This is a genomic window from Acinetobacter sp. YH12068_T, from assembly GCF_024606005.1.
Classification (GTDB): domain Bacteria; phylum Pseudomonadota; class Gammaproteobacteria; order Pseudomonadales; family Moraxellaceae; genus Acinetobacter; species Acinetobacter amyesii.
Window position 1 is genome coordinate 1,150,480 of record NZ_CP094555.1, and the last position, 57,671, is coordinate 1,208,150.

Genomic DNA, 57,671 nt, shown 5'->3' on the forward strand with positions numbered 1-57,671 from the left:
TCACATGTCGATCTCTAAAGATGGCAAGAACTTGTTTGCTGGTGATGAATACGCTGGTCTTTCAGAAATGGCGTTGTACTTCATTGGCGGTGTGATCAAACACGCTCGTTCATTGAACGCAATCACAAACCCATCAACTAACTCGTACAAACGTTTAGTACCACATTTCGAAGCACCGATTATGCTTGCTTACTCAGCACGTAACCGTTCAGCTTCTATCCGTATTCCTTACGTTTCTAGCCCTAAAGGCAAACGTATCGAAGCACGTTTCCCAGATCCAATGATGAACCCGTACTTAGGTTTCGCTGCACTTCTTATGGCTGGTCTTGACGGTATCCAAAACAAGATCCACCCAGGTGAAGCTGCTGACAAGAACTTGTATGACCTTCCTCCTGAAGAAGAAGCTAAAATCCCTACAGTGGCTCATAGCTTAGATATGGCGCTTGAAGCTCTTGCAGCTGACCATGATTACCTTCTTAAAGGTGGCGTGTTCACTAAAGAAATGCTTGATGCTTACATCGAACTTAAAACTGAAGAAGTTCGTCGTCTTAACACGACAACTCACCCAGTTGAATTCGACATGTACTACAGCTTGTAATTCTGTACAGAATTTCACTGTAAAAAGACCCGCCTTGTGCGGGTTTTTTTATGAGATGGGTTAAGATAATGCAAAGATTTGAATGAATATCTAAACATGGCAAAACCACGTAAAAAACATACCGGTTTTTTTCCTTGGATTGATCCAGCGGATCAAGCAAAGGGATTTAAACTCAACTTCTCAGAAGTGACTTATTTGGAAGTGGGGCGGACCGTTGAAGGTTATAAGCAGGCTGAATTTGTCGAACTGAAAAACCCAGAGCTAGCATTGGAATTTGATTACCCAGAAAGTTTTTATATTACGACCGAAGGGCTGGTTCTGATTAAAACGCCGCAAGGCAAGTTTGAAGCCATTGCCAAGACAAATAACTTTTAATTCCACACTAAAAAAATTGAACTGAAAAAATGACCTGCAACACAACAGGTCATTTTTATTGAATATCCAATAATTCACCAACCGTCATTGCAAACCATGCTGTTTTAGATTATCGATTTCATAAGGCGCATCTTCGGCGGGGTAGCGTAAGTTTTCGAATCCTTTTGTTTTGGCAATCGACCAAATCACACTTTCACCCGCAGGGATGTTTTGACTGCGCTGCGCATATAAGGGGTCATGCAGGGCGTCCGCTGCTGAAATAAAAGTCCAGCCATGTTGCTGAAATGCAGTAATGACATCCTTCAAAAACGCAGCATTAATAGCATTCACATGTAAAAGTAAAACATGCTGTGGCGAACGATTTATGGTGAGCTGGGCAAGTTGGTCATAATAATCTGCTCGGTGAAGCAGGTGAGCAATATATGCTTGTTTTAGTCGGTCTAATTTGTCCTGATCTTGCAGTTTGGCATAGTCGAGATATTTTCGGTTATAAAACCAGTCACTGGCATCGATACTCACACCGCCAATGCGGTATTGATGCTGCTCTAACCATTGATAGACAGCATCACGTTTTTCAGCGCTATTACCTTCTTTTAAAAATGGATAACGATAGATACGTGTGTAATTCGGCAGCGTTTTTAACACTGTATCCGCATGTTCAATACTGTGCAGATAATCTTTTAATGTGACATTTTCTTTATTCAGATTTTGGTGCAGTGCACTATGATTGCCAATCAGGTGGCCAGATTGTCCCCACGCTTGAATCAGTTGCTTACCTTGATAATCACCAATTTTAATCAGGCTAGGGAAGACAATAGTTTTGATTTGTTGATCATGCAGATGTTTTAAAATTTGGGCATTGATTTGTTCCGCTTGTGCGTTAAACGCTGGATTTAATCCATCATCAAAACTGAGCGCAATAGATTTTGCTTGAGCCGTGATATTGGCACAAAGTAAAACGAAAAAAATAAAAACATATAGCGGCTTATATGGAAACATTATGCTTTGTAATTTAGTGGTTATCAACGACATCATACTGTGTATGTGAGGTTTGTGTTGATTACATATGTAATGAAGTGCTTAAGCTGTTTTGGTTTTGCTCATTTTACTGAAAACAAGCTATGGGTCATGAAAAACGATGTTGAGTTGGTTACACTAATGATTCGCTATACTCAGCAAATGGTTATAAGGGAAATGAAATATGCAGCGTCAAGCATGCGAAATGCGGGATAAAAGAATGTCTCCTGAATTAAGAACATGGTTGTATGCTTCGGGTTCATTAACCCAACAATTAACAGATTTTGCCCAAGGTGTATTTAAAGTTGAGCCGAGTATTGAGCAATTTCAACGTATGACGCTTCAAGATGCACGGTGGCTACAAATGCCAATACAGCACACAGCTTGGGTACGTGAAAGTTATTTATATGGCTGTGAAGCTGAGCCGTGGGTCAAGGCAAAAAGTATATTTCCAATCCTTAGCATACAAGGACGTGCGCGGATTTTTCAGCATATTGGTAAAAAACCGATCGGACATTTTTTATTTCAGCGTACCAATCCGAAGTGTGAGCGGCGTGTACTGTGGCTAGACGATGGTTGGACACGTCAGAGCTGTTATACTTGGCATGGTTGTAAATTTATTGTTCAGGAAACTTTTTTAGCGAGTTTTGAACAATATTTGCAGAAATAACATTACCAGATGAAGGACAGTCATGGCCGTGGTGCAACAAATTACTTGGCAGCAGCGTTTAGAAGCTTATTACTATTTATGTCGCTTCGATAAGCCAATTGGCACGGAACTGGTTTTTTGGCCAACCATGTGGGCACTGTGGATTGCCAATCAAGGAACACCGCAATTCAGTATTTTGATTCCCATGATTTTAGGCACGATATTTATGCGTGCAGCAGGTTGTGCGATTAATGACTTTGCTGACCGTAAAGTCGATGGTGCTGTGGAAAGAACCAAACATCGTCCTTTAGCCACTGGAGTGATTAGTGCTAAAGAAGCCATATATGTGTTCTTGATTTTGGTGCTTGCTAGCGCATGTATGTTGTTCTTTTTACCGATAGAAACTTTTTATTGGTCCTTTGGTGCATTGTTTTTAGCGTTCATTTATCCCTTTATGAAACGCTACACGCATCTGCCACAAGTATTTTTAGGCGCGGCATTTTCATGGTCGATTCCTATGGCTTATACCGCTGTGGGGCAAACACCTGATTTAACTTGTTGGTTATTGTATTTGGGTAATTTGGCGTGGACCGTTGCATATGACACACAATATGCCATTACTGACCGTGAATATGACTTGAAAATTGGCGTGAAATCAACTGCGATTTTATTTGGTAAATATGATATTGAAATCATTTCTTTATTACAGGCGCTAAGCATTGTACTGATTGGTTCTGCGTTGTATTCAGAAGATCTCTTGATGCCATTCGGTTTGCTCGCGTTATTGGCTGTGGCTGCCGATTTTATTTACCAGTGGACTAAAACCAAAGGCCGTGATCCGCAGTTATGTTTTTGGGCGTTTCGCCATAACCGTTGGGTAGGGTTTATGATTTTTATTGGAATTTTTATGGCATTGGCTCTTTAATGTCATTGATCTGAAACTTTTTAAAATGAACTAAAGCATCCTATTCGGGTGCTTTTTTTTATGCATTAATAAAAAGGCATGTAGTTTCATGTTTAAAGAATAATGATTAAAAAGGATATTTTATGAAACGTTCAAAAATAGCATTAGCTCTGACAGTTGCAGTTTCTATGCTGTCTTTAACCGCGTGTAATGACGATGATAATGACTCATCATCTTCGAATCAAAAATCAACATTTGTGTCTGAAGCAAATTATGCTTTCAATACAGTAGACAATACATCGTCCATTAAAGTCATGACCTATAACATGACAAATGTACAGGGGAAAGCAGCGACTGCAACAGCCTTGGTGTTATTTCCAAAAGCTACACAACCTAAAGATGGGTATCGCGTTGTGGTGTGGGAGCATGGGACAGTCGGAGCAGGAGATGAGTGTGCGCCAAGTAAAAATCTAATTCATCCACGTTTTAAAATTCTAGCTAACACGCTTATGGCGGCAGGTTATGTAATTGTGGCGCCAGACTATGAAGGCTTAGGAACCAAAGGAGTTCATCCATACCTTAATTTATCAAGTGCGGCAAATTCGGCGCTTACTGCAGTTAAAGCGGCAAAAGAACATTATGGTAAGCAACTCAATGGTCAGTGGATGTCGATTGGTCAATCGCAAGGTGGTCATGCATCCTTAGGCACGGCGGAATTTGCGAATACCGATACTAACTATAAAGGTGCAGTAGCAGCCGCACCTGCGTCGAGTTTAGGCACGATTATTAAGATTTATTTAGATCCAAAACTAAATGTTGATGCAAACGGTCAACCTAAACCCCATGGATTGAATAGATTGGATGAACAGTTGGCTCAAGTGCGTTATGCACTTAGTATGGGGCAGCTTTCTGAGGTTCAAGCACAAGCGTTAATTGATCAAATTGCAGATGGCTATGCTGAGCTTTTGGCATATGCTGCATTGACCAGTTCGGGTATTAAAGCCTATGAGCCAAATTATGATTTAAAAAATATCTTTACTGCTGATGCCGGTGTTATTGCAGAAAAAGCCTATGGACGTACAGGGGATGACGGTGCATGTTTAAGTTATGCCGATCCAAATGGCGCAAATGGTTTGCAAGAACAGTTTAAAGCAGCTGTGATTGAATTCTTAAAGGATCCAACGCATACGGTTTCACAGTATGGAATTGATTTGAATAAAATCGATACCGATCCTGTTGTTCAGAAATTTTTAAATGATAATCAACCAGCGACAAATGCAAGCGCTGATAAAGTGATTAAAGCGCCTGTGTATATTATTCAAGGTGCAAATGATCAGGCAGTTATTCCTGTGGTTACGCAAGCGCTATTTGCAAATATGAAAACACAAGCGAAGAAGTATTTCCCAGATGCAAATTATGCTGAAGGTTATCAATTAGACGTTGTGCCAAATGCAAGTCATACACAGGCAATTATCTGTAGAAATGCGCAAGCGGTCGAATTTATTCAAGCTAAAATGTCTGCAGGTACAGGTATTGTCTTAACCAATGAGCAAAAAGATGCAAGCCAAAGTCCACATTGTAAGGGGGTAGCTGCTTCAAGCTAAGTTTTTTCAATAATAAAAAAAAGGAGCATGTCTCCTTTTTTTGCATATTGGATTATTAATCATTCAATCCGTGAAAATGAGGGGGTACAGTTAGTTCGAGCAAAGAATGTTATGAAGACTTGAGCGAATTTTGTTTTTTGCTATATTGGGCGTCGAATTATTTATGTAAATGAAAGAATCGTTATGTCTGAAGTAAAGCCAAAACCCAATACCAAAAAGATGATCATTTTGATGGCACTTGGGCTATTGATTCCTATATTTTTGGTCAGTATGGCTTTTCTTGCAGTCAATAGTGATGCCAAAAACCAAGAAAAATATAAGCAACAACAAGCTGAAATGATTGAGCGTATTAAAGCAAAAGAAGCACAAGATGAGGCTTTGGCTGCTGAGGCTGACCAAGCAGTATCAGAAGTGCTGGCAGCTCAAGAGTCAAATGCTCAATAAAATTCTGCTTACGTTATGGATGTGAATGCAATGCGCATTCACCCAATGTTTGATTGTACTTTAGGTATTTAACAACTATTTATTTACATCATGCCTGAGCGTGTGAACTGTTGGAATACTGGTGTAGCGGATTACACGGTAGCCAGCTTCTTCAAGCATTGCATCACGTTCAGCATCTTCTTGCTCTTTGCCTATATGACTGGGGTCATCCAGTTCGATAATCACAAGCACATTATAAGTTTGGTCAAGTATGACAAAATCAGTGACTTTTCGATTAAATCTATTTCTGATTTTGTAATTTTGAGTGGTGATCAGTGCGCTAAACGCCACTTGGGCTAAAATGTGGTAGTCCGGAAATGCTTCATTTAATCGATGAAACATCTTACTTTCAAAGGCAGTGATTACACGACGTGGGAAAAACTTTTGTTTGCTTCTAAACAGTCTGGGAAAGACTAAGCAGACAAGGGCAAAAGTTGCCAAGCAACCAATAATAAAAAATATGAACTGACTTAGATCTGGCACGGAATAAACTACATATATGAAAAAAGCCCACGTCATGATGCGTGGGCTTTTTAGAATTTGGCTCTCCAACCTGGGCTCGAACCAGGGACCTGCGGATTAACAGTCCGTCGCTCTACCGACTGAGCTATTGGAGAATCTGCACGCATTCTATGGGGCAAATGCAGTGAGGTCAAGTCAGAATTGCAAAAAATAAGGAAATTTAGGCTGAATGTATTAAATATAAACACCTTTAATATAAAGCGTTTTTAAAACTTAAGCTCTGACTATTCTTTCTAATGTGGTCGGAGAGCTAAGTGAATAGCTTAGGTCATAGAGCAAGTTATACTTATCTTAAAACAAAAGTCAGAGCATAAAAAAAGCCCACGACATAATGCGTGGGCTTTTAGAATTTGGCTCTCCAACCTGGGCTCGAACCAGGGACCTGCGGATTAACAGTCCGTCGCTCTACCGACTGAGCTATTGGAGAATCTGAAGTGGATTCTAAAGATGTATGGGAGGGTGGTCAAGCCTGATTTAAATAAAATACAGAAAAATCAAATTAAGTGTTTTAAAAATAGCCGAATCAGACAGGTTAGTACTTATACGGATACTTTTAGGAAAGCATAAACAAAAAAGTAGGTATGCTTTGTTAAATAGTTGGCGATAAAAAACCCACTTCGCAATGAGTGGGCTTTTTAGAATCTGGCTCTTCCACCTGGGCTCGAACCAGGGACCTGCGGATTAACAGTCCGTCGCTCTACCGACTGAGCTATGGAAGAATAGATGGCTCTCCAACCTGGGCTCGAACCAGGGACCTGCGGATTAACAGTCCGTCGCTCTACCGACTGAGCTATTGGAGAATCTGATGCGCATTTTAGGGATGAATTTTAAAGTGGTCAAGCAGATTTGATGAAATGACTATTTGAATGTTTTTTTATTGTTCAAGTCTAGAAATTTTTTCTTAAATAGCGGTTATTTTTGAATTTTTTTATATCATCTAGGTTGCTGATTTGCTTTATCGTCAAATTTTGTAGATTTAAATTTTTAAGCGTAGTTATACGTTTCTCTTGATCTAAAGGAATTATAATTTGGAATAATAAATATATTTCTAAAATTTGATGGTTTGCGAAGGTATCTAAATGAAATTTAGAAAAAGACATAACAGGTTTAATGGTGTTTTGGAGTAGATTAAAAAGATTTTGATTGTGTTTGAATACAATAGACTTCTTTCATAATTCATTTTTTGCTCAGCTCTAAATTATAGATTCCCGCAATTAAATTGAATCTTAAGCCCAGTCTTTTTCCTCGATTACGATATCGCTCGGCAAGGATTTTGAAAGTTTTTAAACTACCAAATACATGCTCAACCCCAATTCTTCTTTTGTTGATTTCTTGATTATAGATTTTTAGTTCAGGATCCAATTTACAGCGCTTTTTTGCTTTTAATGGCAACAAGCTATTTGGATACACTGCGTAAATCCCTTGATAGCCTTTATCTGCAAGGATAAAGGCACCTGCCGGAATCTGATGTAAGTTTCGTTTGAAGAGTTCGAAATCATGTACAGCACCACGATCAGTGCATAAACTCATAATTTGCTGAGTTCTATAATGAATGATGGCCTGAACTTTGAAAGTATGTGCCTTCTTTTTGCCACTATAGCTTTTCTTCTGTTTTTTTAGGTCTTTGTATTGGAATTTCTGTGGCATCAACAATCACCACGTTCCAGTCGATGCCTTCGCCCTCAGGCAAATGCTTCGGTAAATTAAATAAATTGGACTTGATCAGGCAGTCCTCTACATGACGGACAATTCTTGAAGCAGTCGGCTCTGACACACCATAACTTGTTGCAACATGGAACAAGGTTCGGTATTCACGCCAATAACTTAAGCACAGAAGGATTTGATCTTCTATGCTCAATTTAGTTGGTCTACCTTTAGCAGGAACATGCATTTTCAGTTGTTCAACCATTAAATCAAAGGTTGACCATGATATGCCGGTGTATCGCTTAAATTGTGTTTCAGAAAGCTTCTTTGAATCGATATATTTCATCCGCAGATTATGCATGAATATTTAAAATTCTTCGGTACAAATAATCAGCAAGAGACTGTTCGTTTTTTGATTTATGAAAGAGGCTTAATCCTTAATAAATATTCATTACCGACAGGTAATAGTTTGTAGTGACTTTTTGTGTTGTTAATGGATATGCTTTCTATTTGATCATAGTTAAACTGAATTTTCATTATATAAAGTTGAATTATACAATGACTTTCGAAAAATCTAATTTGTGGCAGTCCATTTTTGATGATAAGTAAAATTAAGACGAATTCCATAATTGATAATCCAGTCAGTATTAGTGCTGAATTAAAGCTATATTTAATAGATTCTTGAACATAAGAGTAACTCACATACAGGATTATAGTGATAAAGATAAACATCACTAATATTTTGGTATATTTTGCTTTTATGATTAGTAATGGCTCTTGATTCATTCTTTTGTGTAATATTGTTTGTTATGGCAGTATGATATTTAAAGCATAAAAAATCACCCTAAAAGGGTGATTTTTTTGACTTTTGAATAAGTTTTAAAACTTATTTTTCAACGCCAGCAGCTTGACCTGCATATTTAGCGTTTGCATAGTCCCAGTTCACTAGGCTTTCTAAGAAAGTAGAGATGTATTTAGGACGAGCGTTACGGAAATCGATGTAGTAAGCGTGTTCCCAAACGTCGATAGTCAACACAGCAACTTTACCGTGAGCAAGTGGAGTGTCAGCATTTGAAGTTTTAAGGATAGAAAGGTTGCCGTTTACTTCGTCAGCAACTAACCAAGCCCAACCTGAACCGAACTGAGTTGCAGCAGCATTTGCAAATTCTTCAGCGAATTTTTCGTAAGAACCAAAAGCTTCGTCGATTTTAGCTGCTAAAGCGCCAGTAGCTTTACCGCCACCGTTTTTAGCCATACAGTTCCAGTAGAATGTGTGGTTCCATACTTGAGCTGCATTGTTGAAGATACCAGCTTTAGAAGCATCGCCTTTAACAGCAGTGATGATTTCTTCTAAAGTTTTGCCAGCAAGGTCAGTACCTTCAATTGCTTTGTTTAGGTTAACCACATAAGTATTGTGGTGTTTGTCGTGATGGTATTCTAAAGTTTCTTTGCTGATATGAGGAGCAAGATCTTCGTAACCGTAAGGTAACGCTGGTAAAGTAATCGTTGTCATGTTTTCAATTCCTTGCATTTTGCTGGGTTTTGACATTAAGTGCCGTTATTGTAATAGATTCTTGCAGTAAAATGCGCATTGCTTATAAATAACAATACAGAATAAAGCCTGAAAATATACGTATAAGGGCTGAGTCAAAGACCAAGACGATTTAAATTAAATCGGGTTGTTTAATTCGAAATAACTATACTCAATATTGAACTGTTCTGAAATAGCTTTTGCGAGTCGTTGTACACCATATCTTTCAGTTGCATGATGTCCACATGCATAATAATGCACATTTAATTCTTCAGCTTCGTAAAAAGTACGTTCACTCACTTCACCTGAAATGTACGCATCACAATCTAATGCAGCGGCTTTGCCAATAAAGTCCTGTGCGCCGCCCGTACAAAAACCAATTTTTTGAATAGATGGTTTATCTGCTGGTAGGTGAATGACATTAAATCCTAATTTTTCAGAAACAAAGTCTTTAAACGCCGCTGGAGTCATTGCTTGTTTTAAATAACCAACATTGCCAATAGGATTGCGCTCAGTAGGATCTAAGGCTTCAATATTCTCTAATTCGAGCAAATCTGCTATCGCTGCATTATTACCTAAAATAGGGTGACTATCTAAAGGTAAGTGATAGCCAACTAATGAAATATCTTTTTTGATCAGGGTTTTGATGCGTTTGCCACGCATACCTGTGATTGGGTAAGCTTCACCTTTCCAAAAATAACCATGGTGTACCAATAGCAAATCAGCTTTTGCTGCTATCGCGGCTTCAATCGCTGTTTGTGATGCGGTAACTGCACATAGAATTTTATGCACTTCTGCTGAGCCTTCAATTTGCAAGCCGTTGGGAGCATAGTCCTTAAATTCATGTGCTTTGAGTGTGCTGTCACACCACTGAATAATTTCACTTAACTGAGCCATATACTGTCCAAAATCTCAAAGAGATGCATCAAAATTTACGATTGTTTAAATTGTAACTAAAGAATCACAAATCTCTGTGTTTATTTTTAAGTTTGTTGAAAATATTACATTACAATACGATATAAATTATTTAGCCATCAATGAATTATAAAATTTAGAGGATATAGACGTGCGTCGGACCTTTACATGGTTACCTTGGGTATTATTAATACTTGTGATCATCGGTTTCTTTACATGGCAACAGGTTCAAAAACCTAAAGCACCCATTGCCCCAGATGGGGTTAAAATGCCTGCAGAAAAGGTTGAGCCCCTCATTGATACATCGCGTACAGGCGGTGTAGTTTCGTATAGTGCTGCGGTAAAAGTTGCTGCTCCAGCGGTTGTCAATATTTTCACTACGCAAAAAGTGAAACAATTGGATCATCCTTTATTAAATGATCCGGTTTACCGTGAGTTTTTTGGTAATCAACTTCCAGATCAAACTAATCAAAACGAAAATAGTTTAGGTTCAGGTGTGATTGTTCGTCCAGATGGCTATATTTTGACGAATAACCACGTGATCGCACAGGCCGATCAGATCGTTGTGGCTTTACATGATGGTCGTCGTGCTGAAGCGAAAGTTGTGGGTACAGACCCAGATACAGACCTAGCTGTGATTAAGATTGAAATGAGTCAATTACCGGTTTTGCCATTTAAGCTAAGTGGCAATGAAGTCGGTGATGTCGTCCTAGCGATTGGTAACCCTTTTGGCGTAGGTCAGACGGTTACACAAGGGATTATCTCAGCTACAGGTCGTTCAGATTTGGGAATCAACACTTACGAAGACTTTATTCAAACAGATGCGGCGATCAACCCCGGTAACTCTGGTGGTGCTTTAATTGATGTTGCAGGGAACTTAATTGGTGTAAATACCGCGATCTTCTCGCAGTCAGGTGGCTCTTTGGGGATTGGTTTTGCCATTCCTGCAAAAGTGTGCCAACAAGTGCTGAACGCTATTTTAAAAGATGGGCGAGTGGTACGTGGTTGGTTAGGTATTAGTTTACTTCCAATTAAACAAGAAAATATTTTAGATCCACGGGTGAATGGCGTGATTGTGGCAGATGTCATTCGCAATGGACCTGCAGCACAAGCAGGTTTAAAACGTGGTGATAAAATCATGAAAGTGAATAATGAGCTAATTACCTCGACTTCGCATTTAATCAACTACGTTGCACAACAAGCGCCATTGAGCACTATGCAAATTGACATTGAGCGAGACGGAAAGGTGATGACATTACCTGTACAAGTGGGAGAGCGTAAACCGCAAACTCAAAACAGTGACTCGCAATATATTCCATTACCCCGCTAGCATAGAAAATCCCTCGTCATGAGGGATTTCTTTTGAGTACCTTTTTTTGTATATCGCTTTGAAGAGCATCGTTTGCGCCAAACAATGCGCTTTGTAATTGAAATATCAATTACAAAAATGCATTGCACACTTTGCTGAATTTGGCTTAATTTATAAGCAATAATAATCAGATAAGCGTATAAGAATATGAGCTTTTTACCCGCTGAACATGCCAAAGTTTTATCCAGTCAAGCCAATTTAGATATCGCCTTATATAAGACACGTTTGGCTTTGCTGATTGAGGAAAATGCCAAACAGGGGAATACCGCCGTATTTACGGTTTTACCCAAGCATTTAGCTTTAGAAGAGATTCGAAGTTTATCTGCTGAGCTTACAGAATTGGGATATCAAGTTCGATTTGAAGTGAATGAATTCTTCTATAATTTTAATGTGTATTGGATTTGATTCGGGATTCACTGCATTTAAGGTCCTAAGTTAAAAACAAGATGAAACCCTTTAGAAAACCACGATAATCGTAGTTTTCTAAAGCCGTTTTATAACGCAGTAACTTATTCAGATTTTTGATAGTCATTAATGACTTCAAGTGCCGCACGAAAGGCTTCTTGAGTCGCCGGTGCGCCACAATATGGCAAACTATGAAGTAACACTTCCTGAATTTCTTCTACAGTCGCCCCATTATTTAAAGCACCTCGGACATGACCCTTGAGTTCTGTTGGACTTTTTTGTGCAGTTAAAAATGCAATGGTAATCAGTGAGCGATATTTACGGGGTAAAACGCCTTCACGTTGCCAAGTTGAACCCCATGCATGCTCATTAATCCAATCTTGCAAAGGTTGAGTAAATGGCACGGTATTATCTTGCGCACGTTTGACGAAACTTTCACCCATAACTTCAGTACGAACTTTTAAGCCATTTTCATAATCTTGTTGTGACATGTAGCAAACCCTCTGTGATGTAATTTTGCAGTACAGCCTATACCTTTGACTCTGCGATACCATTGGCTGATGGTCGTATAAAAAAGCCATCCCATTGTTTAACAGTGGAATGGCTTTTATTTTGAGAAAAATTAAGCTCAAAAGCGATGCAGAAACTGATTAATAACGCAGAAATGCTTCTGGTTCATCATCGGTGTGTTGTTGCTTTTTCACTTCTGGTGAAACGGTTAAATGTGGATTTGATAGCTCAAGTTCGTGGATGAGTTGCATATCGAAAACATCTGTGAGCATACTGTCATAGCGTTGAATGTTGTACGTGCTGAGCTGTTCAGCTTCAGAGACTGTAATGACTTTTTGTGCAATTGCATCGGCTATATGTGCTTCAAAAGTTAAACCTTTGAATTGACCTTTAGATTCAGCTTTTTTAAATTGGTTCCACAGCGGTTCAATTTTTAACAGTTGTAAAAAGGCATTTTCCATACGACCAGAAACTTCATCTGCTGCGGTGCTGTAATACACGTGCTTTTTCAGTTCTTGGCGGAAAGTGTTGTCTAGCATCATTTGAGTGGCAACTTCACGTTTTAAACGGTCTGTCGGTTTAGCAACAACTCGTCCAAACGGAAAGCAAATGATTTTTACTACGCTTGCTGCCAGCCGCATTGGGAAGTTGTCAAATAAGCCCTGGAAAGCTTCTTCAACATTGTACAAAGCTTTATCTAATGCAAGTTGCGCATGTAATTGTTCAGCTTCACTTTTTTGACCTTGTTCATAATATTTAAGAATAGCCGTTGCTATAAATAAATAAGAGTGAATGTCTGCAAGTCGGCCCGAAAGCATTTCTTTACGTTTAATATCACCGGCTAATAGGCCAAGACACATATCTGCAGTCAGCGCGAAATCGGCACTGAATCGATTAATTTTTTTATAGTAGGGGCGGCTAAATTCATCTGCTGAAGCAGGTGAATCTGATGGGCCACCAGTGAACGCATAAGCAAAGGCACTTGCAGTTCGGTTAAAAGTATAGCCCAAGTGCTTAAAGAGCATTTCGTTGAATGTATTGAGTGCAGCGTTTTTATCTTCGGCTTGAAGTAATTGTAGCTCTTCAAATAAATATGGATGACAACGCATTGAGCCTTGTCCAAAAATCATTAGAGAGCGACTTAGAATATTGGCGCCTTCGACGGTAATTGACACAGGAATGGCTTGATAATTCAAAGCTAAAAAATTACGAGGTCCCATTTGCACGGCACGTCCACCGACGATGTCCATGCCATGATTCACCACTTTCCGCATGGTTTCAGTGGCATAGTATTTGGCCATTGCAGTCATTACAGCAGGTTTGCCGCCTTGGTTTAAACCACAAGTCACCAAATAGCGGAATGCTTCAAGCATATAAGCATCTGATGCGATATCACTCGAAGCTTCTTGTACACCTTCAAAATTACCTACAGAAATTTTAAATTGCTGACGAACTTTGGCAAATGCACCGACATTTAAATATGCCATTTCTCCGGCTGCCGTTGACAAAGCTGGGAGTGAAATGCCACGACCAACCGCTAAACATTCCATCAGCATACGCCAGCCTTTGCCTGCATTTTCAATCCCTCCAATGATCCAGTCTAAGGGAATAAAGACATCTTTGCCTTCAACTGTACCATTCATAAACGGAGAGCCTGGATTATGACGAGGGCCTGTAATGACACCCTCATGACTCGCCGGTAGCAGTGCACAAGTGATGCCATATTCAGTTTTATTTCTATCTCCCAATAATCCATCTGGATCGTATAGTTTAAATGCTAGACCAATGACGGTGGCAATCGGTGCAAGGGTAATCCAGCGTTTGGAGAAGTTCATGTTTAAGCCGAGCACTTGTTGTCCCTCAAAAGTGCCATAACAGACGACACCTGTATCTGGAATAGCGCCTGCATCTGAGCCTGCTTCAGGGCTGGTGAGTCCAAAACATGGAATTTCTTCACCTTTTGCAAGGCCAGGGAGGTATCGGTCTTTTTGTGCTTCGGTACCATAGTGTAGAAGTAATTCCCCCGGTCCAAGAGAGTTGGGCACCATACAACTGACTGCGGCAGTGAGTGAGCGAGATGCAATCTTGCTCATGACACGGCTTTGTGCAAATGAACTAAATTCACGTCCTCCATACGATTTTGGAATCACCAGTCCTAAGAAGCCATTATCTTTAATGAATTGCCAAGCTTCTGGTGGGAGGTCTTTATGTTTATGGTGAATATCCCACTCGTTGAGCATGGCACAAAGTTGCTCGACTTCATTATCAATGAAGGATTGTTCTTCAGCGCTGAACTGAGGGTAGGGATAAGCCTCAAATTTTTTCCAATCAGGCGCGCCCATAAATAGCTCTTTTTCCCACCAACTTGTTCCTGCATCTAATGCTTCACGTTCCGTAATACTCATACTCGGCATTGCATTTGCTAAGGTTTTATAGGCAGGTTTGGTGAGCAGATTGAGCCGCAGTGGGTCAATCAACATAACTAAACTTAAAGCAATAAGCGGGATGCCAAGTATTAATGACCATGGGGTTAAAAAGGCGAGTGCAATTGAAACAAATATCAGTGTTATTGCACCTACAGCTCGTGAAAGTTCAAAGAAAAAAACGGCCCAAAGAGCAAAAATAAAGAGTACTGCACTGAGTATAAATAGCATTTGTTATGGCTCCAGTGACAAGGGCCAGAGCGTTATGCGTTTAAAACAGCCTACATGCGTTTAAAAATGATCTCATCTTTTGTCTTTCTGATTTTAAAGTGCATGAGACTGTCAAAATGGCATCACTCGGCTGGTGAGTATGATTGGACAATTGCGCGAATATATTGAAAGCGCAAATAAAGTGTTATCAATAGATTGATTAATAAATAATCACAACACAATCCCTATCGGGCAAAGAAATGTCACATTACGTAAACTTGGATGATTCGATATATTGGATAACGTTTAAGGAACGGACAATTTTCGAAAGATCTTATATTGGGAAACGAATTAGGCTGAGTGTGTGAAAGCCACAAAAAAAGCCCTCAATTAATGAGGGCTTTAATTTGCGATGTTTTAAATCTTTGCGTGATTAAGCTTCAATCGTTTGAACTGCAATTTTCTTTGCAGGATCAGTTTTACGACGTACCGCAGGTACTGGCTCACCATAGTATTGACGGTCAGCAAAGTAGCTTGAACGGACCATTGGTGCAGCCCAAATGTTTTTGAAACCAAGCTTTTGACCATGTGCTGTGTAACGATCAAACTCTTCAGGTGTAACGAAACGATCGATCGGTGCATGTTCTTTAGAGGGCTGTAAGTACTGACCAATGGTGACATAGTCAACATCGTGTGCTTTTAAGTCGTCTAATAACGCGATCACTTCTTCTTCAGTTTCACCAATACCGACCATCAAACCACATTTGGTTGGAACATCTGGGCAGTATTCTTTAAACATTTTTAATAAGTTTAGAGAGTGTTGGTAGTCAGAACCCGGACGCATTGCTTTATACAAACGTGGCACGGTTTCAATGTTGTGGTTAAACACATCAGGTGGACACTCCGTCATAATACGAAGGGCAACATCCATACGACCACGGAAGTCAGGAACTAGAATTTCCAAAAGTGTTTTTGGACTCAAGTCACGAGCTTCTTTAATACAGTCAACAAAGTGCTGTGCGCCGCCATCAACTAGGTCATCACGGTCGACCGACGTAATTACGGCATATTTCAAACCAAGATTGGCAATGGTTTCTGCCATGTGACGTGGTTCATCTGGGTCAAGAGCATTAGGACGACCATGCGCAACGTCGCAGAATGGGCAACGACGAGTACAGATATCGCCCATAATCATAAAGGTTGCAGTACCGCCACCGAAACATTCAGGTAAGTTCGGGCAAGCCGCTTCTTCACACACGGTATGTAATTTTTGTGCGCGCAAAGTTGTTTTAATACGTTGAACTTCATCAGGGGCAGCCATTTTGACCCGAATCCAGTCAGGCTTACGAGGCGTTTCAACCGTTGGCACAACCTTCACAGGTATGCGAGCGACTTTTTCTGCGCCACGAAGTTTTACACCCTGTACAGGTTTACGGTTCTCAGACATATTCAACTTTTCCACTGTTTTTGACGAGGAGATATTCAAAAAATTAGCTCGATCATTATAGCGGACTTGAGCTTAAATAGGGGGAAAACGATATTCATATAATAAATGTGGTTATCACATAATATATGTGAGCTAAATATCCAAAAAAGTTAGGATATACGTCATAATACAGCCTAGATTAAAGAATATTTGTAAAGGAGCGTTGAATGCCACGTAAGAAAGAGGTCGTTAGTGGAACTTTCGTGAAATACGATGCGGTAGTTCTGGGTTCTGGCCCTGCGGGTGAAGGCGCTGCAATGAAACTTGCTAAATCAGGTAAGCGAGTTGCAATTGTAGATATGCGTGAACAGCTTGGTGGTAACTGTACCCATGTAGGAACAATTCCAAGTAAAGCATTGCGTCAGACCGTTTCAAGCATTTTACGTTACCAACGTGACCCTATGTTCCAAAAAGTCGGTGAATGGAAACAGTTCACGATGAAACAGGTGTTACGTAATGCGCATAAAGTGATTCAACAACAAGTTGAAACTCATTCACGTTTTTATGACCGTAATAAAATTGATATTTTCCACGGCCGTGCGTATATCCAAGATCAAAACACTGTTTTGATTTTTAGCAATGAAGGTATGACGGAAACTTTAGTATTCCAGCAATTAGTGATTGCAACAGGTTCACGTCCTTACCGTCCAGCTGCTTTAGACTTTAATCATCCTCGCGTATTTGATTCAGATAAAATTTTGGATCTGGATTATTCAATCCAAAAAATCATCATTTATGGTGCAGGTGTGATTGGTTGTGAATACGCGTCTATCTTTATTGGTTTAGACCATAAAGTAGACTTGATCAATACACAGCACAAATTACTCAGCTATTTAGACGATGAAATCTCAGATGCATTGTCATATCGTTTACGTGAGCAGGGTGTACTGATTCGCCACAACGAGCAGATTGATCATCTTGAAACACATGACGATCATGTAGTTCTGCACTTGCAAAGTGGTAAGAAAATTAAAGCAGATGCGATTTTGTGGTGTAACGGTCGTTCTGGTAATACCGATGGTTTAGGCCTAGAAAATGTAGGCATCAAACCAAACAGCCGTGGTCAATTAACCGTGAATGATCAATATCAAACTGAAGTAGAGAATATCTTTGCTGCGGGTGATGTAATCGGTTGGCCTTCACTTGCATCTGCTGCATATGACCAAGGTCGCTGTGCCGGTTCTAACATGAGCGGTGAAGAAGGAATTGCACCTGTAACGGATATTCCTACAGGTATTTATACAATTCCTGAAATTTCTTCGATTGGTAAAACTGAACAACAGTTAACTGAAGAAAAAATTCCGTATGAAGTGGGTCAGGCATCTTTCCGTCATTTGGCACGTGCGCAAATTACGGGCGATACCGTGGGCGAGCTTAAAATCTTGTTCCATCGTGATACTTTAGAAATTTTAGGTGTTCATTGCTTCGGTAATAATGCTGCGGAAATTATTCACATTGGTCAGGCTGTGATGAACAGCCCGAACAATACGATTAAATATTTCGTAGAAACCACATTTAACTATCCGACTATGGCGGAAGCGTACCGTGTTGCAACATTGAATGGTATGAACCGTTTATTCTAAAGTTAAATTGAACTTAGAATGTACAATGAAAGACCCGTAAGTTTCGGCTTGCGGGTCTTTTATTGTTAGAATAAAGTGCATGAAAAATATACAAGCAATAAACTTATAATCATCAACATTTCCAACTCATTTTAGGTAACTCATGACGATCCGTTCAGTGACTATTCAAGGTTTTCGATCTATTCATCATATGAATTTGACCTTGTCGCGTCTGAATATTGTCAGTGGTCCGAATGGTTGTGGTAAATCCAATCTATATAAAGCTGTACGTCTCCTACATGAAGCTGCAAATGGCCAATTATCCCAAGCTATTGCAAATGAGGGCGGGATTCAAAAAATCATGTGGGCAGGTGGTCACCGTGCGGGTGATCGATCGAAAGACCCTAAGCGCATGAAGCTTGCAGTGGAGATGGAGCATTATGAATATCAACTTGAAATAGGTTTTCCCGAACCGCTTATTACGATGTTTGCACTCGATCCTTTGGTCAAACTAGAAGGAATTTGGTTAAGCGGCTATCAACGTCGAAAAATGAGCGAGTTGTTAGAGAGAACCAACCAAGCGGCATTTCTTAAAAATGTTGATGAAGAACGGATTGCTTATCCGATGGCATTAACACCAGAAGAGTCGGTGTTTGGACAATTGTCCGATCCACATTTATACCCCGAAGTTTCACAAGTGCGTGAGACCATGAAAAACTGGCGCTTTTATCATGAGTTTTCAGTCAGTGGAAATTCACCGATCCGTGTCCCACAGGTGGGCATTCGTTCGCCAGTTTTAGCGCATGATGGTACAAATTTAGCCGCAGCTTTTGAAACCTTGCGTGAGCGGGGCAACAGTGAAACCTTGTTTGAAGTACTAGAAAAAGCCTTTCCGCAGACCCAATTTTATGTGCAGGAAATGGGAGGGCGCTTTCAAATGATGATGCAAAAGCAAGGGATTTTAAGACCTTTAGAAAGTGCAGAATTTTCAGATGGGACGTTACGATTTTTGTGTTTAGCTGTGGCTTTATTGAGTCCTAGACCCCCAAATTTCATGGCACTGAATGAGCCAGAAAATAGCTTACATCCCGATTTATTACCTGCCTTGGCGATGCTGATTGCCGAAGCAAGCCGCTATACGCAGCTTTGGTTGACCACACATTCCAATGAACTGGTTGAAATGATCAAACAGTATAGTGATGTGCAGCATTATCAACTAGATCAAGTCGAGGGGAAGACCGTGGTCAAGGGCGCAAGCTTAATCGATGAGGATTAGATTATTCCTTTAGCTATAGTTTTTTTGCTTAAGTTTAAAAAGGTAGAAAAGTTAAAAAAGCATAATAGCCGATAAAACTGCTTATTAAGCTAAACCAGACTGGTAGCTTGTTGCGAAGTAAAGCAATAACGACGGCAACAAATATAAAGTCCGTCCATTGAATGATGTATTTCTGGCTCATTTGAAATAGTAGACACAGTAATAGACCGACGACAGCTGCATTGATTATTTTTAAGGTGCCAAAAAGCATCGGGTATTTCATCAACTTATTCCAAAACGGTAATAAGCCAAACAATAATAAAAATGATGGTAAAAATATCGCCACAGTCGCGAGTACAGCATTTAAGAGTAGCACATCAGTCATGGGTAAAAGTGTGCCGAGATAGGCGGCGAAACTAAACAAAGGTCCCGGCATGAGTTGCGCAAGGGCATAGCCTAAGTCAAAATTTTCATTACTGATCAGTCCTGTAGAGACAAAGTCCTGATGTAAAAATGGCAAAATAATATGTCCACCACCAAAGACGAGGGATGCTGTGCGGTAGAAGCTTTCTAAGCTGAAAGCCAATATATTGCTATGTTGTATATCGAAGAATGGCAGAACGAAAAAAGGGCTGATAAAGGCGAGAAGCCATAGCCAAGAGGTGCGAGTATTTTCATGTGCATTCTGGCTAAAATTGTCATGTTTGGGTGGAACTGTTTCGGCGATATTTGGCTTTTGGCTGTGTAATTGATTTGACGATAAAACTAAACCGATAATTGCAGCGCATAAAATCACCAAAACTTGATTTAGAGAAAATTGAAAGAAATAAATAAAAAATGCAGCTAAAAGCATGACTAGATACTGAAATTTTGTTTTACAGAAGCTTCGCATCATTTGCCAAAATGCCCATGCAACAACGGCTAGTACAATTAACTGAATAACATGAAAGAATAAAGTTGAGAGTTGATTACTGAGTTTTATACTTAAAGTGGCCGCGGCACACATCAGCAGGGCTGAAGGTAAAGTAAATCCTAACCATGCAAAACAAGCACCTTGATAGCGGTTGAGTTGAAATCCAATCGCCATGCCGAGCTGGCTACTTGTTGGGCCTGGAAGGACTTGAGCCAAGGCAAGCAAATGCGCATATTCATGCTCCGTTATCCATTTTTCTTGTTTCACAAAATATTGAAAAAACAACACCAAATGTGCCGCAGGTCCACCAAATGCAATACACCCTAATCTTAAAAAGGTGAGAAAGATGACGAGGTTTTGTTGTGGTGTGGACTGGCTCATGCGTTACCAATATTTAAAATCAAAAGTAAGGTTATGAATTTCTAAAGGATAAAAGTATGAAAGTTAAAAGATCTTAAAGGCTGATTATTGCAGGAGTATGTAAATCCTGCTTCAAAATTATTCTGAAGCGCTTAGCAGGGAAAAAGATAATTGGACGAAGTGACATAGTGCTGTCCCACATGCACATGGCATCGGTTTCCGCCGCTGATTAGCATCAGCACATACACATAAAAAATTGTCTAAAAATGACTTCTCCAAAATCAGACACCTTATCAAAAATTTTGAGCGCTTTATTGAAGTGGTTAATGAGTAGCATTGCATCGTTACTTTCAATCATGGCATTTTCAGATGATCAGCTACCTGCTACACAACCATTAGCAAGTTATGCAGATCAAAACAGTTGGCAGGACATTCAGCACTATCTCCCAAAAGAATACTATTTAACCGAAACGCAGCGACCCAAAGAAGAGTGGTGGAATTGGCAGGGGCATACTGTTCACTTAGACACCTATCGTAATCCACAGGCAAAAGTGAAGGTCATTTTGTTTCATGGTGTGGGAACAAATGGGCGACAAATGTCGATGATTTTGGGGCATCCTTTGGCACAGCGTGGCTATGAAACTATCGCTATTGATATGCCCGGTTATGGCCTCACCCAAGTCAAAAAGGGCTCAAAAATTCGTTATGATGATTGGGTTCAAGCAGGTAATGACCTCATTGAAGCCGAGCTACAAAAAGATCATCGTCCTATCGTTTTGTATGGGCTTAGTGCAGGTGGTATGTTGACCTATCACGTGGCGGCAAAAAATAAAAAGGTGAAAGGTATCGTCGGTATGACCTTTCTAGACACTTCAAATAAAACTGTGCGTGATCAAGTCTCTTTGAATAAATTTATGAGCCGCGTGGGCAGCCCACTGGCTCATGTGACAGCACATACACCATTTTCAGCATTGCCAATGCCGATGCGGTGGGTAAGTAAAATGCATCGCTTGGTGAATAATGACGCAGCATTGCAGGTCTTTTTAAAAGATAAAACGTCAGCTGGGAATAGTGTATCGGTTAAATTTCTAGATTCGTATTTATATTATAAAAATGACACGCCACCGGAGCAGTTTAATGTCTGCCCAATTCTACTGACGCAGCCTGAACAAGACCGCTGGACACCTTTGGCTTTAAGCCAGCCATTTTTAGCACGGATTCATCAAGTTCCAGTCGATGTCGTCATGTTAAAAAACGCAGGACATTATCCTTTGGAACAACCGGGACTTGAGCAAATGGTCAATGCAATTGATGCGTTTTATCAAAAAGTCACGCAATAATCTGTTGAAAGTGTGATGTGTAATTCATACAAAAATAGATATAAAAAAACCGCCAGAAGGCGGTTTTTTTATTGGGACTTTATCGTGGAAATATTTAAGCAAAATGACCATGTTGAAAATCATAAAATGCCTGACGTATTTCATCTTCAGTATTCATGACGAATGGTCCATGTGCCGCAATAGGTTCATTTAAAGCTTCGCCACTTAAAATAAGCAGTTTGGTTGCTTCAAAAGATTTAAGTTTCAAGGACGATACTTGGTCACTCACATATAAAGTCTGTTTCGCATCAAAGCGTTGACCTTCAATTTCGATCGCCCCACTTAATACAAAAATCATGTTATTCCACTGTGGGTTGAATGAAAATTCCTGTTCAGCATTTGCATTCAAGCGCACATCCAATACATTCATCGGGCTAAAGGTTTCAGCTGCGCCCAATGTATCTTCAAATTGGCCAGCAATGACGCGTACCACGCCTGCATTTTGTGCAAGCTTTACTTCAGCAATATTGGCTGTTGTCAGTTCTTGATAGCGAGGTTCAGTCATTTTCGCATGACGAGGTAAATTGACCCAAAGTTGTACCATGTCTAAATTTCCGCCAGTTTTGGCAAAATCTTTAGAATGGTGTTCTTCATGCATAATGCCTCGACCCGCAGTCATCCATTGCACTTCGTCTTTGGCAATGCTGCCGTGATTTCCTTTAGAATCAAAATGCTCCAATTCTCCTTCATAAACAATGGTTACAGTTTCAAAGCCACGATGTGGATGTGACCCAACACCACGTTGATGATGACTTGGAGAGAAATGATATTTGCCGGTATAGCCCATAACGAGAAATGGACTGGTTTGATTGCCCATTTCTTGCATAGGGAACATAGAGTTTGTTGGGAAGCCATCGCCCACCCAAGTACTACGATCACTATGATAAACACGTTTGATTGAATTCATAATTCAGCCCTCAATATATTGCTTCTGAGATCTATTATTGAGGTATAGTGAGGGAATGACAGGGCGAAAAACTCAATAGATTATTCTAAAAATGAAACAATCATGCAAAATTTAAATGACTATTACTACTTCGTGCAAGTGGTGAAATACCAAGGTTATACCAAAGCCAGTGAAGCATTGGGTATTACAAAATCTAAGCTATCACGCCGTATCACAGAATTAGAGACCCGTTTGGGGGTGCGTTTGATTCAGCGTAATACGCGTAAATTTACAGTAACTGAAATAGGACAACAGTTCTATTTGCATTGCTTAAAAATTTTAGAGGAAGTCAGCGAAACGGAAAACTTTGTGCTTAGTACGTTGAATGACCAACTCTGTGGCCAAATTAAAATCTCTTGTCCTGTGGCTTTGGTGGAAATGCCTGTTGCAAAAATGGTCACCGATTTTATGCAGCAATATCCAGACATCAGTGTGCATCTGATGGCGACCAATCATCGGGTTGATGTCATTGAGGAAGGCGTAGATTTAGCCATTCGTGTGCGTAACATGCCTTTAATGGATAGTGATTTGATCGTTCGAGATTTAGATGCTTGGGATCATGTTTTGGTGGCATCGCCACAACTTTTCTTCGAGCGTGAAATACCACAGCAATTGGCTGAGATTCAAAATTTTCCGTGTATTGGTTTTGATCGGCCTAAACATTTTTGGGATTTCCGACATCGTGAAAAAAGTGAAACTCAACAAATTGAATTTCATCCACGCTTAAGAACTGACAGTTTTAGTGCGATGATTTCTGCTGCTCTTTCTGGCGTAGGAATCGCATCTTTGCCCAAAGTGTTTGTACGTGATGCTTTAAAAAGTGGTGAGTTAATAGAGCTATTTCCTGAATGGCAATTGCCGCAAGGGGTCATCCATGTTGCCTACGCGACACGACAAGGCATGCTGCCGGGTGTGCGTGCGATGTTAGATCATTTAATTTCAGGTTTTAAGGCATTAGATATAGATCATCCGTAATTTGAGCAGTGTTCTTATTGTTTTAAAATTTTAATTATTTGGAGTTATTGCTCAAACACGGATTTTACAGGGTTATTTATTTTTTATTGTTGGCATGAAGTTCAACATTAGTATGGTCGTCCTCCTGCTAAGCTAATTCGCTTTAATAAGCGGCGTTGGTCTGAAGGGAAAGGGCGGCGTGAGTGTAAAGTGGCTTGGTTATCCCAAAACACGATGTCACCTTCTTCCCATTGATGTTCATATCGAAACTCAGGTTTCAATAAATGTTCACGTAAAGATGCAATCAATTCACTGCCTGACTGATCATCGTAGTGAACCAATTCCACTTCAGATCGTTCATTTAACCACAGACCTTTACGGCCACTTTCTGGATGGGTACGTACAAGCGGATGTGGATAGGCATGTCCAACAATCGGTTGGTCTTTGAAACGATATAGCGGTATAGCGCCATATCCCGTTGTGCCTTTATTATTTTTGGCACGGACAAATGGGTTGTAGGTAATGAGTTGAAGTTGGTCTAAATGTTTTTGTGTCGCTTCATCTAAAGCTTCATAGGCTTTAATGGTGTTATACCATGAGGTTTGTCCACCGTCTTGTGGTAGTTCAATGGCATAGAGTAATGAACCAAAAGATGGCAGCGGAGTCCACTGATGGTCTGCATGCGCAGCCAATTCACCATGTCCAGTATAGTCTCCTTTACCGACTGCATTGGAAACGGGTACGACGTCTGGTGGTGTACCGGTATCATCTTGTGACGCCAGCACAGGAATATCTGCACCGGGACGGAAGATTGAACCGAAGTAACTTGCAAATGCGAGATACTGTAAATCATCTAGACTTTGATGTTTGAAAATTAAAATTAGGTGTTCTGCCAGCGCTTGTTTTAAACGGTAGATGGTTTCACCAGACTGGGCTTTACGCGCATCTAAACCATAAACCACAGCCCCTAAAGCTTGGTCATGTTGCGCTTCAATACGAATTTCATTGCCATCTTGAAATAGTTCTGCTTGATGCCAACGTGGAGCATCATGGATGGCTTGCGAAAGTTGAGTTAATGCGGTCATTTCATAAGTTCTCAAATTGTTCTTTATTGAGACTTAATCTATGGAAGAAAGTGCAGGATGGAAAATTAAAAAATAAGCTAAGTTTATGAAAAAACGTATTATTAATACTAATATGCTGAAAATGCAGCTTTTATTGAATCGTGTAGAAAATAGCTAAAAAACTGCTGTTGTAGTGTTGATAAAACAGCAGTTTGGGGCGGAATTAAGATCTCAATACGTCTTTAATGCGCACAAAACGCTTGGTTAAAGTATTCAAATAATTCAGGTGTTTGGCTCCATAAGCCGATGGATAAGGCCAACAAGGCCAGAATACTGATGGCAATACTGAGTCGAAACCATAATGTTGAATTAGTCATGAATGACACTTTCCTCATTAACCATGAAATGTACCAATACCCCAAAAATACTCAGGACAATCGAAAAAATCCAAATGGCATTATAGTTACCGGTCATATCGTGGTTCACACCACCCAACCAACCACCAAAAAATGAACCGACTTGGTGAGTAAAGAACACGATACCACTCAGCATACTGAGATATTTAACGCCAAACATATTGGCCACTATACCGTTGGTGAGCGGTACGGTAGAAAGCCATAGTAGACCCATAATGACGCCAAAAGCATAGATTGTCCATGTGCTTAAAGGCAGCAAAAGAAAGGCAATAATGGCAATGCCACGTAAACCATACAGTCCCATTAACAGCTTTGGTTTGGAATATTTGCCGCCAAGCCAACCTGCTGTGTAAGTGCCGACAATATTAAACAGTCCAACGAGCGCTAGGAAAATAGTGCCCGTAGTGGCATTAAAGCCATGATCAATTAAATAACCCGGCAGATGGATACCAATAAACACCACTTGGAAGCCACAGACAAAGAAACCAAGTGCTAGAAACCAAAAGGGTTTATGCTCCCAAGCCAATTGCAAAATTTGTTTAAATGTCAGAGAGGCTTCATGCGTATTGGTTGCATTTGGTGCAACATACATTGGTGCTTTTAACATCCAAGCTAAAGGAATAATAAGCGCAATTAAAATGGCGCTGACAATCAAAGCCGAAGACCAACCAAATTTTTGCAGTAGCAGTAATGTAGAGGGCAGCATAATGAACTGACCAAAAGAACCTGCCGCACTGGCAATACCCATGGCTAAACTACGTTTGTCCGGATGCGCTGCACGTCCTACTGCCGAGAGTAATACTGGAAATGAAGTGGCCGAGAGAGCCAAACCTAGGATTAAACCTGCGCTTAAATTAAGAAGTAAACCGGTGGAGCTGACGGCCATGAGTAATAGTCCGAGGGCATATAATGCACCACCGACGGCGACCACGATCTTACTGCCATATTTATCTGCAAAAGCCCCAGTAATTGGCTGCACAGCACCCCAAATTAAGTTTTGCATGGCAATGGCAAGGCTAAATACGTTATGTCCCCAACTGAATTCATCACTCATCGGCACGAGATAGAGGCCAAATGCATGACGCACCCCTAAAGACAATGCCAAAATAATAGCACTGCCAATGAGCATGTAAATCAGGGGCTTTGAGAAACGAGTATCAGACATACAGCAGTCTACATTTTTTAAATTTAACCCAATGGTATTCGAATAAACGCAGAGTTGCGATTAAATTTAATTCACCAAACAATAAATTTTTTTTATAGGTAACTATGGATGAATAAAGGAAATTGCCTCAGCATAAATTCAAAAGTGTTTAAAAGAGATTGAAAAGATATCTCAGAATATAAGACCATATATAGCCTAATAAAAAAGACGGCTGTAGCCGTCTTTTTTATATTCAGGTTATTAATTAGAAACGCATACCGATACCTGCATATGCAAGGATCGGGTTTACTTCAATATCCGCTTTAGATTTGATCAGTTCGCCGTGTGTCGCATCTGTAACGGTAATGGTTGTTTCATTTTGAAGGTGTGCATAGCTAACAGAACCAACAGCAAACCATTTATCATTGAAATCATAGGTGAAGCCCACCGTTGCAACCGGAGCAAATACATCAGTTGCCTCTAAATCAACTTCTGGATTTGCCTTACTTGGTTTTCCTTCCAAAGAGGCGCCTGCATTACCTTCTTTAATGTTGGCAATCATGTGACCTGCGGCAATTAAATCTTTCTCAATTTGTGGATTCATTTCCAATTCATTGAAGTAGGCATACATCACGCCTAGACCCACATAGGGACGGAATTTATTGACGCCAGTTTTACCAAAGTGATATTGGATTTCAGCAGCCGGAGTCCATGCACGTGCAGAAGCTGCTGCACCATGTGCGCCTAAGTCGGTAATGAAAATATCATTTTCAAGTTCAAGATTTCCCAGTGCACCGCCTAGTGGTTTCGCAATGGCTGAAAATGGTGCGTAAATTTTTCCTGAGCCTTGTAAATCAACTTTTGGCGGAATACCCGCTTTCATTTCTAGTGATACATTGTCAGTGAAGAAATAGTTGGTCATGATCCCAAGCGTGGTGACGTCGTCTGCTTCAAGACCTGTCCCTGGATTGTCCCATTGTTCAAGTCCTGAAATCGTGGCTTTACCACTCATTGAAGCAGGAACTGTGTCCAAAGTATTTAGCGCAACTTCTAGTAGGGGCGGAACTTTGTACCCTTCTCGAATATTGTCTTTTACTGTTTGTGATTTAACTTCACCAACTTCTGCCTCATAGCCTTCATTGATGGCAGTATTTACACGAAATGGCTGCGCTTTACCTTGTGGCATAACATGTAAAGCACCAACAGAGACAGAAAAACGTTTGAAGCCATCGCCATCTTTTAAACTAAAATATGGTGAGTCTGCATGACTGAGCATAGGTAGGGCAGCCATTGAAGCAGCAATGCACAATACACTTTTTTTCATTTGAAAGGACTCCATGTCCGTAAATTGATAATAATTTTTCTAAGTGCCCATTATTCAAAATTAGTGCGTAAAAAATGTTATAGAAAACAAGAGTAAAGGTAATAGTCCTGTAACATTCTTGTTGATTTGTATTGTTTGAAGGTTTTATTGAGGTATTTGTGTAAAAAAAACGAACATTTTTGAAATTTAGAAATGCTTCTATCTATTTGTAAATATTCAATATTTATTGACATAAATGACAGTGAATTTATTTGTTTAGGTCAATAAAATAGTTTAAAACGACCATATTCAAAGCAGTTTTTTGCTTTGTTTTCCTCTACAGATATAAGTCATAGCTCATTGTTGAGTCGTTATATGTTAATCGTGGTTAATCTCTTAAAGCCTTTTACACCAAAACCATTTTTTTTGTACAATAGCACCAGATTCAATTGAGTTATTCGTATGAGTACGCAAAACCCTCCCAAGAAAAAGGCTTTAGTTAATTTGCCTTTTCCGATTAAAAAAGCTGAAGATAATGCTTCGGATGAAATCTTTGAAGATATGCGTCCAAAACCTCAGCGTTATGCTGACCGTACTTGGATGCCACCACGCGGTACACGTCGTTCGATGGGTAAGCGTTAAAAGATTTAAATAAAAAAGCCATGATTAAAACCATGGCTTTTTTATTGCAAATTATTGTTTTTAATTGCGTATTTCAGACTGAATTCTACGGTCTTTATTGAGATAATACTTTTTCTTCTGACGATACATGTCAAGATCAGCACGTTTAAGCATATCTTCCATTCGCTCATTCAAAGTATTGGTGGCAGAACCAATTGATATACTCATCGGTTGATTAGAATAAAATTGGTTATCGACCAATAACAACTCATTCAAACTTTGTAAGCAGTTTTGCAATGCTGCATCATCAGCACCCGGTAAAAGTATGACAAATTCATCACCGCCAATGCGCGAAGCAGAATAGGGCGTATGCTGAATAAGTTGGTTTAAAATGTTGCCCAGACGTCTGAGGATACTGTCACCAGCATCGTGCCCAATACTGTCATTGAGTTCTTTTAGTCCATTTAAATCAATAAAAATACAAGAAACAGGACGTAATTGATTGCGTTCGAGACGCTTGAGTTCTGCTATATAAAATGAACGATTATAGAGTCTGGTCAGTACGTCGTGCTTACCTAAATACTCAAGATAATTTTCAGCCTTTTTACGTGCGGTAATATCGGTTAAAGCAACCTGCACGGTGCTCCAATCATCAAGATAATCGGGAAATACGGTAAATTGCAGCAAGACGTGGCGAATACTGCCATCAAGTGCATAATTTATAGCTTCACGTTGATGATGTAAATTACCATTCCAAAGTTCAATCAACTGTTCTTTAAAGGTTTGCAGCATCTCTTTGGCAAACACTTTATGTACATTTTTGAGCAATATTTCTTTGTCCGAAGCGCCAAACAAATCAAGGGTGGCCTGATTAACGTCAACGATCAATATTTCCTTAATACACTCTTGTACAAAATCGGGGTGAACATCCAAAAATGTCACAAAATCTTCTATACCTAAAGCGCGAAGCTGATCTAATTTTATTTTAATCCGGCTGAAATCTTCTACCCAAAGAGAGGTTGGCGAATAATGGAAACGCGCTTCTGCCAAATGACGACTTTGTTCTTGTAAACGGCAAGCTTCGGTATAAGACGTGATATCTTCAGTTATAATTAAGACTGCTGATAAATCCTGCTCATGATTTGGTAGGACGATGCCTTTGAGTTGAATGTCTAAACGTTGCCCACTGAGTGTATAGTTTACGGCAGAATGGGAAAAATGTGTTTCCCCATTCCATAATGCAACCAATTCTCTAATATGTGTTTGACACATCTCCGCCTGAAAAACGAGATCAAGGTTTTGACATAAATGTTCAAAGTCACGTGCTTGATACAGTTCTAACGTTTTTGTATTGACCTGTAAGATTTTTATTTTTCTTGCACATTGCAGAATTCGTGATTCATCTTGTTGAAGAAAAGTGGCGAGATCCTGCACACCTTGCTGACGCCAGAGATCAAATTGTTTTTTGACTTCACTGTAATCTTCAAGCCACATGGCAATGGGGGATAGCTCAAAAAAAGGAGAATCTAGCATGTCTATTTTATGTGCTCGTCATTCTTTATGATAATGTCAGCAAGTAGTATAAGACGAAAAAAATGATATTAAAATAATGTGATATGTGAAATAAAATTTATTTTTAATGTGACCAATGTCGCTAAAAGTTGTTAATCCACCTTAGATAAAAAGCCAATGTAGACTTTGGCTTTTTTAGGGGGGAGATATGGTGAAAAAAGTCTTTAGCGGCTGGCTTTACGAGCTTTATTTTCAGGTCTTGGTGCAGCGATTTCACGTTCAGCTTTCCAAACATCAATGAAATCTTTTTCATTGATGTTATACAGTTCAAGTAGGGCTAAAATGACGCCGCCAAACATCATTGGGCCTTCTGAGTTGCTTTGAAACTCAAATATTTTCCCATTCAGGGCATGCAAAATATCTTCAATTTCAAAAATACGGTCACGACCATTGCTATCTGTCGGGTACATTTGGGTATTCAGCACAATTTTCGCAAGACTTTTTTCATTATCTGTTAAGGCCAGAACATCAACCAATTCATCTGCCGAAGGTGCAAAAATTACCGAGTCTTGAAAAATTGTATGTAGAAGTTTCGAAGTAAGTTTAGGTAAAGCTTTTTCAACGAAAGGACGGAATGAAATTGGAAAAATAACATTTCTGGAAATCCCCTTAAACATGGGAGCAATTTCTTCAACTTTATAGCCAGCGACACCACAGCCAATCGAAGTAATGAAATATTTGGTCTTCGGATGATTCTTGGTATAGATTTTAAAATCATCAACATAATGTTGAATCTGAGACAATGGCATTTGTTGTAAATGCTCATTCATCGTTGGAATAGCAAAACTTTGACCAGCCCATCCACGACCAATACCATTCATTGCACCAAAATGCTCTAGGGCAGTACGCGCTGCACCGCCAGTATGTTGACCTGCCATATTGCTGCCAAAAACAAAAATAGTATCTTCGGGTAGGTTTTTAACAATACTTTCGTCATGATATTGGTAAGTCATAAGTTTGATCTGTGGCGTCCTTTTGTTCATGTTGCAGGTGAAATTTACATAGGTCAAGTATCAATAAGGGATAAATGAACGCTTTATTCCTGAGTTTTTTTAGAGCCAAGAGTTTCCTCAAGAAAAACATGCGAAATCAGGCGAATTATTTTTCAAACATGAGAAAAATCTATGGGGTTATGTTGAATTATAATTTTATAGTCTGTACACGCCTCTGGTATTTACATAAATTTAGCGTTGTTTTGTGCAACTTTGCCCTCATAATAAAGCCATATAAAACTGTTGAAGAAGAGTGTGATGCAGGAACAGCCTTTTGAACTGGTAACACAATATCAGCCGGCAGGTGATCAGCCTCAAGCGATTGAGAAATTGGTGAAGGGGATTGAAAAAGGAATGCATGATCAGTTGCTCTTAGGGGTAACAGGTTCAGGTAAAACCTATACCATGGCAAATGTGATAGCACGCACGCAACGTCCAACGATTATTATGGCGCATAATAAAACTTTGGCTGCGCAGCTTTATGGCGAGTTTAAAGCCTTCTTTCCGCATAATGCTGTGGAATACTTCGTCAGTTATTATGACTATTATCAACCCGAAGCCTATGTTCCATCTTCAGATACTTTTATTGAAAAAGATTCATCGATTAATGATCATATCGACCAAATGCGTCTTTCGGCAACACGGGCATTATTAGAGCGACGTGATGCAATTATCGTAGCGTCAGTTTCAGCTATTTATGGTCTGGGTGATCCCAATGCTTATATGAGTATGCTTCTGCATATCGTGGAAGGAGACCGTATTAGCCGTGATGATATCATCCGTCGTTTGGTGGAAATGCAATACACTCGAAATGAACTCGAATTTTTACGGGGCACATACCGTATTCGTGGTGAAATTATTGATATTTTTCCTGCTGAATCTGATCAAAATGCCATTCGAATAGAGTTATTTGATGATGAAGTTGATTCAGTTCGATGGTTTGATCCATTGACGGGCAGAATGGTCCGTAAAGTGCCACGTATTACGATTTACCCAAAAAGCCATTATGTAACACCTAAAGATAATTTACAGCGTGCAATTGGAACGATTCGTGAAGAACTCGCAGAACGACTAGGATTCTTTCGTGCAAATGATAAATTACTCGAAGCACAACGTATCGAACAACGTACACGTTATGATTTAGAGATGATGCAGCAGCTTGGCTATACCAACGGTATTGAAAACTATTCACGCCACTTGTCTGGCCGTCCTTCTGGTGAAGCACCTCCGACTTTGTTTGATTATGTACCTGATGATGCTTTATTAATCATTGATGAATCGCACGTTACCGTTCCGCAAATTGGGGCTATGTATAAAGGTGACCGTTCACGTAAAGAAAATTTGGTCAATTACGGTTTTCGTTTACCAAGTGCGCTTGATAACCGGCCAATGAAATTTGAAGAATGGGAGCGGATTATTCCTTCGACGATTTATGTCAGTGCAACGCCTGCACATTATGAAATGGAAAAGTCTGAACAAGTCGTTGAGCAAGTGGTTCGACCCACAGGTTTGGTCGACCCTGAAATTGAAATTCGTCCAGTGTTAACGCAAGTGGATGATGTATTGTCAGAAATTAATAATCGTAAAAACTTAAATGAGCGTGTATTGGTTACGACATTAACCAAACGTATGGCAGAAGATTTAACTTCATATTTGAAAGAATATGGTATTAAGGTCGCTTATTTACATTCTGATATTGACACTGTTGAACGAACTAAAATTATTCATGAATTGCGTTCAGGTGTATACGATGCAATTGTTGGGATTAACTTGCTGCGTGAAGGCTTAGATATGCCAGAGGTGTCTTTAGTCGCCATCTTAGATGCTGACAAAGAGGGGTTCTTACGTTCTGAGCGTTCTTTGATTCAAACCATTGGTCGTGCAGCGCGTAACTTAAACGGTAAAGCGATTTTATATGCAGATCGTATGACCGACTCCATGCAAAAAGCCATTGATGAAACGGATCGGCGTCGTAATTTACAGATTGCATTTAACCTTGAACATGGCATTACGCCACGCAGTGCAGTGCGTCAAAACGTCAATGATATTGATACAGGTGAAGTGCTGACAGATGATGAAATCGATGCAAAAATTTCAGATCAGGCCAAGGCATTAACTGCAGATGAACGTCATTTGATGTCGGATCCAAAACTTCTGGCAAAACATATGAACAAGCTGGAAAAAGAAATGCTGAAGGCATCGAAAGATTTACAGTTTGAACAAGCCGCTCGATTACGCGATGAAATCTTGCGTTTAAAAGCACAGATGATTTCATAATTTTGTTAGACAAGATGCGGAATATTGTTTGAATGACATACATAATTCAGACAAGAAAATGATTTTTAGAGCAATTTTTCCGCTAGAGTAAAAACACGAGAGAAAGAATTACTTAATTTTCATCGAATATTTTGCATCGAAATGAGGCATAAAAATGACAACAACGAATCTTCCGAAAGCTGGTTTTAAACTCGCAAAAATTGCACTTGGTGCAGCAGTGTTAATTGGTTTGGGTGCAGCCACAATGGCCTATGCACAGACGAAACCGTTACAGACTGTGGAAAAAGTCGAGCTCGATCGTTATTTAGGTATGTGGTATGAAGTAGCTCGTAAGCCTATGGTTTTTCAAAAAAGCTGTGACCGTGATGTGATTGCGGTTTACACGCTAAATGAAAATGGCAACATTAATGTCAATAATCGCTGTGTATCTAAAGATGGTACCAAGAAGCAATCAATAGGCGAGGCATTTGTACAAAATGCACCGTTTAACTCGAAATTAAAAGTTAGTTTCTTACCAGAAGCCATTCGTTGGTTGCCTGTGGGGCGTGGTGATTATTGGGTACTCAAAGCCGATGAAGACTATCAGACAGTTTTGGTAGGTGAGCCACGTCGTAAATATATGTGGGTGCTTTCTCGTTCGGCTCATCCAGATCAGGAAGTGATTCAGGAATATCTAAATTATGCGCAATCTGTTGGTTATGATTTATCAGATATTATTCATACCAAGCAAACAGTGAAACCTAAAACCTAAATAATTGAACAAATGCTAAAAAACCATGCCTGTGCATGGTTTTTTATTTGCTAGAATGTCCATGCGAAAAGCTTGATTGATCAAGCAAAATATCAAGATTATGTAGTCATTTGGACTGGAGTGAAAGATGTATAAAGGCGTTGCATTGTCTGTATTGGCATCGGTCACTTTCGGTATTTTGTATTTCTTTACCATCTTTTTAAAACCTCTAGATAGCGAGCAAACTTTTGCATGGCGCATGTTGGCGACCTTGCCATTTTTAACCTTATTTATGTGGTGGATGAAAGATTTAAACAAAGTCAGTGAAATTTTTTGGCGTGTGGTCAAGCAACCGATCTTTCTCATTTGGTTAATCATTAGTTCATTTTTATGTACTACACAGCTTTGGTTGTTTTTGTGGGGACCAATTAATGGCCGAGGGCTAGAAGTATCTTTAGGGTATTTTCTCTTGCCCTTAGTGATGGTTCTGGTTGGATGTGTACTGTATAAAGAAAAGCTGTCTAAATGGCAGATGGCTGCCGTGGCACTGGCAATTTTAGGTGTTGGCCACGAAATTTGGCGTATTGGTAGTATCGCGTGGGAAACTGTCTATGTCGCTGTGGCTTATCCGATTTATTTCTTTTTACGTCGTACCTTTAAAACCGATCATTTGGGTGGTTTTTGGTGGGATCTTTGCTTAATTCTGCCTGTAGCCTTTTATTTAGGATTTATTCATAGCGATAGTTTAGCGCTGATGTCGTTATTCCAGTATCTGATTTTGGCGGTTTTAGGACTGGGTTTTCTAAGCGCGCTTGGCTTAGGTAGCTATATGTTGGCGAGTCGTTATTTGCCATTTGTGATTTTTGGTTTGTTGAGTTATTTAGAACCTGTGTTGTTAGCATTTGCATCGATCGCATTGGGAGAGCGAGTAGAAGCAGAAGAATGGCTGACCTATATTCCAATTTGGGGTGCCGTTTTGTTATTGGTGATAGAAGGCGTCTTGCATCTGTTTAAACAAAAGCAAAATGAACGTGCGCTAGCTAAAAATTTAAAAGCATTAAATGATCGAATCGATTCTTAGACTGAAAATATTGGTACGGTAAATTGATCAGTTCACAATTAACACTTGCTGTTTTTTAAGAAAATCTTAAACTTAGAAAACTAAAACACGCCATGATTCAATTTATTGTTTAGGAAGAACAGTATTGAATGATGGTGTACAAAAAAATTTATTTTAGATAAAAATAAACTGAAATCGATAAAAGATTGATTAAAGAACCAAGATACAGGAAGCAGTCAGTGGTTGTCCCATTTCATCAAAGCGCTAAACTTTTACAGCTAGAGCCTGTGTTGGATCAGCATTGGCGGAGTATTGTATCTGAAGTATGCACTGATCTTGATCAATCCAATTTAGCACAGATACAGCAGGTGTTATCGCAAAAAGGTATTCGTTGGGAGTCTTCATCACAGTCGTATCAAAGAGATGTACCGATGAATTTGGGCATGCTGATGAAAGTACTAAAATATGATGTCATGCGTGAGCATGCACAGTATTTGGCAATACAGCTCGAAGAACTTAGGATATTGACCCAGAGTATTCAAATTGCGCGAAAATTAGAAGAAAACCTACTCTATATCAATAAAATAGATGCAGAAGAAGATTTTGAATTACAGTATGAAAAAAATGTATTACATCAGCATTTCATTTTAAATGCCGCACAAATCATTCGTGAAATGGATTTGATTGCGCCGAGTGATGCACGTCAACTCACCGCTCTGCAAGTTAAAGTTTTCTTGATCGAAATTTTCTTAAAGTCACACGTGTTGGGGCAAGTGTTTGATGCTTCTATCCCGAAATCATCTGAGGTTTGGCAACATCCGATTTTTAAATACTATTTAAAGCGTGAACAAAAAACGCGATATCTACAAATCGTACAAACATCTGAGTTTATTTATATTTTGTCGCCTGATTTAGATTGGACGACGCAGTATTCAGCAATGCGGTTTTTATCTACAAAGCATAATGATGCCTTAGCAGACGAAATTTTTGATGGGGTGGCCATAGATTTAAATACTGCTTTAGAAAATCAACAGATCGAACAATTAAAATTTCGAGTCTCAAAGTTGGCATCCATTGCAGGTTTTATACATTTAGATCTGCAAAATTTAATGCAGCAACTTTATACACGGTTAGATAAGCATCTACTTTTAATGCTGCATGTAGAGGATGCTACTCAATTAGCGACGGTTTTACCTGCTTTTGAGCAGCAGTTCAATACATTGATATTGAAGCCCTTACATCAGACTGTTCAATATCAACTGAGTGAGCAGATACAGCATGACTTTGTATTTTTCCATAGCATGCAAATATCTCAGAAGCTCATCACGAGTCTAAACGTCTTGAGTAGTTGCCCTAAGTTTGAGGCAAGTTTGGAGTTAAAGCGACTGCGACTTCAACTACAGGCTTGGCAGGTGCTTTTGTTGAAACGGCGTACGCACATTTTTCATGTTCAAAATGAAGATGATTGGGAGTTACATCATCAGCAGTCACAGCAAATTCATACGGCGTTGAAAGCGCTCTTGCAGCCGAACGAGGATCAACAGAAAATCTTTGCTGCTGAAGCCGTCGTAGAAAATACGGGTGCCCATGGCGCGCATGTTGGATTTTCCAAACGCATGACGAAAACAGGGGATTATGAAAGCCTTGAAGCCGATGCTTTAAAAGCGCAGCAGCAAAAAAAGCGACAAACTTATATGCAGGTTTTAATGTTGCTAAAGGAACATGCGTCACAGCTCGTCAATCTCGATTTTGAGCCATGTGAAAATGCCTTAAAGGTGCAGTCTTTTAGTGATCGGAGATATTTTGCGATTAGTACTGGAGAGAATGGTTTAAATGCACTACCGAAAATATTAGAGCTGAGTGTAAATTTCTTTGATTTTAATTTGGAAAAGTTTGCTGAGAATCTGAAAAATTAACAGAATTTTAAATATTGATCTGACTTTAAAACTAATGTTAGGCAGTAACATTAGAGGCGTAATTTAATTCAAATAAAAGAACGATACGCGGTAATGTTATCCGCAATTGTCTAAGACAAGGTTACTTCTAATAAAAAATGTTTTTGCGATACTTTGAATAAATTGACGGTAGTGAACGAGTTTTGCGGTGAGGAGCATTGCTCCGCAAGATGGTTTCCTTACGAAGCTTCGCTTCTCATTTTGCCAAATGAGAAACAACGTTTCGTAAGAGTACCTCCAGCTGAAGGCTAAACCCTTTATTCAAAACTCAGGTGTAAGACTCCATCGAATATTCTTAAAAATCATTTAAAAATGTGAAATTATTATTACGAGCTTAGCATCAGTAAAAATACTATAAATTAAGCCTCTTTCATAAATCAAAAAACGAACAGTCTCTTGCTGATTATTTGTACCGAAGAATTTTAAATATTCATGCATAATCTGCGGATGAAATATATCGATTCAAAGAAGCTTTCTGAAACACAATTTAAGCGATACACCGGCATATCATGGTCAACCTTTGATTTAATGGTTGAACAACTGAAAATGCATGTTCCTGCTAAAGGTAGACCAACTAAATTGAGCATAGAAGATCAAATCCTTCTGTGCTTAAGTTATTGGCGTGAATACCGAACCTTGTTCCATGTTGCAACAAGTTATGGTGTGTCAGAGCCGACTGCTTCAAGAATTGTCCGTCATGTAGAGGACTGCCTGATCAAGTCCAATTTATTTAATTTACCGAAGCATTTGCCTGAGGGCGAAGGCATCGACTGGAACGTGGTGATTGTTGATGCCACAGAAATTCCAATACAAAGACCTAAAAAAACAGAAGAAAAGCTATAGTGGCAAAAAGAAGGCACATACTTTCAAAGTTCAGGCCATCATTCATTATAGAACTCAGCAAATTATGAGTTTATGCACTGATCGTGGTGCTGTACATGATTTCGAACTCTTCAAACGAAACTTACATCAGATTCCGGCAGGTGCCTTTATCCTTGCAGATAAAGGCTATCAAGGGATTTACGCAGTGTATCCAAATAGCTTGTTGCCATTAAAAGCAAAAAAGCGCTGTAAATTGGATCCTGAACTAAAAATCTATAATCAAGAAATCAACAAAAGAAGAATTGGGGTTGGGCATGTATTTGGTAGTTTAAAAACTTTCAAAATCCTTGCCGAGCGATATCGTAATCGAGGAAAAAGACTGGGCTTAAGATTCAATTTAATTGCGGGAATCTATAATTTAGAGCTGAGCAAAAAATGAATTATGAAAGAAGTCTATTGAGCAAAATAAAAAAACAGCACAATTTGAAAAATATAAATATTCGTTCATCTTTGAGCTAAATCTGCTGAGATCTGGTTGATAAAACTACATTTGAAATTTTGTGACAAAAATCTGCGAAAAAGCCTGTTTTTCAACTTTCGGCTATAAAATCATAATACTAATCATGATTATTTTGAAAATTGATAGTGAATATATAACAAAATAACCTTGTCGAAATCTGCTTTTAGATTCATTAATTTTCAGTTTTCCATTACAATTGTGGGGTTTTGAAATTTATGCTTAGATTTACAATTAATTAGAGGACGTATCTGTGAGCAAAGACACTATCGTTGCCCTACATGCAGAGCACCAAGGTCGCTGGAAAAACCGTGAAGAAATCGCGGAACGTATGATTGCCCTAGTGGGTCAGTTATATCGTGAAAAAAACATCGTAGCTACAGTATACGGTCGTTCTTTAATTAACCGTTCGGTTATCCAAATTCTTAAAGCGCATCGTCGTACTCGCGTACTTGACGTTGAACTTTCAGTTGTGAACACTTTCCCAATTCTTGAAGCTTTGGCAAAAATCGAAAACATCGGTACTGCTGAAATTGATCTTGGCAAACTTGCTGTTGAGTTCAAAGAAAAAGGCGGTGATGTTGACGCATTCGTTGCTGACGCTGTGAAATCACTTGAAGGCAATGCAACTAACGTTGAAAACCGTGATGTTGTACTTTACGGTTTCGGTCGTATCGGTCGTATCCTTGCACGTTTGATGATCAGCCAATCTGGTCTAGGTCGTGGTCTTAACCTTAAAGCAATCGTTGTTCGTAAATCATCTGACGGTGATTTAGAAAAACGTGCGTCTTTGTTACGTCGTGACTCTATTCATGGTCCATTCGCAGGTACGATTTCTGTTGATGAAGAAAACGAAGCAATCATTGCTAACGGTAACTTCATCAAAGTGATCTATGCGTCTAACCCATCTGAAGTTGATTACACTGCTTACGGTATTAACAATGCACTTGTAATCGATAATACAGGTAAATGGCGTGATTCTGAAGGTCTTGCACAGCACCTTAAATGCGCTGGCGCTGCACGTGTCATTCTAACTGCACCTGGTAAAGGTGACATGAAGAACGTTGTATATGGTGTGAACCAAGCTGACATCCTTGATGAAGATACAATCATCTCTGCTGCAAGCTGTACAACAAACGCGATCACACCAACACTTAAAGTGTTAAACGACAAGTACACAGTGATCAATGGTCACGTTGAAACAGTTCACTCGTTCACAAACGACCAAAACTTGATCGACAACTACCATAAAGCTGACCGTCGTGGTCGTGCTGCTACTTTAAACATGGTAATCACTGAAACAGGTGCTGCTAAAGCTGTTGCTAAAGCACTTCCTGCTCTTCAAGGTAAATTGACTGGTAACTCAGTACGTGTACCTACTCCAAACGTATCTCTTGCAATTTTGAACCTTACTTTGGGTCAAGATGTTGACCGTGAAGAAGTGAATGAATACATTCGCCAAATTTCAATCAACTCTAACCTTCAAGGTCAAATCGGTTATACAAACTCAACTGAAGTTGTATCGTCTGACTTTATCGGTTCACGTACTGCAGGTGTGTTTGACGCTCAAGCGACAATCGCTTCTGGTAACCGTTTAACTGCTTATGTTTGGTACGATAACGAAGTGGGTTATAGCTGCCAAGTATTGCGTATTGCTGAGCAAATGGGCGGCGTAAGCTATCCAAAAGTTCCTGCTGAAACTAATGCTTAATTAGTTCACGCTGTAAAAAAAGGGCCTCATTTGAGGCTCTTTTTTTATCTAAAGAGTATGGGTTAAAAATTTAAGGCATAGATGACGAATGGATTGATCAAAAGCATCAAAAGTTCTTGTTTTTTCTGCCACTGTTAGATGAGTGTGAGTCATTTATAATGAAAAGCTGACTAAAATATTCAAGTTTTAAGTTAATGAAATTATTAAAGAATTAAATACAAAAAATTGCAAACTGGTTTGTATAATGTGTTCAAAATGAGACTGTAAAAAATAAAAAGCAAAAGGAATTTAGTTTGCAAGCAAAGCACATGCTCAGTGGATTGGCATTTATTGTGTTTGCTGCGCTCTGTGGTGTACTTATCGCCATTTGGGTGTTTAAGCACTTTAATATTTATATCCCGCTAGAAAATCAGAACGTCAATATTGACCTGCAAGAGCCGTTACAAGCCGAAGTCAAAATTCATGATGCCTTGGATGTGGACGTGACAGGGAGGGTGAATGCTGAAATTCCGATACATGAAAATTTAAATATTCCCTTAACTCAAACGCTGACGCCACGTGTGTATTTTGATAATCAAGTCCCGATCAAGACCACGATTCCAGTGCGTGAAACTTTGAAAGTGAATCAAAACCTTCCTGTGAATACCAAAGTGAAAGTTAAAGTCATGGGGCACGATGTGACTTTGCCGCTCAAAGGTGATATCCCGATACAATTGGATATTCCAGTAAATATGAATGTGCCTTTGGAGCAAAAAGTACATTTAAAATTTGATGCGCCAGTCAAAACCGTGCTGAAAGAAAACCTACATATTCCACTGAATGCAAATTTAAAAACCAACATTCCTATTGAAGGTAATTTAAATGTTCCAATTAAAACAGCATTAAAAGCGACAGTGGATGTGCAAAATACGTTGCCGGTTCAAATTAAAAAGGGTGAATTGGTAATTCCACTAAAAACAATGCGACTCAACAGAGAGCATGCCAAAACTGAAGCGAAAGTTCAGGAGTAAGCCATGTGGATATTTCAATCGGCGAAGCGCATCATTTTGAGTTTTATCGCAGTTGCGTTATTGGTTGCGGTACTATTTTGGTTGTATTTAAATATTTATGCGTCGATGCAAGTACGTGCAAAAAATGCTGATATTCAATTGTCGCATTCACTACCTACCAAAATTTCCGTTGGCAATTATTTGCAAACGCAGTCTATTGGGACTCTGGATACGCAGATTGCTTTAGATCGGAAGCTGCAACTACCCTTAAAGGGAAAATATCTGGCAGATTTGCAGTTTAGTGTAGAGGTTCCGATCTCAGTGGATATTGATTATTCCACCAATATTCAAATTAACCAGACGATGCCGCTTGAGGCGACCACAGATTTGGTGATTAAAAATAAACTCGTGCCGAAATTTCCCTTAAAAATGGACATTCCTGTCAAGTTAGATGTGCCTTTTCATTTGAAAAGAACCTATAACATTCCTATTCGAATTAATTTTAATGGTCCTGTGTATTTTGAGTTTAATGAAAAAGTCGATTTGCATGTGGTACATCAGTTTGCACCACAGCTAAAACTCAATGACCCGATGACCATGCGAAAAATCGCAACCTTTAATGCCACGATGTACAACGCAGAGCGTAATACCAAGGCAAATTTAGATATGAATATGGATTTGCCGATAAAAAATGTACATCCATAAGTTAGATTCAAATCAAATAAAGCCCGAATTAATTCGGGCTTTTTTATGGTTCGATCTTATTTTAAAGCAGCTTCAACAGCACTGCGTAGAGTAGTGGTTGGGTGACCGAGTAACTGTTCCAAGTCCTTACGATCACTTTGCATTGCACCGTCAATGCTGTTGATATCAGCATCGACGATCACATCTACAAGACCAGCAGGTAAGCCAGCTTGTAATAGGCCTTGTGTGTAGTCTTCTGCAGTTAAATTTTGATAGTGAACATTTTGACCTGAAACTTGCTGTAGGGTTTCAGCAAGCTGTGCCAAGGTGAAACTGTCTGAGCTTGCAAGTTCATAGGTTTTATTCTCATGACCAGAGCTTGTAAGTACTTTTGCAGCTGCTTCAGCATAGTCAGCACGGGTCGCTGCATTAATTTTCCCATCCTTTGCTGCACCAAATAAGGTACCTGTTTCCACCACATGTCCTGTAGCAGCAAGATAGTTTTCGACATACCAGTTATTTCGTAAGAAGGTATAGGTTAAACCACTAGCTTGAATCAGACTTTCTGTTTCACGATGTTCTTGAGATAAACCCAATGGTGACGTATCTGCACGTAACAGGCTGGTATAAGCAAGATATGGAACTTTCGCTTCTACTGCAGCATCAATTACGGCTTTGTGTTGTGGGGTACGCCGACCAATTTCATTGGCAGAAATGAGTAATAATTTATCGACACCTTGTAGTGCAGGAACCAGTGTATCTGGTTGATCATAGTCAAAATGACGAAGTTCGATGCCTTGAGCTTGTAGAGATGCTGCTTTTTCTGGTGAGCGAACTAAAGCGATGATGTTTTCGGCCGCGGTTTCTTTCAATAAAAATTGAAGGACCAATTGGCCTAGTTGACCTGTTGCACCTGTAATTGCGATTTTCATATTTAAACCCTCTGATGGTTGAATAAATGATCTTGATGGTTGAATCTTAATCTGTTAACTTACTAAATGTAAGTACGTACCAAAAAGTAAGTTAGTGGCTTTGAGGAAAGATTTAATGAACACATACGCTACAAGTAAATTATTAGGTCAAGTTTTATCCACGGACTGTCCTTCTCGAGAAATATTGGAACATCTCACCAATAAATGGTCAGTATTAGTTTTGCGTTGTTTGACTGAAGGGGTACACCGTTTTAGTGAACTTAAGCAGCGGATCGAAGGGGTGAGCGAAAAGATGCTGGCTCAAACACTGAAAATGCTCGAGCAAGATGGTTTTATCTTAAGGACAGTCTATCCAGTCGTGCCACCCAAAGTTGAATATCAACTGACTTTAATGGGCTCGCAGGCTGCAGAAAAGTTAATGCATCTGATTGGTTGGGTTGAACGAACCTTACCTGAAATTATTGAAGCCAAGGAAAATGCACGTAAATAGCTTTCAGAAATGGGGAGTGAAATTCGTTTGCCATTTATCAAAGGTATTTTGATGATGAGCTAAAGATTTTCGAGCGAGGTGAGGATTTTCCTAAAAATTTGCATCAGCACCAAGATGAATGAAATTTATAGTATTGCTGAATAATATTGTTCGAGAAATTCTTTAAAATATGGCAGAATAAGCGGTTTTAAAGTTTTTAGAGGATTGGCAAACATGCGCTTTGTTGATGAAGCAGTCATTACCGTAGAGGCTGGCGACGGTGGCAATGGCGTAGCCAGTTTTCGCCGTGAAAAATTCGTACCATTTGGTGGTCCAGATGGTGGTGATGGTGGTCGTGGCGGTAACGTATACGTTCAAGCCGACAACGACACAAGTACCCTAGTAGATTATCGTTATACACGTAAATTCCGTGCAGAACGTGCTAAAAATGGTCGTGGAGCGAACTGCTCAGGCCGTGGCGGTGAAGATACCGTATTGCTCGTTCCAGTGGGCACAACAATTGTAGATACAGAATCTGGCGATATCATCGGCGACTTAGTGGCTGACGGTCAGCGTGTGTTAGTGGCAGCAGGTGGTGAAGGTGGTTTGGGTAATACTCACTTCAAATCTTCAACCAACCGTTCTCCACGTAAATGTACACACGGCTCAAAAGGCGAATATCGTGAAATTCGTCTTGAATTAAAAGTACTCGCAGACGTTGGTTTGTTGGGTATGCCAAATGCGGGTAAATCAACCTTTATCCGTGCAGTTTCAGCAGCAAAACCAAAAGTTGCAGATTATCCATTTACCACAATGGTGCCAAATCTAGGTGTGGTTGATGCCGATAGTCACCGTTCATTTGTAATGGCGGATATTCCGGGTCTAATCGAAGGGGCTGCAGAAGGTGCAGGTCTAGGTATTCGATTCCTGAAACACTTGGCACGTACGCGTATTTTATTGCACATCGTAGATGTTCAACCGATTGATGGTTCTGACCCTGCGTATAATGCAAAAGCAATTTTGGAAGAGTTGAAAAAATTCTCTCCAACACTTTCAAAATTACCTGTTGTATTGGTACTCAATAAAGTAGACCAATTGGCGGCTGAAACGCGTGATGAATGGTGTGATCACATTCTCGAAGAGTTACAGTGGAAAGGCCCTGTATTCAAAACTTCAGGTTTAACGTTTGAAGGTACTAAAGACGTTGTGTATTACCTGATGGATCAAATTGAAGAACAGCGCGAACGTGAAACTGAAGATCCTGAATATGCTGCAGAAGTTAAAGCGTTCCGTGATCAGCTTGAAGCTGAAACACGTGAGCAAACGCTTGCTGCGAAAGAAGCATATCGTGAAATGCGTCGTCAACAACGTCTGGCAGGTCAAGGTGAAGACTTTGATGATGAATTTGAAGACGGTGATGATGAGGCAGAATCGTACTACGTACGTTAATTGCTGAATAAGTGTCAAAGCAAACAAGTCTGAGGACAAGATGATAGAAGTGGTAGATGGGCAACGTCAGCTCAAGGGTTGTAAACGTATCGTTGTTAAAATCGGATCATCACTACTCACAGCAAACGGAAAAGGGTTAGATCTGGATGCAATCTCGCATTGGGCGGGACAAATTGCAGAACTACACAATGCAGGGCACGAGATCATTCTTGTGTCTTCCGGTGCTGTGGCTGAAGGTATGGTTCGAATGAATCTGGACAGCCGACCCACAGATCTACCTAGTCTACAGGCTTGTGCTGCCATTGGACAAATGGGTTTAATTCATACTTGGTCAAGCGTTTTAGAACAACGTTCTATTCGTACAGCTCAAGTTTTATTAACCCATGACGATTTGGCTGACCGTCGTCGTTATTTGAACTCATGTGATGCGTTGCAACACTTGATAGACTGGCGTGTCATTCCAGTCATCAATGAGAACGACACTGTTTCGACAGATGAAATTCGCTTTGGTGATAACGATACTTTGGCAGCTATGGTGGCGGGTCAGGTACATGCAGACTTATTGGTGATTTTAACTGACCAAGAAGGCATGTTTGACTCAGACCCTCGTTCCAATCCAGACGCAAAACTGTTTCATACAGTACGCGCAATGGATGAATCATTATTCGATATGGCTGGTGGCGGCGGTAAATTCGGTCGTGGCGGTATGTTGACCAAAGTTCGTGCGGCACGTTTAGCAGCCAAGTCTGGTTGTCCAACAGTCATTGCGAGCGGTGATAGCGACAATGTGCTGTCACGTGTAATGGCAGGTGAATTACTCGGTACATTATTTATTACCGATAATGATCGTGTGACAGCCCATCAACAATGGTTAGCTGCACATTTACAAACAGCGGGTCGTTTAGTAATTGATGATGGTGCAGTTAAAGCCATTCGTGATAATCACCGCAGTTTATTACCTGTCGGTGTGAAAGCAGTTGAAGGGCATTTTGAACGTGGTGATGTGGTGGAATGTGTCGATACACAAGGTCATCGTGTTGCTGTCGGTCGTGTAAATTTCAGTTCACGTTCGGCAGAAATCGTCAAAGGTTTGGCCTCAGATAAAGTTCATCAAGTTTTAGGGGAAGCCCGATCACTTGAAATGATCCATCGCAATCATATGTCGATTTACTAAATTGAAAATCAAAATCCTGCTTCCGAGCGGGATTTTTTATGGCATGCCATTTGAATATAACGATAAAAATAGAAATAAGAGGAAAAGAAGATGAGCGAAATTCAATATTTAAACATTCAAGATCTAAAAGATGAGCAGGCTCAACTGTGTGAATTATTGGCACAATGTGTGCAAGATGGTGCTTCACTGGGTTTTTTAGCTAAAGAATCTAAGTCACACTATGATGAATATTGGTCTGCTGTGACAAAGGATATTCAAAAGCATAAAACCTTTTTGTGGGCGGCGCTACAAAGCGGTGAAATTGTGGGCACAGTACAATTGGTTCGTGCCACCAAAGCCAATGCACTGCATCGTGCTGAGATTGAAAAACTTATGGTGCATCCAAAGGTACTTCAGCAAGGCATTGCTCACCAACTATTAACACTTGCAGAAGATAAAGCAAAACACTTGAACTTGAAATTACTTGTACTTGATACGCGTACAGGCGATGTCTCTGAAAAGCTATATGAAAAATTTAACTTTATAAAAGCTGGGATCATTCCGCAATTTGCATTGAGCCATACAGGTACAATAGATTCAACGACATTATTTTATAAATTATTAGTTTAAGTTGAAACGGATGGATATTTTAGACCAAAACTCCTGCACAGATGCAGGAGTGTTTCATTAAAGGTTCTTTTGATTAACTCGTTTAGAGAGTTCTTCCGCACTTTCAACTCGTTCAGAATAGCGATCTGTGAGGTAGGCAGATTGACCACGTGTGAGTAGGGTAAATTTATATAATTCCTCCATCACATCGACAATGCGAGTGTAATAGGAGGAAGGTTTCATGCGATCATTTTCATCAAACTCTAAAAATGCTTTTGCAACGGAAGATTGATTTGGAATCGTGATCATCCGCATCCAACGCCCAAGGATGCGCATTTGGTTAACAGCATTAAAAGATTGCGAACCACCACTGACTTGCATTAACGCCAGCGTTTTACCTTGAGTAGCACGAATGGCACCTGCAGCTAAAGGAATCCAATCAATTTGTGCTTTCAATATAGAGCTCATCGCACCATGTCGTTCTGGCGAACACCAAACCATGCCTTCAGACCATGCAAGTAATTCATGTAATTCCTGAACTTTGGGATGTGAGGTTTCAGCATCTTCAGGCAGAGGAAGACCTTTAGGATGAAAGATTTTGACTTCTGCACCAAAATGTTCAAGGATTCGACCCGCCTCCAATACCGTTAAACGGCTAAATGAGCGTTCACGGTTAGAGCCATATAGCAGCAGAATGCGTGGCGGATGTTCAAGTGCTTTTGCTTGAACTTGTTCAAAACGCGGTGTTTCAAGTAGATCTAGTTGAATATTGGGGAGCTTCATTTTAGTTCTCTTTATACCATTTGCGTTTTAACCATAGCGATACACTCACTAATGCAATAAGCACAGGCACTTCAACCAATGGGCCAATAATCGTGGTAAATGCAATCGGAGATGCAATGCCAAAGGTGGCGATGGCAACAGCGAGGGCAAGTTCAAAATTATTACCTGCTGCTGTAAAGGATATCGCAGTGGTTTTGGCGTAGTTATTGCCCATCCATTTGCTCATCAAAAAGCTAATGAAAAACATCACCACAAAGTAGATCGTGAGGGGGATGGCAATACGCAGTACATCCATCGGAAGGCTCACGACATCTGCACCTTTGAGGCTAAACATCACCACAATGGTAAAGAGTAATGCGATTAAACTGATGGGGCTGATTTTGGGTATAAATTGATTTTTATACCAATCCAGACCTTTTTGTTTTACCAATATGGCACGCGTCAGGAAACCGAGCAGGAAGGGAATACCTAGATACACCAATACTGCATGTGTGATGGTCCAAAAGCTGACTTGGATCACTTGTGCTTCGATACCAAAATATGGCGGTAAAAAACTCAAAAAGAACCATGCGTAGGTACTAAAAAATGCAATTTGGAAAATACTGTTAAATGCCACTAAAGCCGTAACGTATTGGTTGTCCCCACAAGCGAGATCATTCCAAACCAGAACCATTGCAATACAACGTGCTAAACCAATCAGAATCAAACCAGTCATGTATTCAGGATAGTGTTGTAAAAACACGATCGCCAAAATAAACATCAGGCAAGGCGCAATTAACCAATTTTGAACCAGTGATAGGTATAAGGTACGTTTATCTTTAAACACTTCAGGCAGCGCTTTGTAATCCACTTTAGCCAAAGGCGGATACATCATGAGGATTAAACCAATGGCAATCGCAATATTGACATCACCGATATTGAGTTGATTTAAAGCTCTTGAAGTACTTGGAACATACACGCCAATCGCAATGCCTAGCCCCATTGCGATAAAAATCCATAGCGTTAAATTGCGGTCTAGAAATGACAGTTTTGCAGCAGCCATTATTGGATCTCTGAAATATTTTGGATTTCTTGGTTGAGTTCTTCGCGACTTAATTGCGTAAAATCGAGCGCAAATAAAGCATCTAAACGGCGGTTAATATGCGCCACGGTATCAAGAAATGCTGCAAGTTTGATGTCATCTGCAAGCTCTAAATGGGAAGGATCTTCTAAGCCCCAGTGTGCTTTGATGGCAGAGCCTAAGTAAATTGGGCAAGCTTCTTGAGCGGCAGAACCACAGACGGTAATCACCACATCGGGTTGGTATTGTTCACATGCTGCGATGGTTTTACTCGACAAGCCCTCAGTCGGTAGCTTGAGGTTGTGTAGGGTTTTCAAGGTAAACGGGTGGACTTGTCCTGAGGGTTGACTGCCTGCGCTATAGGCACGGAAACCTTCAGGGGCACGCTGGTTAAAAAGTACTTCGGATAAAATGCTGCGGCAGCTATTGCCAGTACATAGAAATAAAAAATTCATAGCGTTTCACACAATGTTGTCGTGTTTTTTGGGGAATTTAAATCGAGGTCCTTAAATCGTTCTTGGTGACGCATGACATCGAGTATTTGTGTACACCAAGTAGGCAGTGCAGGGTGAATGGAGTAATAGACCCATTGACCTTTACGTTGATCACTCAGCACACCTGATGAACGCAGTAATGCCAAATGACGCGAAATTTTAGGTTGGCTCAATTCAAGGGACTCAGTGAGTTCGCAGACGCAGAGTTCACCTTTACAAGCCAACAGCATGATGATGTTCAGACGAGTCTCATCTGCAAGTAATTTGAAAAATTCAGTCTGTTCCATGTTTATCTGTATATATGGATTTTCATATATCTTTACATATGAATATATGGATGTCCATATATATTATTCAATAAAAATCCCACACTTGGTGGGATCTTTATATTTAGACCAGTTTAAAAGTCGAATGAAGTTTGTAAGAAGAAGGTACGTGGTTGCCCTATATATTTACCACCTGTTGCATCTGATGAACGGGTGAAATACTGTTTATCAAATACATTCTTGATGCCAGCGGCAACTTTAACCCCTTGCAGCGAACCGCCAAAGTCATAGCCGGTACGCACAGCAAAAGTTGAATAGCCTGGAATATCGCCCAGTTTACCATTTGCCGTTTCTTCAGTTTGGTAGATCCCTGAATCTTGGTTACCTGGGGCACGTTGTTTAGATTGAGCATACATGTCGGCATTGATTGACCAAGCATCGTATTTATAGCCTAAGCCAAAGTTTGCGACATTTTGTGAATAGAAGGGCAAATCTTTACCTTTAAAGTTACCTGCTTCAGCAACTGCTTTGGTATAGGTGTAATTACCATAGGCTTTTAAGCCTTCGAGGGTGTCAGCTAAATGTCCAAAGTCATAACTAAAACCGGCTTCAATCCCTTTATGACTTGTAGCACCGAGGTCAGTCCAAATGCCATTGTTTGCAGCATCACGTTCTAAAATCAGTTCTTTGTCAAAATCAAGATAAAACGCAGTCAATTCAGCACTCAAACCATTGCCTAAATATTTGGTACCAATTTCATAGTTATTAGACTTTTCAGGATGTAAGCCATCTAGGGTTGTGACTGCTGTAGTACCTTGTGTTGTTGCTAATTGGTTATATTGCTGTGGACCAAAAGATACACCGGCATTGGCAAAGAAATTCCAATGGTCTGTTGCTTTATATAGGACAGCTAAACTTGGTAAAAATTCGTCTGATTGGATCGAGGGATGAACAGTATTTTGTAATACGCCATTTTTATAGGCACTAAAACTGTTTTGCGTATCAATCGATTCAAAACGAACGCCGGGTGTAATATTCCATTTACCCAATTCTATACGGTTATCGATATAAGCTGCGTGTGCTTTGGTGCCACCCGCACTGCGGGTACGTGCTATAAACTGACCGGGTTCAGCATCTGCAGCGTATTCAGTACGGCCTGCGAACTCGGTGCTTTCTTCATCCATATAACGGTAGCCTACAGTCACTTCATTCAGCGTGCTACCTAAGCTATAGCTACGAGAATAACGTGGCTCAATGGCAAAGACTTTATAATCACGCGGTGAAGTATCTAAGCGATGATTGCCATTGGTTAAGGTGGATTCAAGATTGCTGGTACGGAGTGAATCGATGTAATAACTTAAAAGTTCAAAGTTGTTCGTGTCATCTTTATGTGTATAACGCAGCGATACGTCTGAACGACGGCCAGTGAAAAAATCACGATAATGCGACGTTTGATATGGATTTGCTTCGAATTCAGCAGTGCTTAAACCTTCAGGCATTTTACCTGTACCATCGTAGTGATGGAAATTTAATGCAATTTTATCCTGATCTGTTATGTCATAAGCGGTTTTTAACATGACATCATCAATGTCATTTTTATTGTTCGCTTCACGATAACCATTGCCTTTAGTACCTGAATAAAGCAGGGCTAAGCCTAAACCATTATCTAATGTTCCACCAACGAACAGACTAGGACTTAATTTTACCTGATCTGTACCTGTTGCATATTCAGAGTTTAAAGCTACAGTTCCTTTAAATAATTCAGGAATGCTACGTGTGGCAAAATTGATAATACCACCGACATTTTGTGGCCCAAAACGGACAGAACCTGCACCACGGACTACATCAACAGATTCTATATTTCCTAAAGAGACAGGCGCCATCGAAAGCTGTGGTTGGCCATACGGTGCAAATGATATTGGGATGCCATCGATCAACACGGTTGAACGTGGAGAGAGGCGAGAGGTTAATCCTCGAACGCCAATATTTAATGAAACATCGCTACCGCCAGTACCATTATTTTCTTGAACCTGAACGCCGGGAACTTGGCGTAACGCATCTTTAAGAGATGTTGCTGCGCTTTCGTTTAAGCGTTTACGGTCAATAATGGTCCGCGCACCGGCATGCTTTTGCACTTTTTTTTCATTGGCGTTTTCCAGCCAGTTACCTTGAGTTTCAATGGTGATGGTCGGTAAAACATTAGCTTGCGCGGTATCTGTATTTTCAGCAGCAGAAGCCATAGTGGCAACCATGCTTATACCTACGGCAATACTCAGCGGTAATAAAGGGAAGTTTTGAAGCTTTGAAGATTTTTTGCTTGAACTATACATAAAAGTGTGAGCAATGGAGAGAGTGCGCGTATCATAATCTTGAGTGTGATAAATTTAAATAAGGATGATTATCATTTAAAACTATGAATATGATTAAGCTAATAGACTTTTTAATTTAAATAAAGAATAGGTGTAATTTATAGTCAAAAAAACCGCGCTAAAGCACGGTTTCTTAAAATGAATTTAATTATTTGAACTGGATAGAGCCATTTGCACTGACCGTGATTTTAGATTCACCACCTGCCATTTCTTGTTCAGGAATAGCATCGGCACTTGCAGCTTTCATCATCGCCATACGCGGAACTGGCTGACCACCATAATTGCTGGTATTTAAATTAATATTAACTAAGTTGTAGCCTGATTTATTCCATGCCTGAGCGAGCGCTTGGGCACGTTGTTGAAAGTTTTTGGATGCTTCAACCATCAGTTCATTTTCAACTTTTTTACGCTGTGCATCTGACACACTAAAGCTGATGGATTGAGTTTGGAAATTTTGTTGTAACTCGCTCACCAATTGGCTAGCTGCTTTAAAGTCTGTACTTTCTAAACGTAATTCGGCACGACCACGCCATTCTTTAAGTTTACGGCTGTCATTGTCATAGATAGGATAAGTAGTTTGTGAACCTGTTTCAATTTTTACCGATGGGTATTTACGGGCGGTGTTCACCGCTTGGGTCATCAATTGGTTGATTTGGGTAGCAAGTTCAGCCGGCTGTTTATTTGATTTTTCAATATATAAAACGGCATACATTTGGTCGTTCGACACTTGGCGAGTAGCATCCGCCTGAATATTCACGATGTTGTAATTGAGTGGGTCAGCTGCTTGAGTTGCTGCTGCCAAACCTAGACCGGATGCTAATAAAACAGTGGATAAGATAATTTTACGCATTGTTATGACCTATTCTTCTTTCAGAATGACTAATTTAGCTTATGCTCTTATCTTAAAAGGGGATTGTGATGGATTAAAGGAAAATCTGTGGTGGGATTGTAAATCTTTCAAGAAAAATAAATGTAGTGCTTGATGAATATTTATTTAAATAATCAGTGCTTAGTTGTTTAATTAATTGAAGATTACAATAATCATTCATAAGTTGTAAAAAAGCATAAAATAAAAAGGTTTTCTTTGTTATGTCACACTGTAAGATGATAATTCAGGCTATCAATCGGATTGATCTGTTTTTTCAGTGCTTGATGCTATGATTTGGTCATAAAAGTTATTTATTTTCCTGAAAAATTCTGTATCATCCGCCCTCTAGTTAGCCATTATATAGAGAGCTCTTAAAACTAACTGGAACTCATAAAGCACCGAGTCAAAGGACCGCAAGTCACCCGACTTATTTCTTTTAACCCATATCAGAGATGGTAATTCGATATGAGCGTTTCTTCAGTAAATCCTGCCCCTAATTCTACTAACGAATACTATTTAACTCGCCAAAGTCAAATGGAATCGAATGTTCGTAGCTATCCACGTAAACTTCCACTTGCGATAGCAAAAGCTTTGGGCTGTTGGGTTACCGATGTTGAAGGTACAGAGTACCTTGATTGTTTAGCTGGGGCAGGTACATTGGCACTAGGCCATAATCACCCTGCGGTCATTCAAAGTATCCAAGACACACTTGCAAGCGGCTTGCCATTGCATACTTTGGATTTAACAACACCTTTAAAAGATGCTTTCACTGAAGCTTTACTTGAGCAATTACCAGGTGGTAAGGAAGAGTATTGCCTACAGTTCTGTGGTCCGTCTGGTGCAGATGGTACAGAAGCAGCAATTAAGTTAGCAAAAACATACACTGGTCGTAGCTCAGTGATTAGCTTCTCTGGTGGCTATCACGGTATGACGCACGGTTCTTTAGCAATGACAGGTAACTTGTCTGCGAAGAATGCTGTGAATGGCTTGATGCCAGGTGTTCAATTTATGCCGTATCCGCATGAATACCGTTGCCCATTAGGCATTGGTGGTGAAGCGGGTGTAGACGCATTAACGTATTATTTCGAAAACTTCATTGAAGACGTAGAAAGCGGTGTAACTAAGCCAGCAGCTGTCATTTTGGAAGCGATCCAAGGTGAAGGCGGTGTGGTAACTGCACCTGTGAAGTGGTTGAAAAAAATCCGTGAAGTGACTGAAAAGCACAATATTGTGTTAATTCTTGACGAAGTTCAAGCGGGCTTTGCACGTTCAGGTAAAATGTTTGCCTTTGAACATGCGGGTATCGAACCTGATGTTGTTGTAATGTCTAAAGCGGTTGGTGGTAGCTTACCACTTGCAGTATTGGGCATTAAACGTAAGTTTGACGCATGGCAACCAGCGGGTCACACGGGTACATTCCGTGGTAACCAACTTGCTATGGGTACTGGTCTTGCAACAATCAAAACCATCAAAGAGCAAAATCTTGCGCAAAATGCACAAGAGCGTGGTGACTTCTTACAAGCTGAAATTAAAAAATTAGCGGTAGAATTCCCATGTATCGGTAACGTACGTGGCCGTGGTTTGATGATTGGTGTTGAAATTGTTGATGAACGTCAAAAAGCAGATCACATGGGTTCTTTACCAGGTGATTCTCAATTGGCAGCAGCAATTCAAGCAGCATGTTTCAACAATAAATTGTTGTTAGAAAAAGGTGGTCGTAACGGTACAGTCATTCGTTTACTTTGCCCATTGATCATCAATCAAGCTGAATGTGAAGAAGTGATCGTTCGCTTCAAGAAAGCACTTGCTGAAGCACTTGTTGCAACTCGAGGCGCGTAATAATGGTTGATTTTGCAGAACATCGTAAAGCGTTATTCTGCAATGATGCACAATCCATTGCTGACTACCAGTCAGCAATGGATTCAGCTGTAAAAGCTGTATCTGCATGGTTGCAAAATGACAAAATGTACACAGGCGGTAGCATTAAAGAGCTTCGTAGTGCAATTGCATTCAATCCTTCTAAAGAAGGTATGGGTGTACAAAAATCACTAGACCGTATGGTTGAGCTGTTCTTAAACAAAAGCTTAAAAGTACATCACCCACATTCTTTAGCGCATTTGCATTGCCCAACAATGGTGACAAGCCAAATCGCTGAAGTGCTGATCAACGCGACTAACCAATCTATGGACTCATGGGATCAAAGCCCTGCAGGTTCATTGATGGAAGTTCAGTTAATTGACTGGCTTCGCCAAAAAGTTGGCTATGGTGCAGGTCAAGCAGGTGTATTCACCTCTGGCGGTACGCAGTCTAACTTAATGGGTGTTTTGCTTGCACGTGATGCATGTATTGCTAAAAACTGGAAAGACGAAAACGGTAACCCGTGGTCTGTTCAGCGTGATGGCGTACCTGCGGAAGCAATGCGTAACGTAAAAGTGATCTGTTCTGAAAATGCACACTTTTCTGTGCAAAAGAATATGGCCATGATGGGTATGGGCTTCCAATCTGTTGTCACTGTTCCTGTAGATGCAAATGCACGCATGGACATGGACGCGCTTGAGAAAACCATGGCGCACCTTCAAGCTGAAGGCAAAATCGTGGCATGTGTAGTTGCAACTGCGGGTACAACCGATGCAGGCGCAATTGACCCATTGAAAGAAGTTCGTGAAATCACCAACAAATATGGCGCGTGGATGCATATCGATGCAGCTTGGGGTGGTGCACTCATTCTTTCGAATGACTATCGTTCTATGCTAGATGGTATCGAGCTTTCAGACTCAGTCACGCTGGATTTCCATAAGCATTATTTCCAAACGATTTCATGTGGCGCATTCTTGCTGAAAGATGAAGCGAACTATCGTTTCATGCATTATGAAGCGGAGTACTTAAACTCTGCTTATGATGAAGAGCACGGTGTTCCTAACTTAGTATCTAAGTCATTACAAACAACTCGCCGTTTTGACGCGTTGAAATTGTGGATGACGGTTGAAGCGTTAGGTGAAGAGCTTTACGGTTCGATGATTGATCATGGTGTAGGTCTAACACGTGATGTTGCAGACTATATTACTGCCACTGACGGTCTAGAAATGCTGGTTGATCCTCAATTTGCATCGGTATTGTTCCGTGTAGTACCAGCAGGTTACCCAGCAGAATTGTTAGATACATTGAACCAAAACGTAGCAGACGAATTGTTTGCTCGTGGTGAAGCGAATATTGGTGTAACTAAAGTAGGTCAAGTTCAATCATTGAAAATGACGACTTTAAGCCCAGTAGCGACTTTAGACAACGTGAAGAATTTGCTTGCTCTTGTGCTAGCAGAAGCGGATCGTATCAAAGGCCCAATCGCTGATGGTACATATACACCTGCAATTGACTAATTGTCATTTTGTAATTGTAGAAGAAGGGGCTCGTAAGAGCTCCTTTTTTTTTAAAAATGAAAAGGCGCTTAATTTATTGCATGGCCGCAATTTTTCATTGAGTGATGATAGTTTACTGCGTAGGCAGATTGTTACTTTGAGGGATCAAAGTATCTAAAATCCTTCTCAGGTAAAAGGTACATCCATGTGACCATTACCTTATAGTGACATCCCTGTCGCCAGTCGCGATATTCATTGATGTTTATCATTTGATGAATGAGATACCACAATATTTATAACCAATATAAGGCTTGTAAAGGAGTTTCCCTCTCCTTGTAGGAGAGGGTTAGGGTGAGGTGAATGCAATACGATATTGATGTTATGCCGCAAATAATGGACTAAAACCTTTTTTATGCAATAATTTGCGGTACATGCTGGAACTGCGGTCCGCTGGAAAATGCGCTTCGATGCTTAAATCTAAGGGTAAATATTCAGGCTTTTGCGATTCAGAGACTAAACGGTCCTCCTCAAATATTTTCAGGTTAAAGTCATAAGCTCTACAGGTAAGTCTTTGTCATAATTGCGGCAAATGGGAGCAAATAGACGGGTAGAATGAGCAGTCATCGGTGAAGCCGCATTCATAATCACTTGCTTGCTGGCGTTTGGAAAATGAATCGTTAAGGTTGCAGTAAAAGGCAGATGAATTTCAAAATGGCGAAGCCATTGAAATCCATCTTGTCCTCGTTGTTCTAATCCAATTGGGTAGCGCCCAACACTACTCCAATAGTCTGCATTAAAGCCAGTTTCTGTCTCAAATGTTTTATAGTCAGGTACTTCTACATTTTCAGGGTCGCCAAAAGTCTCTGGATGTACCCATGCAAAATGCGCGACATCAATAAAGCCTTCAAGCTGCCGGCCTGCAAAACATTGAAAATCTACCGTTGGACAAACCAATTGTTGAAAATCTGCATCTTCCCTATTGGGCATGCTAGGTATATTGGGTTCAGCTTCAGAATGAGCCGTCAGATTGCACCAGATCAAACCATAGCGCTCTACCGCTGCATAGGTGCGTAAATTAAAGCGCGGTGAAATTTTCTGTTCTGGATGTGCAGGAATACGGTTGCAATGACCATGTTCATCAAAGCGTTAGCCATGATATCGGCAGACCACGCCTTGACCATCATTCTTGCCTAAACTTAGAGGTACGCCGCGGTATGGGCAGGCATTTTTAGCTACAATCAGTTCATCTCCCATTTTATAAATAACGAGCGGCATATCTAAAAGCATGGTGCCATAAGGCTGTTTTGTAATGTCTCGAGCGAGTGCAATCGGATACCAATATTTCGCAAGTAAGTACCAGTCATGTTCTTCAAAAGTCATATGCACAGGCAAGTCTGGATTAAATGTCGCAATGGCTTTACTGGTTATTTTAGGCTCTGTTTTTATGTAAAGTTGCATATTGAGCTAACTAAAAATGTAATGAAATTTCAATTATTGGAATAACATGGAATAAAAAATCGAACATGCAAATGTGCATCATTCAGAAAAAGAGGACAATTTGAAAAAAGAAAATAAGACAAAATATGACAGTGACATGAATTCTTACGAATATCAAAGTAGAAATAAATAAGACCAATACTTTGATAAATTTCATTACGTATTGAAAAATAAAGAATTATATTTAAATCAATGAGCAATGATCAATTATCATAAAAGCGTCATAAAGATGTAACCTAACTGTCATACTCTAAAATCAAAATGCAGATATCGAAAAAGTACAAGACTTTAAAAATAAAAGTGGCGTACTCCAATAAATGCATCAATTAAGAGAGATGAGAATGCGCTTAAATCATATCGCACTTGCTATGGTACTCACTACTGGGGCAACAGTCGCTACAACTGCAAATGCAGCTCGTGACACGATCCAAATTGCTGGTTCTTCAACTGTACTGCCTTATGCAAGTATTGTTGCGGAAGAGTTTGGTAATACATTCC

The 57,671-nt window shown here is 40.0% G+C and carries 53 protein-coding genes, 4 tRNA genes and 1 pseudogene (2 of these 58 only partly in view); 29 read left to right on the forward strand and 29 right to left on the reverse strand.

Going from position 1 to position 57,671, the window contains the following annotated elements:
• Both glnA and MST18_RS05660 read left to right on the forward strand, forming a co-directional pair.
• Positions 1-598: the final stretch of a type I glutamate--ammonia ligase gene (glnA, locus tag MST18_RS05655; protein WP_171319222.1), read on the forward strand. The gene continues 818 nt to the left of window position 1, outside the view; 598 of the gene's 1,416 nt are visible here — the last part of the coding sequence; the start codon falls outside the window, past its left edge; the stop codon is at positions 596-598.
• A gap of 96 nt (positions 599-694) precedes the next feature.
• Positions 695-973, forward strand: a complete 279-nt coding sequence (locus MST18_RS05660; protein WP_180132860.1) for a hypothetical protein — start codon at positions 695-697, stop codon at positions 971-973.
• Between the two features lie 84 nt (positions 974-1,057).
• Here MST18_RS05660 and MST18_RS05665 read toward each other — a convergent pair whose 3' ends face one another.
• Entirely contained in the window at positions 1,058-1,972 is a 915-nt protein-coding gene (locus tag MST18_RS05665; RefSeq protein WP_180132859.1) for a polysaccharide deacetylase family protein, read from the reverse strand.
• Between the two features lie 202 nt (positions 1,973-2,174).
• On the opposite strand from MST18_RS05665, the gene MST18_RS05670 reads away from it, so the two are divergent.
• The 4 genes from MST18_RS05670 (at position 2,175) to MST18_RS05685 (ending at position 5,591) form a co-directional block, all read left to right on the forward strand.
• Positions 2,175-2,660 (forward strand): chorismate lyase, encoded by a 486-nt coding sequence (locus MST18_RS05670; protein WP_111884531.1) that lies wholly within the window; start codon positions 2,175-2,177, stop codon positions 2,658-2,660.
• Between the two features lie 22 nt (positions 2,661-2,682).
• The gene (gene ubiA, locus MST18_RS05675) at positions 2,683-3,564 is read left to right on the forward strand and encodes a 4-hydroxybenzoate octaprenyltransferase (RefSeq protein ID WP_180132858.1); all 882 of its coding nucleotides are present in this window, start codon (positions 2,683-2,685) and stop codon (positions 3,562-3,564) included.
• Between the two features lie 122 nt (positions 3,565-3,686).
• Entirely contained in the window at positions 3,687-5,147 is a 1,461-nt protein-coding gene (locus MST18_RS05680; protein ID WP_180132857.1) for a S9 family peptidase, read from the forward strand.
• Between the two features lie 183 nt (positions 5,148-5,330).
• Positions 5,331-5,591, forward strand: a complete 261-nt coding sequence (locus MST18_RS05685; RefSeq protein ID WP_168379169.1) for a hypothetical protein — start codon at positions 5,331-5,333, stop codon at positions 5,589-5,591.
• A gap of 75 nt (positions 5,592-5,666) precedes the next feature.
• Here MST18_RS05685 and MST18_RS05690 read toward each other — a convergent pair whose 3' ends face one another.
• The 9 genes from MST18_RS05690 to MST18_RS05730 all read right to left on the reverse strand — a co-directional run bounded on the left by MST18_RS05690 (position 5,667) and on the right by MST18_RS05730 (position 10,224).
• Entirely contained in the window at positions 5,667-6,149 is a 483-nt protein-coding gene (locus MST18_RS05690; RefSeq protein WP_218949488.1) for a DUF2726 domain-containing protein, read from the reverse strand.
• A 22-nt stretch (positions 6,150-6,171) separates the two neighbouring features.
• Positions 6,172-6,247 (reverse strand) — tRNA-Asn (locus tag MST18_RS05695).
• 256 nt (positions 6,248-6,503) lie between these two features.
• A tRNA-Asn gene (locus MST18_RS05700) sits at positions 6,504-6,579 on the reverse strand.
• A gap of 216 nt (positions 6,580-6,795) precedes the next feature.
• Positions 6,796-6,871, reverse strand: a tRNA-Asn gene (locus MST18_RS05705).
• A 5-nt stretch (positions 6,872-6,876) separates the two neighbouring features.
• Positions 6,877-6,952: transfer RNA gene (locus MST18_RS05710), tRNA-Asn, on the reverse strand.
• 376 nt (positions 6,953-7,328) lie between these two features.
• Complete coding sequence (locus tag MST18_RS05715) at positions 7,329-7,799, reverse strand: transposase family protein (protein ID WP_213066213.1); 471 nt, start codon at positions 7,797-7,799, stop codon at positions 7,329-7,331.
• A complete protein-coding gene (locus MST18_RS05720; RefSeq protein WP_067764127.1) occupies positions 7,747-8,142 on the reverse strand; it encodes a transposase family protein in 396 nt (131 codons plus the stop codon). The genes MST18_RS05715 and MST18_RS05720 overlap by 53 nt, the downstream gene beginning before the upstream one ends.
• A 540-nt stretch (positions 8,143-8,682) precedes the next feature.
• Positions 8,683-9,309, reverse strand: a complete 627-nt coding sequence (locus MST18_RS05725) for a superoxide dismutase (protein WP_078192384.1) — start codon at positions 9,307-9,309, stop codon at positions 8,683-8,685.
• A 156-nt stretch (positions 9,310-9,465) separates the two neighbouring features.
• Positions 9,466-10,224, reverse strand: a complete 759-nt coding sequence (locus MST18_RS05730) for a Nif3-like dinuclear metal center hexameric protein (RefSeq protein WP_180133988.1) — start codon at positions 10,222-10,224, stop codon at positions 9,466-9,468.
• A 169-nt stretch (positions 10,225-10,393) separates the two neighbouring features.
• Here MST18_RS05730 and MST18_RS05735 point away from each other — a divergent pair, with 169 nt between their 5' ends.
• A complete protein-coding gene (locus MST18_RS05735) occupies positions 10,394-11,572 on the forward strand; it encodes a S1C family serine protease (RefSeq protein WP_180064993.1) in 1,179 nt (392 codons plus the stop codon).
• 186 nt (positions 11,573-11,758) lie between these two features.
• The gene (locus tag MST18_RS05740; protein WP_078191893.1) at positions 11,759-12,016 is read left to right on the forward strand and encodes a hypothetical protein; all 258 of its coding nucleotides are present in this window, start codon (positions 11,759-11,761) and stop codon (positions 12,014-12,016) included.
• 104 nt (positions 12,017-12,120) lie between these two features.
• On the opposite strand, the gene MST18_RS05745 is transcribed toward MST18_RS05740, so the two are convergent.
• The 3 genes from MST18_RS05745 to lipA all read right to left on the reverse strand — a co-directional run bounded on the left by MST18_RS05745 (position 12,121) and on the right by lipA (position 16,606).
• Positions 12,121-12,507, reverse strand: a complete 387-nt coding sequence (locus MST18_RS05745; RefSeq protein WP_005008801.1) for a carboxymuconolactone decarboxylase family protein — start codon at positions 12,505-12,507, stop codon at positions 12,121-12,123.
• Positions 12,508-12,666: 159 nt separating this feature from the next.
• Positions 12,667-15,180 carry an acyl-CoA dehydrogenase gene (locus MST18_RS05750; protein WP_180133987.1) on the reverse strand — a complete coding sequence of 838 codons (2,514 nt, stop codon included), beginning with the start codon at positions 15,178-15,180 and terminating at the stop codon, positions 12,667-12,669.
• 412 nt (positions 15,181-15,592) lie between these two features.
• On the reverse strand, positions 15,593-16,606 hold the full coding sequence (lipA, locus tag MST18_RS05755; RefSeq protein WP_180004941.1) for a lipoyl synthase: 1,014 nt from the start codon (positions 16,604-16,606) through the stop codon (positions 15,593-15,595).
• 206 nt (positions 16,607-16,812) lie between these two features.
• Here lipA and sthA point away from each other — a divergent pair, with 206 nt between their 5' ends.
• Both sthA and MST18_RS05765 read left to right on the forward strand, forming a co-directional pair.
• Positions 16,813-18,228, forward strand: coding sequence for a Si-specific NAD(P)(+) transhydrogenase (gene sthA / locus MST18_RS05760; protein WP_078190237.1), 1,416 nt, complete (start codon positions 16,813-16,815; stop codon positions 18,226-18,228).
• 142 nt (positions 18,229-18,370) lie between these two features.
• The gene (locus MST18_RS05765; protein ID WP_180106402.1) at positions 18,371-19,483 is read left to right on the forward strand and encodes an AAA family ATPase; all 1,113 of its coding nucleotides are present in this window, start codon (positions 18,371-18,373) and stop codon (positions 19,481-19,483) included.
• A 34-nt stretch (positions 19,484-19,517) separates the two neighbouring features.
• Here MST18_RS05765 and chrA read toward each other — a convergent pair whose 3' ends face one another.
• Entirely contained in the window at positions 19,518-20,756 is a 1,239-nt protein-coding gene (chrA, locus tag MST18_RS05770) for a chromate efflux transporter (protein WP_180133986.1), read from the reverse strand.
• Positions 20,757-21,091: 335 nt separating this feature from the next.
• On the opposite strand from chrA, the gene MST18_RS05775 reads away from it, so the two are divergent.
• Positions 21,092-22,075, forward strand: coding sequence for an alpha/beta hydrolase (locus MST18_RS05775; protein WP_257227558.1), 984 nt, complete (start codon positions 21,092-21,094; stop codon positions 22,073-22,075).
• 94 nt (positions 22,076-22,169) lie between these two features.
• Here the strand turns inward: MST18_RS05775 and MST18_RS05780 are convergent, their stop codons facing one another.
• Positions 22,170-23,021, reverse strand: coding sequence for a pirin family protein (locus tag MST18_RS05780; RefSeq protein WP_180133984.1), 852 nt, complete (start codon positions 23,019-23,021; stop codon positions 22,170-22,172).
• Between the two features lie 102 nt (positions 23,022-23,123).
• Between MST18_RS05780 and MST18_RS05785 the strand changes: the two genes are divergently transcribed.
• Positions 23,124-24,035 (forward strand): LysR substrate-binding domain-containing protein, encoded by a 912-nt coding sequence (locus tag MST18_RS05785; RefSeq protein WP_180101909.1) that lies wholly within the window; start codon positions 23,124-23,126, stop codon positions 24,033-24,035.
• A 107-nt stretch (positions 24,036-24,142) separates the two neighbouring features.
• Here MST18_RS05785 and MST18_RS05790 read toward each other — a convergent pair whose 3' ends face one another.
• The 4 genes from MST18_RS05790 to MST18_RS05805 form a co-directional block, all read right to left on the reverse strand.
• Positions 24,143-25,099 carry a TauD/TfdA family dioxygenase gene (locus MST18_RS05790; protein ID WP_180133983.1) on the reverse strand — a complete coding sequence of 319 codons (957 nt, stop codon included), beginning with the start codon at positions 25,097-25,099 and terminating at the stop codon, positions 24,143-24,145.
• A gap of 221 nt (positions 25,100-25,320) precedes the next feature.
• Positions 25,321-25,455 carry a hypothetical protein gene (locus tag MST18_RS05795; RefSeq protein ID WP_257221407.1) on the reverse strand — a complete coding sequence of 45 codons (135 nt, stop codon included), beginning with the start codon at positions 25,453-25,455 and terminating at the stop codon, positions 25,321-25,323.
• Positions 25,448-26,659 carry an MFS transporter gene (locus tag MST18_RS05800; RefSeq protein WP_180133982.1) on the reverse strand — a complete coding sequence of 404 codons (1,212 nt, stop codon included), beginning with the start codon at positions 26,657-26,659 and terminating at the stop codon, positions 25,448-25,450. The genes MST18_RS05795 and MST18_RS05800 overlap by 8 nt, the downstream gene beginning before the upstream one ends.
• Before the next feature lie 244 nt (positions 26,660-26,903).
• The gene (locus MST18_RS05805; protein WP_180133981.1) at positions 26,904-27,962 is read right to left on the reverse strand and encodes an OmpW family protein; all 1,059 of its coding nucleotides are present in this window, start codon (positions 27,960-27,962) and stop codon (positions 26,904-26,906) included.
• A 441-nt stretch (positions 27,963-28,403) separates the two neighbouring features.
• On the opposite strand from MST18_RS05805, the gene MST18_RS05810 reads away from it, so the two are divergent.
• Positions 28,404-28,583 carry a hypothetical protein gene (locus MST18_RS05810; RefSeq protein ID WP_078190224.1) on the forward strand — a complete coding sequence of 60 codons (180 nt, stop codon included), beginning with the start codon at positions 28,404-28,406 and terminating at the stop codon, positions 28,581-28,583.
• Between the two features lie 60 nt (positions 28,584-28,643).
• Here MST18_RS05810 and MST18_RS05815 read toward each other — a convergent pair whose 3' ends face one another.
• Positions 28,644-30,101, reverse strand: coding sequence for a sensor domain-containing diguanylate cyclase (locus MST18_RS05815; protein WP_180133989.1), 1,458 nt, complete (start codon positions 30,099-30,101; stop codon positions 28,644-28,646).
• Positions 30,102-30,298: 197 nt separating this feature from the next.
• Entirely contained in the window at positions 30,299-31,087 is a 789-nt protein-coding gene (locus tag MST18_RS05820) for a hypothetical protein (RefSeq protein WP_180133980.1), read from the reverse strand.
• Positions 31,088-31,381: 294 nt separating this feature from the next.
• Here MST18_RS05820 and uvrB point away from each other — a divergent pair, with 294 nt between their 5' ends.
• The 9 genes from uvrB (at position 31,382) to MST18_RS05865 (ending at position 41,892) form a co-directional block, all read left to right on the forward strand.
• Entirely contained in the window at positions 31,382-33,403 is a 2,022-nt protein-coding gene (gene uvrB, locus MST18_RS05825; RefSeq protein ID WP_180040495.1) for an excinuclease ABC subunit UvrB, read from the forward strand.
• Positions 33,404-33,557: 154 nt separating this feature from the next.
• Positions 33,558-34,154, forward strand: a complete 597-nt coding sequence (locus MST18_RS05830; RefSeq protein ID WP_180108282.1) for a lipocalin family protein — start codon at positions 33,558-33,560, stop codon at positions 34,152-34,154.
• Positions 34,155-34,281: 127 nt separating this feature from the next.
• Entirely contained in the window at positions 34,282-35,214 is a 933-nt protein-coding gene (gene rarD, locus MST18_RS05835; protein ID WP_180108281.1) for an EamA family transporter RarD, read from the forward strand.
• A gap of 218 nt (positions 35,215-35,432) precedes the next feature.
• The gene (locus MST18_RS05840; protein WP_180108280.1) at positions 35,433-37,109 is read left to right on the forward strand and encodes a hypothetical protein; all 1,677 of its coding nucleotides are present in this window, start codon (positions 35,433-35,435) and stop codon (positions 37,107-37,109) included.
• A 486-nt stretch (positions 37,110-37,595) separates the two neighbouring features.
• Positions 37,596-37,991 carry a transposase family protein gene (locus MST18_RS05845; protein ID WP_067764127.1) on the forward strand — a complete coding sequence of 132 codons (396 nt, stop codon included), beginning with the start codon at positions 37,596-37,598 and terminating at the stop codon, positions 37,989-37,991.
• Positions 37,939-38,409 carry a transposase family protein gene (locus tag MST18_RS05850; RefSeq protein ID WP_257250054.1) on the forward strand — a complete coding sequence of 157 codons (471 nt, stop codon included), beginning with the start codon at positions 37,939-37,941 and terminating at the stop codon, positions 38,407-38,409. The genes MST18_RS05845 and MST18_RS05850 overlap by 53 nt, the downstream gene beginning before the upstream one ends.
• 331 nt (positions 38,410-38,740) lie before the next feature.
• Positions 38,741-40,198 carry a glyceraldehyde-3-phosphate dehydrogenase gene (locus MST18_RS05855; protein ID WP_111885541.1) on the forward strand — a complete coding sequence of 486 codons (1,458 nt, stop codon included), beginning with the start codon at positions 38,741-38,743 and terminating at the stop codon, positions 40,196-40,198.
• Positions 40,199-40,506: 308 nt separating this feature from the next.
• A complete protein-coding gene (locus MST18_RS05860; RefSeq protein WP_218952735.1) occupies positions 40,507-41,208 on the forward strand; it encodes an MFS transporter in 702 nt (233 codons plus the stop codon).
• Between the two features lie 3 nt (positions 41,209-41,211).
• A complete protein-coding gene (locus tag MST18_RS05865) occupies positions 41,212-41,892 on the forward strand; it encodes a hypothetical protein (protein WP_078190209.1) in 681 nt (226 codons plus the stop codon).
• A gap of 56 nt (positions 41,893-41,948) precedes the next feature.
• Here MST18_RS05865 and MST18_RS05870 read toward each other — a convergent pair whose 3' ends face one another.
• Complete coding sequence (locus MST18_RS05870; protein ID WP_180133091.1) at positions 41,949-42,803, reverse strand: SDR family oxidoreductase; 855 nt, start codon at positions 42,801-42,803, stop codon at positions 41,949-41,951.
• Between the two features lie 115 nt (positions 42,804-42,918).
• Between MST18_RS05870 and MST18_RS05875 the strand changes: the two genes are divergently transcribed.
• The 4 genes from MST18_RS05875 (at position 42,919) to MST18_RS05890 (ending at position 46,504) form a co-directional block, all read left to right on the forward strand.
• A complete protein-coding gene (locus MST18_RS05875) occupies positions 42,919-43,293 on the forward strand; it encodes a helix-turn-helix domain-containing protein (protein WP_078191873.1) in 375 nt (124 codons plus the stop codon).
• Positions 43,294-43,506: 213 nt separating this feature from the next.
• A complete protein-coding gene (gene cgtA / locus MST18_RS05880) occupies positions 43,507-44,721 on the forward strand; it encodes an Obg family GTPase CgtA (RefSeq protein WP_078190204.1) in 1,215 nt (404 codons plus the stop codon).
• A gap of 40 nt (positions 44,722-44,761) precedes the next feature.
• Positions 44,762-45,895 (forward strand): glutamate 5-kinase, encoded by a 1,134-nt coding sequence (proB, locus tag MST18_RS05885; protein ID WP_180004924.1) that lies wholly within the window; start codon positions 44,762-44,764, stop codon positions 45,893-45,895.
• Positions 45,896-45,985: 90 nt separating this feature from the next.
• Positions 45,986-46,504, forward strand: a complete 519-nt coding sequence (locus tag MST18_RS05890; RefSeq protein ID WP_180133092.1) for a GNAT family N-acetyltransferase — start codon at positions 45,986-45,988, stop codon at positions 46,502-46,504.
• Positions 46,505-46,561: 57 nt separating this feature from the next.
• Here MST18_RS05890 and arsH read toward each other — a convergent pair whose 3' ends face one another.
• From arsH to MST18_RS05920, 6 genes are all read right to left on the reverse strand, one after another.
• Complete coding sequence (arsH, locus tag MST18_RS05895; RefSeq protein WP_078191860.1) at positions 46,562-47,266, reverse strand: arsenical resistance protein ArsH; 705 nt, start codon at positions 47,264-47,266, stop codon at positions 46,562-46,564.
• A gap of 1 nt (position 47,267) precedes the next feature.
• A complete protein-coding gene (arsB, locus tag MST18_RS05900) occupies positions 47,268-48,308 on the reverse strand; it encodes an ACR3 family arsenite efflux transporter (protein ID WP_180023443.1) in 1,041 nt (346 codons plus the stop codon).
• A complete protein-coding gene (locus MST18_RS05905; RefSeq protein WP_180133093.1) occupies positions 48,308-48,781 on the reverse strand; it encodes an arsenate reductase ArsC in 474 nt (157 codons plus the stop codon). Before MST18_RS05905 ends, arsB begins: the two co-directional genes overlap by 1 nt.
• Positions 48,778-49,107 (reverse strand): metalloregulator ArsR/SmtB family transcription factor, encoded by a 330-nt coding sequence (locus MST18_RS05910; protein ID WP_168379193.1) that lies wholly within the window; start codon positions 49,105-49,107, stop codon positions 48,778-48,780. The genes MST18_RS05905 and MST18_RS05910 overlap by 4 nt, the downstream gene beginning before the upstream one ends.
• 113 nt (positions 49,108-49,220) lie before the next feature.
• Positions 49,221-51,416, reverse strand: a complete 2,196-nt coding sequence (locus MST18_RS05915) for a TonB-dependent siderophore receptor (RefSeq protein ID WP_180133094.1) — start codon at positions 51,414-51,416, stop codon at positions 49,221-49,223.
• 187 nt (positions 51,417-51,603) lie between these two features.
• The gene (locus MST18_RS05920) at positions 51,604-52,305 is read right to left on the reverse strand and encodes an SIMPL domain-containing protein (protein WP_180133095.1); all 702 of its coding nucleotides are present in this window, start codon (positions 52,303-52,305) and stop codon (positions 51,604-51,606) included.
• A gap of 483 nt (positions 52,306-52,788) precedes the next feature.
• Between MST18_RS05920 and MST18_RS05925 the strand changes: the two genes are divergently transcribed.
• Both MST18_RS05925 and MST18_RS05930 read left to right on the forward strand, forming a co-directional pair.
• Positions 52,789-54,162, forward strand: a complete 1,374-nt coding sequence (locus tag MST18_RS05925; RefSeq protein WP_180040630.1) for a diaminobutyrate--2-oxoglutarate transaminase — start codon at positions 52,789-52,791, stop codon at positions 54,160-54,162.
• Between the two features lie 2 nt (positions 54,163-54,164).
• On the forward strand, positions 54,165-55,697 hold the full coding sequence (locus MST18_RS05930) for an aspartate aminotransferase family protein (protein ID WP_180133096.1): 1,533 nt from the start codon (positions 54,165-54,167) through the stop codon (positions 55,695-55,697).
• 358 nt (positions 55,698-56,055) lie between these two features.
• Here MST18_RS05930 and MST18_RS05935 read toward each other — a convergent pair.
• Positions 56,056-57,104, reverse strand: a pseudogene (locus tag MST18_RS05935) (Rieske 2Fe-2S domain-containing protein).
• A 410-nt stretch (positions 57,105-57,514) separates the two neighbouring features.
• Between MST18_RS05935 and MST18_RS05940 the strand changes: the two are divergent.
• Positions 57,515-57,671, forward strand: partial view of a substrate-binding domain-containing protein gene (locus MST18_RS05940; protein ID WP_180133097.1) — the start only. It continues 872 nt past the right edge of the window; only the first 157 of its 1,029 coding nucleotides appear in the window; its start codon is at positions 57,515-57,517; the stop codon falls past the right edge of the window.

Excerpts from the sequence above, each read along its gene's own strand:
- MST18_RS05660 (WP_180132860.1), top strand. The coding sequence starts at position 695 with ATGGCAAAACCACGTAAAAAACATACCGGTTTTTTTCCTTGGATTGAT.
- MST18_RS05665 (WP_180132859.1), bottom strand. The coding sequence starts at position 1,972 with ATGTTTCCATATAAGCCGCTATATGTTTTTATTTTTTTCGTTTTACTT.
- MST18_RS05670 (WP_111884531.1), top strand. The coding sequence starts at position 2,175 with ATGCAGCGTCAAGCATGCGAAATGCGGGATAAAAGAATGTCTCCTGAA.
- ubiA (WP_180132858.1), top strand. The coding sequence starts at position 2,683 with ATGGCCGTGGTGCAACAAATTACTTGGCAGCAGCGTTTAGAAGCTTAT.
- MST18_RS05680 (WP_180132857.1), top strand. The coding sequence starts at position 3,687 with ATGAAACGTTCAAAAATAGCATTAGCTCTGACAGTTGCAGTTTCTATG.
- MST18_RS05685 (WP_168379169.1), top strand. The coding sequence starts at position 5,331 with ATGTCTGAAGTAAAGCCAAAACCCAATACCAAAAAGATGATCATTTTG.
- MST18_RS05690 (WP_218949488.1), bottom strand. The coding sequence starts at position 6,149 with ATGACGTGGGCTTTTTTCATATATGTAGTTTATTCCGTGCCAGATCTA.
- MST18_RS05715 (WP_213066213.1), bottom strand. The coding sequence starts at position 7,799 with ATGCCACAGAAATTCCAATACAAAGACCTAAAAAAACAGAAGAAAAGC.
- MST18_RS05720 (WP_067764127.1), bottom strand. The coding sequence starts at position 8,142 with ATGAAATATATCGATTCAAAGAAGCTTTCTGAAACACAATTTAAGCGA.
- MST18_RS05725 (WP_078192384.1), bottom strand. The coding sequence starts at position 9,309 with ATGACAACGATTACTTTACCAGCGTTACCTTACGGTTACGAAGATCTT.
- MST18_RS05730 (WP_180133988.1), bottom strand. The coding sequence starts at position 10,224 with ATGGCTCAGTTAAGTGAAATTATTCAGTGGTGTGACAGCACACTCAAA.
- MST18_RS05740 (WP_078191893.1), top strand. The coding sequence starts at position 11,759 with ATGAGCTTTTTACCCGCTGAACATGCCAAAGTTTTATCCAGTCAAGCC.
- MST18_RS05745 (WP_005008801.1), bottom strand. The coding sequence starts at position 12,507 with ATGTCACAACAAGATTATGAAAATGGCTTAAAAGTTCGTACTGAAGTT.
- MST18_RS05750 (WP_180133987.1), bottom strand. The coding sequence starts at position 15,180 with ATGCTATTTATACTCAGTGCAGTACTCTTTATTTTTGCTCTTTGGGCC.
- lipA (WP_180004941.1), bottom strand. The coding sequence starts at position 16,606 with ATGTCTGAGAACCGTAAACCTGTACAGGGTGTAAAACTTCGTGGCGCA.
- sthA (WP_078190237.1), top strand. The coding sequence starts at position 16,813 with ATGCCACGTAAGAAAGAGGTCGTTAGTGGAACTTTCGTGAAATACGAT.
- MST18_RS05765 (WP_180106402.1), top strand. The coding sequence starts at position 18,371 with ATGACGATCCGTTCAGTGACTATTCAAGGTTTTCGATCTATTCATCAT.
- chrA (WP_180133986.1), bottom strand. The coding sequence starts at position 20,756 with ATGAGCCAGTCCACACCACAACAAAACCTCGTCATCTTTCTCACCTTT.
- MST18_RS05775 (WP_257227558.1), top strand. The coding sequence starts at position 21,092 with ATGGCATTTTCAGATGATCAGCTACCTGCTACACAACCATTAGCAAGT.
- MST18_RS05780 (WP_180133984.1), bottom strand. The coding sequence starts at position 23,021 with ATGAATTCAATCAAACGTGTTTATCATAGTGATCGTAGTACTTGGGTG.
- MST18_RS05785 (WP_180101909.1), top strand. The coding sequence starts at position 23,124 with ATGCAAAATTTAAATGACTATTACTACTTCGTGCAAGTGGTGAAATAC.
- MST18_RS05790 (WP_180133983.1), bottom strand. The coding sequence starts at position 25,099 with ATGACCGCATTAACTCAACTTTCGCAAGCCATCCATGATGCTCCACGT.
- MST18_RS05795 (WP_257221407.1), bottom strand. The coding sequence starts at position 25,455 with ATGACTAATTCAACATTATGGTTTCGACTCAGTATTGCCATCAGTATT.
- MST18_RS05800 (WP_180133982.1), bottom strand. The coding sequence starts at position 26,659 with ATGTCTGATACTCGTTTCTCAAAGCCCCTGATTTACATGCTCATTGGC.
- MST18_RS05805 (WP_180133981.1), bottom strand. The coding sequence starts at position 27,962 with ATGAAAAAAAGTGTATTGTGCATTGCTGCTTCAATGGCTGCCCTACCT.
- MST18_RS05810 (WP_078190224.1), top strand. The coding sequence starts at position 28,404 with ATGAGTACGCAAAACCCTCCCAAGAAAAAGGCTTTAGTTAATTTGCCT.
- MST18_RS05820 (WP_180133980.1), bottom strand. The coding sequence starts at position 31,087 with ATGACTTACCAATATCATGACGAAAGTATTGTTAAAAACCTACCCGAA.
- MST18_RS05830 (WP_180108282.1), top strand. The coding sequence starts at position 33,558 with ATGACAACAACGAATCTTCCGAAAGCTGGTTTTAAACTCGCAAAAATT.
- rarD (WP_180108281.1), top strand. The coding sequence starts at position 34,282 with ATGTATAAAGGCGTTGCATTGTCTGTATTGGCATCGGTCACTTTCGGT.
- MST18_RS05845 (WP_067764127.1), top strand. The coding sequence starts at position 37,596 with ATGAAATATATCGATTCAAAGAAGCTTTCTGAAACACAATTTAAGCGA.
- MST18_RS05850 (WP_257250054.1), top strand. The coding sequence starts at position 37,939 with ATGCCACAGAAATTCCAATACAAAGACCTAAAAAAACAGAAGAAAAGC.
- MST18_RS05860 (WP_218952735.1), top strand. The coding sequence starts at position 40,507 with ATGCTCAGTGGATTGGCATTTATTGTGTTTGCTGCGCTCTGTGGTGTA.
- MST18_RS05865 (WP_078190209.1), top strand. The coding sequence starts at position 41,212 with ATGTGGATATTTCAATCGGCGAAGCGCATCATTTTGAGTTTTATCGCA.
- MST18_RS05870 (WP_180133091.1), bottom strand. The coding sequence starts at position 42,803 with ATGAAAATCGCAATTACAGGTGCAACAGGTCAACTAGGCCAATTGGTC.
- MST18_RS05875 (WP_078191873.1), top strand. The coding sequence starts at position 42,919 with ATGAACACATACGCTACAAGTAAATTATTAGGTCAAGTTTTATCCACG.
- cgtA (WP_078190204.1), top strand. The coding sequence starts at position 43,507 with ATGCGCTTTGTTGATGAAGCAGTCATTACCGTAGAGGCTGGCGACGGT.
- proB (WP_180004924.1), top strand. The coding sequence starts at position 44,762 with ATGATAGAAGTGGTAGATGGGCAACGTCAGCTCAAGGGTTGTAAACGT.
- MST18_RS05890 (WP_180133092.1), top strand. The coding sequence starts at position 45,986 with ATGAGCGAAATTCAATATTTAAACATTCAAGATCTAAAAGATGAGCAG.
- arsH (WP_078191860.1), bottom strand. The coding sequence starts at position 47,266 with ATGAAGCTCCCCAATATTCAACTAGATCTACTTGAAACACCGCGTTTT.
- arsB (WP_180023443.1), bottom strand. The coding sequence starts at position 48,308 with ATGGCTGCTGCAAAACTGTCATTTCTAGACCGCAATTTAACGCTATGG.
- MST18_RS05905 (WP_180133093.1), bottom strand. The coding sequence starts at position 48,781 with ATGAATTTTTTATTTCTATGTACTGGCAATAGCTGCCGCAGCATTTTA.
- MST18_RS05910 (WP_168379193.1), bottom strand. The coding sequence starts at position 49,107 with ATGGAACAGACTGAATTTTTCAAATTACTTGCAGATGAGACTCGTCTG.
- MST18_RS05915 (WP_180133094.1), bottom strand. The coding sequence starts at position 51,416 with ATGTATAGTTCAAGCAAAAAATCTTCAAAGCTTCAAAACTTCCCTTTA.
- MST18_RS05920 (WP_180133095.1), bottom strand. The coding sequence starts at position 52,305 with ATGCGTAAAATTATCTTATCCACTGTTTTATTAGCATCCGGTCTAGGT.
- MST18_RS05925 (WP_180040630.1), top strand. The coding sequence starts at position 52,789 with ATGAGCGTTTCTTCAGTAAATCCTGCCCCTAATTCTACTAACGAATAC.
- MST18_RS05930 (WP_180133096.1), top strand. The coding sequence starts at position 54,165 with ATGGTTGATTTTGCAGAACATCGTAAAGCGTTATTCTGCAATGATGCA.